Origin of the sequence: Chromobacterium piscinae (genome assembly GCF_021129175.1) — a bacterium.
Lineage (GTDB): Bacteria > Pseudomonadota > Gammaproteobacteria > Burkholderiales > Chromobacteriaceae > Chromobacterium > Chromobacterium piscinae.
In genome coordinates this window covers 55960-111650 of sequence record NZ_JAJOHV010000020.1, presented here as the reverse complement: position 1 = coordinate 111650, position 55691 = coordinate 55960, and the positions used below count along the sequence as shown (strand labels likewise).

The window sequence follows — 55691 nt, the reverse complement described above, 5'->3', positions numbered from 1 at the left end:
CTGAACCAGCGCGCCAGCCATGCCCGTGAGATCGGAGAGATCAAGGGCGGCGGCGTCATCTACCGCCCGGAGCGGGAGGCCCAGGTGCTCCGCCGTTTGAAGGACCTGAACCCCGGCCCGCTGCCCAGCGAGTCCATCGCCCGCCTGTTCCGCGAAGTGATGTCGGAATGCCTGGCGCTGGAAAAGCCGCTGTCTATCGCCTATCTGGGGCCGGAAGGCACCTTTAGCCAACTGGCCACCATCAAGCACTTCGGCCACGCGGCCCGCACCATCGCCTGTAGCTCGATAGACGAGGCGTTCCGGCTGGTGGAGTCGCGCGCGCTCGATTACGTGGTGGCGCCGGTGGAGAACTCCACCGAAGGCGCGGTGGGACGCACCCTGGATTTGATGGTCACTTCGCCGCTGAAGATTTGCGGCGAGGTGGTGCTGCGCATTCACCACCACTTGCTGCGCAAGGCCGAGGGGGTGGGCGGCATTCGCCGGATCTACGCCCACGCCCAGGCTCTGGCGCAATGCCACGAATGGCTGAACAAGAATCTGCCGGCCGACGTGGAGCGCGTGTCGGTGGCCAGCAACGCCGAAGCCGCCCGCCTGGCGGCCGAGGACGAAACCGCGGCCGCCATCGCCGGGCAGGCGGCGGCCGAGCGCTACGCCTTGTTCAAACTGGCGGAAAACGTGGAAGACGAGCCCAACAACACCACGCGCTTCCTGGTGCTGGGCCTGCAGGATGTCGGCCCGAGCGGGCAGGACAAGACCTCCATCGTGGTCTCCGCACCCAACCGGCCGGGCGCGGTGCACCAATTGCTGGAACCGGTCGCGTCCAACGGCGTGTCGATGAGCAAGTTCGAGTCGCGTCCGTCGCGCGCGGGCCTGTGGGACTATGTGTTCTTCATCGACCTGGAAGGCCACCGCCAGGACGAGCGGGTGCTGAAGGCGCTGGCCGGCCTGGGCGAGCGCACGTCCTTCGTCAAGGTGCTGGGCTCCTATCCGATGGCGGTGTTGTGAGCCGTCAGGAATGACCCGGGGCCGGAATCTTCCGGCCCTTGTTTTTTTGCAAGAAATGGATGAAGAAAATGAAATCGATCTGCCTGTTCTGCGGCTCCAACAAAGGCGGTAATCCGGAATACGAGGACGCGGCCCGCGCATTCGGCCGCGCGCTGGCCGAGCAGAATATCACCCTGGTGTACGGCGCCGGCAATGTGGGGTTGATGGGCGTGGCCGCTGATGCGGCCCTTGAGGCGGGCGGCAAGGTGATCGGCGTGATCCCGGAATTCCTGAAAGCCAAGGAAGTGGCGCACATGGGCCTGACCGAGCTGCACGTCACCGAGACCATGCATCAGCGCAAGGCCATGATGGCGCAGTTGTCCGACGGCTTCGTCGCGCTGCCTGGCGGCTTTGGCACCTTCGATGAGTTGTTCGAGATTCTGACCTGGGCGCAGCTGTCGGTGCACAACAAGCCGGTGGGCGTGCTGGACGCCGGCGGCTTCTACCAGCCGTTGCAGGCCTTGGTGGAGCATGCGGTGAGCGAAGGCTTCGTTCCCAAGGGCAATCTGGACCTGTTCCGCATCGAACGCGACCTGCCGGCGTTGCTTGACTGGATGCGGCAATACCAGCCCCGCCACGTCGCCAAGTGGCTGGATCTGGCCCGCACCTGAGCGGTCCGCATGGGAAGGCGGGACACGCAAGCGTCGCCATGGCTGCGCGCGCGGCGGGCGATGACCTGGCCGCTGGCGCTGCTGCTGGCGGCGATCATCGTTTTCGAAGAGTTCGCCTGGGACGAACTGGCCGCGGCGCTTGCCCGGCTGGGCCGCTGGCCGCCGTTTGCGGCGCTGGAACGCTGGGTAGCGGGGCGCTCTCCCAGAGTGGCCTTGGCCCTGTTTCTGGCTCCGGCGCTGGCCTTGCTGCCGGTCAAGCTGGCAGCGCTGTTCCTGATCGAGCAAGGCCATGCGCTGCTTGGCCTGGCGGTGATCCTGCTGGCCAAGCTCGGAGGAACCGCGCTGGTGGCCTGGCTGTTCACGCTGACGCGGCCGGCGCTGATGTCGGTGCCGTGGTTCGTGCGCTGGCACCGGCGCTTCGAGCGGCTTCGCGCATGGGTGTTCGAACGTCTGCGCGCCTCCTTGCCGTGGCGCTGGGCCAGGTTGGCGAAGATGCGGGCGCGGCGGTTCTGGTCGCGGCCGTCGCCGCTGGCCCGCCTCGCGCGGCGGCTGGCCGGTCGTTGGCGCCGGCCTCCGGAGAAAGAAGACAAGGGGATGGACGGATGATTATCGTGATGAGCGCCCGCGCGAGCGAGGCCGAAGTACGGAACGTGGTGGCCCGGATTGAAAGCGCCGGCTTGGCCGCGCATGTATCCCGAGGCATGGAGCGCACGGTGATCGGCGCGGTGGGCGAGGAGCGCGGGCTGGAAGCCGGCGCGTTCGAGGCGATGGCCGGCGTCGAGCGCGCGCTCAGAGTCGTCGGCGACTACCGCATCGTGTCGCGGGAGGCCCAGCCGGCGGATTCGCGGGTGAGAGTGGGAAGAGCGGCATTCGGCGCGAGCGGCGCGGCCTGGCTGGGCGGCAGCGCGCAGGATTGGAGCGAAGGCGCGCTGCGCGCAGCAGCGAGCAAGGTGGCGCTCGCCGGTGGAAGCCTGCTGTATGCGGGCGGCGGGCGCAGCCACGCCAGCCCTTACCATTATCAGGCCTTGGGCGTGGCCGATCTGGAGCGGCTCTGCGACGTGGCGGGCGAGTCCGGGCTTGGCGCCGTGGCCGAGCTGCGCGATGTGCGCCTGCTGGACGCGCATCTGGAGCTGCAAACTGCCGCCTTGCTGCTGCCGCCGCCATCGCTGAGCAATATCGAGTTGCTGCGGGAAGTCGGCCGCATCAATAAAGCTGTCATCTTGCAGCGGGACAATCGCCAGACGCTGGATGAGTGGCTGACCGCGGCCGAGCATGTCGCGCTCGGCGGCAATCACCAGATCGTGCTGTGCGAATGCGGCGGCGACGGCCAATCGGTCAGCCTGGATGTCGGTGTGTTGGCCAGCATGCGCCGGCGGACCCATCTGCCGCTGATTGTCTCAGTTCCGCAGGCCGGCGGCCTGGCTACGGCCTTGTCGCTGGCCCGCGCGGCGTTGATTGCAGGCGCATGCGGCTTGATGCTGGACTGCGCGGCGTGGTCGGATGATGAAGTCGCGGCGTGGCGCGAGTTGTTGGCGGACACCGCGGCGTGAGCGCGTTGGGAGGTTTGCTGGCTGAGATCGCCGCTTGCCGGGGGTGCGAAGCGTCTTTGCCGTGCGGCCCCCGGCCGGTGTTGCGGGCCGCCGAAGGCTCCCGCATCCTGTTGGCCGGCCAGGCTCCGGGCCGCAAGGTGCACGAGAGCGGCATCCCCTGGGATGACGCCAGCGGCAAGCGTTTGAGGGAGTGGCTGGGGGTGGAGGCGGATGTGTTTTATGATCCGGAATGCTTCGCCATCGTGCCTATGGGGTTCTGTTATCCCGGGACAGGGCGTAATGGCGACTTGTCTCCGCGCCCGGAATGCAGCCGGCTCTGGCATCCGCGCCTGCTGCCGCTGCTTGAACGAGTGGAGTTAGTGCTGGCGGTGGGCAGCTACGCGCAGGCTTATCATTTGCCTTCGCGCAAGCGCACGCTGACCGAGACGGTTGCGGCTTGGCGCGAGTATTATCCACGCGTGATTCCATTGCCGCACCCCAGTCCGCGCAATCAGATGTGGCTGGCGCGCAATCGATGGTTCGAGACCGAATTGTTGCCTGCACTGCGGCAGCGTGTAGCGGAGGTGCTGGGGCGATAGATGGGAGTGCCTTGCTCAGTCATGAGCAAAAACTCTAAAAATGTGGATTTCCATCGTTTCACGGGTGATAATTTGCCCAGTTCTATGGAGAGACCCGTCACGATGAAGTGTGTTGATGATTTTCGCCTGCAGTTGGGCAAACACGAATTGGTGCCAATCGTCATTGGAGGCATGGGCGTTGACATTTCCACCGCCCAGCTGGCGCTGGAGGCTGCGCGACTAGGCGGCGTCGGCCATATTTCCGACGCGATGGTGCCCACCGTGACGGACCGCCGCTTCAATACCAAGTTCGTCAAGAACAAACTGGCCCAGTATAAATTCAATGTCGAGAATCCGGACAAATCGGTTGTTCGCTTTGATCTCGGCATGCTGGAAGAGGCCACCCGTCTGCATGTGGGCAATACCATGCAGCAAAAGCAGGGCAGCGGCCTGGTGTTCATCAATTGCATGGAAAAGCTGACGATGAACGCGCCCAAGGAAACCCTGCGGGTGCGGATGCGCGCGGCGCTGGATGCCGGCATCGACGGCATCACGCTGGCGGCGGGCCTGCATCTGGGCTCCTTTTCCCTGATCGAAGACCACCCGCGCTTCCGTGACGTCAAGCTCGGCATCATCGTTTCCTCGCTGCGCGCGTTGCAGCTGTTCCTGAAGAAAAACAGCCGCTGTGGACGCATGCCGGATTACGTCGTGGTGGAAGGTCCGTTGGCCGGCGGCCATCTGGGCTTCGGCATGGACTGGGCCCAGTACGACCTGACCAGCATTTTTACCGAGATTCGCGATTGGCTGCGGGCCGAGCAATTGGACATTCCGCTGATTCCGGCCGGCGGCATTTTCACCGGCAGCGATGCTGCGGGCTTCCTGGAGGCGGGCGCTGGCGCGGTGCAGGTGGCCACCCGCTTCACTGTGGCGCGCGAGTGCGGATTGCCGGAGAAGGTGCAGCAGGAATATTTCAAGTCAAGCGAAGAGGATATCGAGGTCAACCAGCTATCGCCGACCGGCTATCCGATGCGGATGATCAAGCATTGCCCGGCGATCGGCGACAGCATCCGCCCGAATTGCGAAGCCTATGGTTATCTGCTGGATGCCAAGGGTGGCTGCTCCTACATCGACGCGTATCACAAGGCGCATGCGGAAAATCCGGGCCAGCGGCGCGTGCCGGTTTGGGAAAAAACCTGTCTGTGCACCCATATGCGCAATTTCGATTGCTGGACCTGCGGCCACTACGCGTATCGCCTGAAGGACACGACCAATCTTCGCAGCGATGGCAGTTATCAGTTGTTGAGCGCCGAGCATGTGTTCCTCGATTATCAGCACAGCAAGGATAACAAGATCGCCCTGCCGCGGCGGGAGGAGTGTTTGATGGCGGGATGATGCGCGTCCCCGCTTTCGAGCTTTGCAAATGGGCAGTCGAGCTTTCTGGTTCGGCTGCCTTTTGTCATTTGGCGCTTCTCGTGGAAAAGGGTTGGACTCGGGTGTTGATGTCGGGCGGCCATTTATATAGCATTGATATCTTTTTCTCACGATGCCATTCCCTTTCTGGGCGGCCATTGCGCGAGGGCCGGCTGGCCCGTGCGGGACTGGTTTATTTCCGGCTCGTCCGGCCAGGGATTGTGCAAGTTGCTGTATATTTCGGAATGATTTCCATTTTCTTGCGAACAAGTAATCAACAATGAGCAAAACCGACAAGCAGGGCCAGCGGGAAGCCGTGTCGCAGCGTATCCGCTATCGTCTGCAAAAGGCGGGAGCGCGCTTCCACGCCAACGACAATATTTCGGCCTTTATCGAGGAGGGCGAGCTGGACGAGTTGCAGGAAGAGGTGCAGGCCAAGTTGAGAGGCGTGCTGGAAAGCCTGGTGATCGATACCGCGAATGATCACAATACCCAGGACACCGCCAAGCGAGTGGCGAAGATGTTCGTGCGCGAGGTATTCCGCGGACGTTACGTTTCCATGCCGGCCAGCACCGAGTTTCCGAATGTCGAGCATCTGAACGAATTGATGATCATCGGCCCGATCACGGTGCGCAGCGCCTGCTCGCACCATCTGTGCCCCATCATCGGCAGAGTCTGGGTGGGCGTGCTGCCCAATGAGCATTCGAATCTGATCGGCTTATCCAAATATGTTCGCCTGATCGATTGGATCATGACCAGACCGCAGATCCAGGAAGAGGCGGTTTCGCAGATCGCCGAACTGTTGATGAAGAAACTGCACCCCGATGGCTTGGCCATCGTGATGGAGGCTGATCACTTCTGCATGCATTGGCGCGGCGTGAAGGACAGCAACAGCAAGATGACCAATAGCGTGATGCGCGGCGCCTTCCTAACCAACCCGGATCTGCGCAAGGAATTCCTTTCCCTGATGCATAAGTGAGGACTCGGCGCTGCCGGTGTCCCGCGTATTTACGATGAAAGAGCCTATGTTTCCTTATCGAATGATTCCTGCACTGGTTTTGTCCATATGCGCGGCGGCGGCAATGGCCGAGCCGGCTTCGCAAACCTTGCCTTCTGGTGTGAAGGTCGACGTATTGGTACTCGGAAAAGGCGCCAAGCCTTCGACCAGCGACACCGTCAAGGTGAACTATCGCGGCACATTCAAAGACGGCAAGGAGTTTGATAGCTCCTATAAGAATGGCGGACCGATCAGCTTCCCTCTGAACCGCGTGATTCCCTGCTGGACTCAGGGCGTCAGCGCGCTGACGGTCGGCAGCAAGGCCAAGCTGACTTGCCCGGCGAATACCGCCTACGGCAGCCGCGGCGTGCCGGGCGTGATTCCGCCGAACACGCCGCTGTATTTTGAAGTGGAGTTGCTCTCTATTCAGAAGTGATCAGCCGAATATGAAAACAAGCCCGGAACTCCGGGCTTGTTTTTTGAATCCAGCCAAGCTCAGCCGGCTTGGCCGAACAGCTCGGCCAGCGGCTCGACGATGCGTTCCAGATAGCGCGCGTCGGTCTGGTCGAAACTGCCCAGCTGGTCGGAATCGACATCCAGCACCGCCACGACGATGCCTGCAGCGTTGCGGATGGGCACCACCACTTCGGCACGGGCGCTCGAGGAGCAGGCGATGTGCCCGGGAAAGGCGTCGACATCATCCACCAGCAGCGTGCGATTCTGCGCCCAGGCGCTGCCGCAGACGCCGCGGCCATGGGGTATGCGGGTGCAGGCGATCGGCCCTTGGAACGGCCCCAGAACCAGCTGTTCGCCCTTGACCAGATAGAAACCGGTCCACAGCCAGCCGAATGTCGAAGCCAGCGCGGCGGACAGGTTGGCCAGCGCGGCGACAACGTCGGTTTCGCCGATGATCAGCGCATGAGCTTGCGGCAGCAGGGTCTGGTATTTTTCTTCCTTGCTGTCGCCTTCAATGATGAGGTTTTCTGCCATGGCGGGTATTGAGAGTTTGGGAGTAAGTGCGGGTCGGACAGCATACACCATGCCGGGCGTGAAAAGAAAACGCCGCCCGAAAGGGCGGCGCGAACAGTATTGCGGAGCCATGGCGGGCTTACATCATGTGCTGGCCGCCATTCATTGCGATATTGCTGCCGGTGATGAAGCCGGCGTTGTCGGAGCAGAGGAAGGTGACCAGCGCGGCGATTTCTTCCGGACGGCCAAGGCGGCCTACCGGGATCTGGGCCACGATCTTGTTGCGCACGTCTTCAGGCACCGCCATCACCATCTCGGTGGCGATGTAGCCTGGAGAGATAGTGTTGACGGTCACGCCTTTTTTGGCCACTTCCTGGGCTAGCGCCATCGTGAAGCCGTGCATGCCGGCCTTGGCCGCGGAGTAGTTGGTCTGGCCGAACTGCCCCTTCTGGCCGTTGATGGACGAGATGTTGATGATGCGGCCGAAGCCGGTCTCCAGCATATTGTCCAGCACCGGTTTGGTCATGTTGAACACCGAATCCAGATTGGTTCGGATCACCGCGTCCCAGTCATCCTTGCTCTGCTTCTTGAAGCTGGCGTCCCGGGTGATGCCGGCGTTGTTGACCAGAATGCCGATCTGGCCAACATCTTTGGATATGCGCGCGATCAATTCTTGGCAGGCGGCGAAGTCGGTGACGTCGCATTGATAGCTGTGGATGTCGCTGAAACCCAGCCCTTTCATGTCGGCATGCCAGGCGGACTCCCGGCCCGGTTTGCTGTAGGTGGTCACCACGGCATATCCCGCTTCGGCCAGAGCCTTGCAGATGGCGGTTCCGATGCCGCCCATGCCTCCGGTGACTAATGCAATCCTTTTCGTCATGATGCTGGCTCCTCTATCGGGTTTGGAATCTATGCTTGAATTATCTTTACTTCCTTTTGTTACAGAATATGCAGGACACCATAAAAAGTAAATAAATAGCATGTGCTACTTTATTTACAATACTTTAGCCTAGCTCTCGGCTGAGTCTTTGCAGCAAATCCAGTCTATGCTTAGAAATTGCGCCCTGTTCTGCAGCTGTAATGATTGCACAATTGGGCTCGACGCAATGCGAACAGTTATGGAACCGACACTGGCCAATATACCTGCGCATTTCGGGAAAATAGTGAATTAAATCTGGGGATTTTAGATGTTTTAAGCCAAATTCCTGCAGGCCCGGAGAGTCGATCAGATGACTGTTTTCATCGAGATGGTATAGCGTGGCGTGGGTAGTGGTGTGCCGGCCGGAATCCAGCGCTTCCGAGATATCGCCGATGCGGGCATTGGCCTCGGGGAGCAGCGCATTGGTCAGCGTGGATTTGCCCATGCCGGACTGGCCTACCAACACGCTGGTATGCCCGCTGAGCAAGGGTTTCAGCGGAGAGAAGTCCTGCTTGGCCGATAATGTGACCAGTTTGTAACCCAGATTCACATAGAGTTGCAATTTTCCCAGAAGCGCCGTGGTTTCCGGCAGGTCGCTCTTGTTGACCACGATGACCGGATCGATGTCGCCGGCTTCCGCGGCGATCAGGCAGCGTCCCAGTAATTCCTCATTGGGCGTGGGCACGGCGGCGATCACAAATAAGATGCGCGTGACGTTGGCCGCGATCTTCTTGGCTTTCCAGTCGTCCTGGCGATAGAGCAGGCTGCGGCGCTCATGCGCGCGCTCAATCACCGCCTGTTCGCGGTTCTGGATCAGGATGTCGACGATGTCGCCGCAGGCATAGTCGACGCGCTTGCCGCGGGTGGTGCAATCGAAAGTCTGGCCATCCGCTTCCACGATGAAGCGCCGGCCGTGGCTGCGTATGATTTGTCCGGTGCTGGCTGTCATGGGCGGCGGAACAGGGCTTCGGCCTTGGCCGCGCAGATGAAGTCGTTGAGGGTCAGGCCGCCGGCGTCGTGGGTGCTGAAATTCACCACCGCGCGATTGTAATGGACCGACATGTCCGGATGATGGTCTTCCTGATTGGCGATCCAGGCCAGGGCATTCACGAAGGCCATGGTTTCATGGTAGTTGGCGAAGCGGTAGGTCTTGCGCAGCTCGATGCCGTCGATTTCCCAGTCCGGCAGCGTGGATAGCAACTGCTTGACGGTATTGTCGGCCAGCGGGCTTTGGCCGTGTTGCGGGGTGCAGGAGAGCTCCAGCAGGTTCATGCCTGATTTCCTTTCAGATGTTGAATGCGCAGCGCCGCGGGCGGGTGCGAATCGTAGAAGGCGGAATGGACGGGATCCGGCGTCAGCGTGGACGCGTTGTCGCGGTACAGTTTGACCAGCGCGCTGACCAGATCTTCCGCCCGGGTTTGTTCGGACGCGAAATCGTCGGCCTCGTATTCGTGCACGCGCGACATCCGGCTGGACAGCGGCGTTAGCGGGAAGGTGAAGGCCGGCGTGGCGGTGAAGAACAGGATCAGGGCCATCGCGGTGCTGGGCGCGGCGACGCCGAGGCCGGCATAGAACCAGGGCGCGTGCAGCAGCTGGCCCAGCAGCCACAGCAAGGCCAGCGACAGCGCGAACGCCATGGCGATGCGCTTGGCGATGTGGCGGCGTTTGAAATGGCCCAGCTCATGCGCCAGCACGGCTTCGATTTCGGCGTGGCTGAGCTGGGACAGCAAGGTATCGAAGAATACGATGCGCTTGGCTGCGCCGAAACCGGTGAAATAGGCGTTGCCGTGGCTGGAGCGGCGCGAGCCGTCCATCATGAACACGCCTTGGCTCTTGAAGCCGGCGCGTTGAAGCAGCGCCTCGATCCGGGCTTTGAGGGCTTCGTCTTCAAGCGGCTTGAATTTGTTGAACAGCGGCGCGATCAGCGTCGGATAAAGCGCCACCATCAGAAGCTGGAAGCCGGACCAGACCAGCCATACCCACAGCCACCATAAGGGGCCGGAAATCTCCATCAACCATAGCACCAGCGCCAGCAGCGGCAGGCCGATCGCGGCGCCGATCAGGGTCCCTTTGACCATATCGGCCATGAACAGCGCGAATGTGGTCTTGTTGAAGCCATACCGGCTTTCGATCCCGAAGGTGCCGTACAGGCTGAAAGGCAGCGAGACCAGGCTGCTGATCACGGCGACGGCTACGATCAGCGCCATGCCTGACGATAGCGGATTGGCGAACCATTGCATACTGTGGACGGCGAGCCATTGCAGTCCGCCGCCGAAAGTGAAGGCCGCGATCAGCGCGGTATCCACCCAGGCGGACAACAGGCTGAGCCGGGTCTTGGCGACGGTATAGTCGGCGGCGTGGCGGTGCTGTTCCAGGGTGATGCTGTCGCGGAAGGCTGCCGGGACCTGGATGCGGTGGCGCGATACATGGCGGATGTGGCGCCAGCCCAGCCACAGTTTCAGGCAGAGGGTCAGCGTCAGCGCGGCAGCGAACAGCAGGGAAAAGGCGTCGGTCATGGATGTCCGTATGGGGTTTGCCGACGGCGCGGCAATGAAGGAAAATGGCAGGGTTTTCTAAAGATTGGCTAGTATGGCACAAGATACCAATAACCTCATCTGGCTCGACATGGAGATGACGGGCCTGAATCCGGATCAGGACCGCATCATCGAAGTGGCGATGATCGTAACCGACAGCAATCTGAATGTTCTGGCGGAGTCGCCGGTGCTGGTGATTCACCAGCCTGACGCCATCCTGGACGGCATGGATGACTGGAACAAGAATACCCACGGCAAGAGCGGCTTGATCGAGAAAGTGAAGAACTCCACGGTCAACGAGGCTGAGGCCGAGCAGGTATTGCTGGATTTCATGGCGCAATATATCCCGGAGCGCGTGACGCCGATGTGCGGCAACACTATCCATCAGGATCGCCGCTTCATGGCGCGCTGGATGCCGCGGCTGGAGGCTTACTTCCATTACCGCAATCTGGACGTCTCCACTCTGAAGGAGCTGTGCAAGCGCTGGCGTCCGGAAATAGCCAAGGGAGTGGTCAAGCGCGGAAAGCATGAAGCGCTGGCCGACATCCTGGAGTCGATCGAGGAAATGCGCTATTACCGCGAGCACTTCCTCAAGGTATAAGCGCCGCCGCGACGGGCCGGCTCCAATGGGCCGGCTTTTTCACATTCACCTTGTATTCCATTGGCAGGAAACATGGCCGCACATCGCCACATCGACATCAACTCCACCCAGGTCTGGGCCAGGCTGCATCAGCACCAGCGCGCGACGCGCCACATGCACATGCGCGAGCTGTTCGAACTGGACCCGCAGCGGTTCCAGCGTTTTTCGCTAGAGCTGGATGGCTTGCTGCTGGATTATTCGAAAAACCGCATCACGGAACGCACGCTAGAGTTGCTTTTCGAACTGGCGAACAAGGCGGATCTACGGACCTGGATGGATCGGATGCGCCGCGGCGAGCGCATCAACGTCAGCGAAGACCGCTCGGTTTTGCATACCGCCTTGCGTTTGCCCGCCGGCGAGACGCTGAGCCTGGATGGGCGCGATGTGGCGGCCGATGTGCATCAGGTATTGGCTAGGCTCAAGGACTTCAGCGAACAGGTAAGGGACGGCCGCTGGCTAGGGTTCGCTGGCCAGCGGATTCGCAATGTGGTCAATCTCGGCATCGGCGGTTCGGATCTGGGACCGCTGGTGGCGGCGGACGCGCTGGCCGCATACGCCCATCCGGAGCTTAAGGTGCACTTCGTGTCCAACGTCGACGGCCAGCATCTGGCGCGAACGTTGCGAGAGCTGGATCCGGCCTCCACGCTGTTCATCATCGCCTCCAAGTCTTTCACGACACCGGAAACCCTATTGAACGCCCAGGCCGCCCGCGCCTGGTTTCTGCAGGCGGGCGCTGAAGAGGATATCGCCAGGCACTTCGTCGCGGTCTCCACCAATGAGCCGGCGGTGCGGGCCTTCGGCATTGATCCGCAGCACATGTTCGGCTTCTGGGACTGGGTCGGCGGCCGCTACTCGGTCTGGTCGGCGATCGGCTTGCCGGTGATGCTATCCATCGGTTATGACGGTTTCCGCGCCTTTCTGGACGGCGGCCACGCAATGGACAAGCATTTCTTCGAATCGCCGTTCGAGGCCAATATGCCGGTGCTGCTGGCGCTGATCGGCATCTGGTACAACACCTTCTATAGGGCGCATACTCATGCCATCATGCCCTATGATCATGGCCTGCGCCGCTTGCCGGCCCATATCCAGCAATTGGACATGGAATCCAACGGCAAGCGGGTGGGCCGCCTGGGCGAGGCTTTGGATTTCGACACCGGCCCGGTGATCTGGGGCGAGGAGGGCGCCAACAGTCAGCACGCGTTCTTCCAGCTGCTTCATCAGGGTACCCGGCTGGTGCCCTGCGACTTCATCCTGCCGCTGAACAGCCATTACCCGCTGGGCAATCAGCATGACGTGCTGGTGGCCAACTGTCTGGCTCAGACCGAAGCGCTGATGCGCGGCAAGAATGAGGCCGAGGTGATGCAGGAGTTGGGGCACTTGTCTGGCGAGCAATTGGACATGCTGCTGCCGCAAAAGCTTTTTCCCGGCAATCAGCCGTCCAACACGCTGGCGCTGGATAGGGTCACGCCGTACAGCATGGGCATGTTGATGGCGCTATACGAACATAAAGTATTTGTGCAAGGGGTGATCTGGGGCATCAACTCCTTCGATCAATGGGGCGTCGAGTACGGCAAACAGCTGGCTCGGCGCATTCTGCCGGAGCTGTCCGGCGATACCAGGGCGCTGGGGCACGACAGTTCCACCAACGGCCTGATCCGACACTACAGGGAACGCCATGGCAAATAGCAGACAATTGGCTGCCGATCTCGGCGCCGCCTTGCTGGCGCGGGGCGAGAGTGTCTCCACCGCAGAATCCTGCACCGGCGGCATGATTGCGGCCGCTATCACCGATGTTCCAGGCAGTTCCGGCTGGTTCAGCCATGGCGTGGTCAGTTATGGCAACCAGGCCAAGCAGCAGTTGTTGAAAGTGCAGGCCTCGTCGCTGATGGATCACGGCGCGGTCAGCGAGCGGGTGGTCAGGGAAATGGCCGCCGGCGCGCAAGCCCTGGCCAACGCCGATTGGGCGGTGGCGGTATCAGGCGTCGCCGGGCCGGACGGCGGTTCGCCGGACAAGCCGGTTGGCCTGGTGTGGCTGGCTATCGCGCACCCGGGCGGACAGACTGAGGCTTGGAGCAGGAATTTCATCGGCGATCGCCAGGCGGTGCGTCAGCAAGCAGTGGAGGAGGCGCTGGCGCAGTTGCTGAATCGCATTTGGGTTTGCGCATCGCAGGCTTGAGTTTTTTATCAGTCCGAAGGGGCAATGTCAGACCGGGTCCTCCTTGCATATATGCTTAAGGTTGCCCACTTTCATCCGACTTGATGCGCTTGCGCGCGCGCGGATGCGCGCCGTCGTATACCTTGGCCAGATGCTGGAAATCCAGCGCCGTATAAATCTGGGTGCTGGACAGATTGGCATGGCCTAGCAACTCCTGCACCGCGCGCAGATCGCCGGATGACTGCAGCAGGTGGGATGCGAACGAGTGCCGCAGCATGTGCGGGTGGACATGCTGGCCGGCGCCAGTCTTGATCGCCCAGTCGCGCAGGCGTTTCTCAATCTGGCGGCCGCCCAGCCGCCGGCCGTGTCGGCCAAGAAACAGAGCTGGCTCTTCTTCTGCCGCAGAGCGCTCACCCAGCCAGGCTCGCAGTCGGACCATGGCCTCGGCGCCGATCGGCGCCAGTCTTTCCTTCCCGCCCTTGCCGCGTATCCGCAGCAGCTGGTCGGAAAAGTCCACATCATCCAAATTCAGCGCCACCGTTTCCGACAGTCGCAGTCCGCAGCTGTAGACCAGCTCGAAGATCGCGCGGTCGCGGGCATCCAGGCCATCGTCGCCATCTATCCTGTCCAGCAGCGCCGCGGCGCCGTCAACCGGCAGGGCCTTGGGCAGCAACTTTTCCCGCTTGGGCGCGCGCAGCCCGGTGGCGGGGTTGTCTTCCCGCCCGCCATTCAGCTGTAGCCAGTGATAGAACTGCCGCCACGAGGATAGCCGCCTGGCCAGGCTGCGGCCGCTCAGCCCCTGTGCATGCAGTTTGGCCAGCGTCTTGCGCAGATCTGTCGGAGATGCCTCGCGCACCGGCTTCGCCTGCATTGTTTTCTGCAGCAGCTCGATATCCGCCCGATAGGCGGCGAGCGTGTGCGGGCTGCGGCCGGCAACGGCCAAGTAGTCGATGAAGCGGCGGATCAGCTCTTCCATATCAGTTGCGGCGCAGGCGCGCCATCTGCATCAGCCGCTCGAACAGCTGCAAGTCCTGCTCGTTCTTCAGCAGCGCACCGGCCAGCGGCGGCGGCGCATTGCGTTCGTGCAGCCCTGCAAGTTCTTCGGCGCCGATATTTTCGCCTGACAGCAGTTTCAGCCAATCCAGCAATTCGGATGTGGTGGGTTTTTTCTTCAGTCCGGGCAGCTCCCGGATCGAGAAGAACACTTCCAAAGCCTGGCTTACCAACTGTTGTCGGATGTCCGGGAAGTGGACGTCGATGATGCTCTGCATCGTCTCTGCGTCGGGAAAACGGATGTAGTGGAAGAAGCAGCGGCGCAGGAAAGCGTCCGGCAATTCCTTCTCATTATTGGACGTGATGATGATGATGGGCCGCTGGCGGGCGCGCACGAACTGCTGGGTTTCGTGGACGAAGAATTCCATCTGGTCCAGTTCGCGCAGCAGGTCGTTGGGAAACTCGATGTCGGCTTTGTCTATCTCGTCGATCAGCAGCACAGGGGCCTGATCGGCCTCGAATGCCTGCCACAGCTTGCCCTTGACGATGTAGTTGGCGATGTCGTGCACCTTGTCGCCGCCAAGCTGTGAGTCGCGCAGCCGCGACACGGCGTCGTATTCGTACAGGCCGTGCTGGGCCTTGGTGGTGGACTTGATCGGCCAGACGATCAGCTCCCTGCCCAGACTGGCCGCGACTTCTTCGGCCAGCATGGTTTTGCCGGTGCCCGGCTCGCCCTTGATCAACAGGGGGCGCTGGAGCGTAATGGATGCATTGACGGCCATCATCAGGTCGTCGGTGGCGATATAGCGTTCTGTTCCAGTAAAGCGTGTGTTCATTATTTATTGCAAGGATGGTTGTTTGGGAGGCGTAGAGCCGCCGAGATGGCGGCTGGAACCACCGGTCATCTGGCGAATTCTCTTTCCAGGTCTTCCAGCGAAATGCCCCAGCTCTTCATCATATGGCTGAGCAGGGCCATTTCGCTGTCGCTGATGGTGCCGTCCGACTTGCTGATATCCATGGCCAGCACGCACGTGAGAATGCGTTTGCGGCGATCGGTCACGTCGGAAAGCAGGTTGTCGATGCGCTCGCGCTCCAGCAACTTGATCGAGCCGTCGTCGGATGCTTCGTCGGAAATGTCATCGCATACGTCGCGCAGAACCTGGGCGAACTGTTTTCTCGGCAGGTTGATCAGGTGGTAAACATGCAGTTTTTCAAGCAGTTCCAGCTCGCGGGGGTCCATATTGCCGTCCGCGATCATGAATACGGCGAGGAGTCTGGCAATCGCCTCCGGACTGTTTTGCGAGTAGTTTCTCATGGCGCGATTCCTTCTTGCTTATTGGCCGAGCTTGGCCGAAAACGATTCCGGCATGGGGGCGACTTGGCGCGCTTGGTAATCAAAGAACACGATGCCCGTTTTCAATCTTGCCACTTCTCTGCCGCTGTTGTCATCGATCACTTGATAAATGAAATCCAGCCCCTTGCCGTGGATGTCGGCGATGCCGACGAGGAAGTGCAGGACATCCCCATGAAAGGCTTCCGAGAGATAAGAAATGGCCGCATCCGCCACCACGAACCCCACATCGCCGATATGCAGCTCATCGGCATGGCCCCAGTGCCGAAGCAGGCGAAGCCGGACCTCCTGAGCCATTCGAAGCAGGGCGTCATTGGATAGATGATTGGCGTAGTTGATATCGCCTACCCTGACATCCAGAAGGGTGTCATAGACGATTTGTTGGGGTGCTTCGATTCGAATCCTGGCCATGGCGTATACTGGCAGAAGAGAGTGACGATATGGCCTTTATGTCAAAACTGCCTAAGCTGTGTCAAATGCGGACGAGGAGATTTTGATAGACTGGTGGCGCAAGCCAAGATCATAGAGGAGCTGAACGTCATGTATCAAAGGATATTCGTACCGGTGGACGACAGCGACACGTCCAATATGGCGCTGGACGAGGCCTGCAAGCTGGCCAAGGCCTTCGGCTCAACCTTGCGGCTGGTGCATGTGGTGGATCTGGCCCAGTTTGGCTGGGGTGGCACCGAATTTCTGGATGCTACCGAGCTGCAAAAATCGATCAAGCAGGCGGGCGAGCAGGTGCTGGGGCTGGCGGGAGACCGCGCCCGAGCGCTGGGCATGGTGCCGGAATGCAAGATACTGGAGAGCTGGGGCGACAAGATCGCGGCCGTCTTGTCCGACGAGGCCAGCGTTTGGGGCGCGGACTTGATCGTGATGGGCACCCACGGCTTGGGCGGGCTGATGCACCTGCTGATGGGCAGCGTGGCCGAAGGCGTGCTGAAAGTGGCGGATATGCCGGTGCTGTTGGTGCGCAACCCCGGCGACTGAGCCGCGCGATGATGATGGCCTCGTCATTCAGTCCCAAAAGCCCAGAGGCGCGCCCTGGCGTCTGAATGAAAAAAGCCAGCCGCGGCATGCCCGGCTGGCTTTTTCGAAGAGCTGGCAATCAGCTGGCAGCGGCTTCTGCGCCGCCTTCCTGCGCCTCGATCTTGGTGCGTACGGCCTTGCGCAGGCTCTTGTACAGATCGGGGTGGGTTTCCTTCAGATATTCGACGATCTCGAAATCTTCGCGGCGCACTTTGGACAAGTCGATCTGCTCGACATGAACCAGGCGCAGCAATTCGCGAACGGGTTTCGGCATGTTGCGGCCGCTTTCGTAGCGGGAGCCGCCGGATTGAGTAACGCCGATGCGGCTCCAGAACTCTTGTTGGTTCAGGCCCAGCTTGCGACGGATTTCCCGGGGATTCGGGATCTTTTCAAACAGTTTCATGAGTGTTCCTCTCGTATCTGAAACAAATGGTTCTAGTATTTTTTTAGGACTTCGCCCTGCCTACTAAAAATAGCAAAAAAAATTCAACAGGAATATTTTTGATGCAGGGAATTTAGTGAAGTTCCATGAATTTGAAAATTCAACTTTGCTAATGTTAGCGGATTCTTATCGTGCAGGACAATGTTATCAGCATGCGAAACTGTGCATAGATGCAAAAGTGTCGCAAAATTGCAATTGTCCTAGCAGGGTGCATAGAAGGGGAGGGGTGGCGAGCCAAACCCCCGGCACTTGCACTAAGTAACTGTGGCTGCTTCCTTCCGGACCTGACCAGGTTCGCTACCGTGCAATGCGGGGAGGCCCGCCATAGAGAAAACGGATTGTATCCAATGCCCATCTATTTGACAAGCATTTTTATAAGTTTTTGGCGGGCAGTTGCAGGGATCGCCATCTGCATGGCCAGTGACTATTGATTGCAAATGGGAGGCGGTGCAGACTCGACAACCAGCTTCCTACTTATGCCAAGCGCCATGAATACCACACCCGCTGCCTTGCTGGCCGAGCTGATCGGCTTCGATACCACCAGCCGAAACTCCAACCTGCAATTGATAGAGTGGGTTCGTCATTACCTGGCCGGACATGGCCTGGCCAGCAGGCTGACCCACAATGACGACGGCAGCAAGGCCAATCTGTTTTGCCGCATCGGCGGCGACGATTTGCCGTTGATCGTATTGTCCGGCCACACCGATGTGGTGCCGGTGGATGGGCAGGACTGGTCCTATCCTCCGTTCGAGCTGACCGATGGCGGCGACGGGCGATTGTACGGCAGGGGCAGCGCCGATATGAAAGGCTTCATCGCCTGCGTGTTGGCCAGGGTTCCGGACTTTATCGAGCTGGCCAAGACCGGCGCGCTGAGGCAGGGCATAGGCATCGCGCTGTCCTACGACGAAGAGGTGGGCTGCCTGGGCGTGGGCAGGCTGATTGACGATCTGGCCGCGCTGGGCGTGACGGTGGCGGGATGTCTGGTCGGAGAGCCGACTTCGATGCGTCCGGTGGTGGCGCACAAGGGAATCGCCCATTACCGCTGCCGGGTCAAAGGCAGGGCGGCCCACTCCTCGTTGACGCCTCATGGCGTCAACGCCATTGAATACGCAGCCCGGCTGATTACCCATATTCGCAAACTGGCGGATGCCGAGGCTTCGTTCGGCCATCGCCAGCCCCTATATGATGTGCCGTTCACCACCATGCAAACCGGGCTGATTCGCGGCGGAGTGGCATGCAATATCGTGCCGGCAGACTGCGAGTTCATGTTCGAGTGCCGCTGGCTGCCTGGAGATGATCCGCAGCGCCTAGTCGCCTCGGTGGCCGATTATGCGGCGACTTTGCTGCATGAGATGCGAGCGGTGGCCGAAGAAGCGGAGATAGAGATCGAGCGCGTGGTGTACAGCCCCGCGTTCGAGGCGGAGCCCGATTCGGACATCAGCCGCTACGTTCACAGCCTTTGCCGTTGCGCTGGGGAAGGGGTCGCCTACACTACGGAGGCGGGCTTGTTCAGCGAGGCCGGGATGCCCTGCGTGGTGCTGGGGCCGGGATCGATAGAACAGGCGCACAGACCGGACGAATTCATCGAGGCCAGCCAGTTGCAGGCTTGCTACGATTGGCTGGGCCTGCTGACTAACAACTTAATCAAATAACTGTCAGAAATGCTTTGCATCCATAAGCATTAGGCTTCAAAATCCTGGCCCTTAGCAATGAAGGTCAATTGAGCCCGCCCGGACCTCCGCGCGGGCTCGTTTTATTGGGATTCAACAGAACAATGAGTCAGAACAAGTCGGAAACGGGTGGAGAACTCAAGGCGCGGGATGGTTTTACCTCCAGCTTTGGCGTATTGGCAGCGACGTTGGGATCGGCGGTTGGCTTGGGCAATATCTGGAAATTTCCCTATCTGACCGGCACCAACGGCGGCGCGGGTTTTCTGGTGGTTTACGTGCTGGCTACCCTGGTGGTGGGGCTGCCGGTAATGATTTCGGAAATCATGCTGGGCCGGAAAGCCAAGCGCGACGCGGTAACCTCTCTGGTCAAACTGGCTCCGGCCGGGCAGCCTTGGTGGCTGGTGGGCGCCTTCGGTGTGCTCGCCGCCTTCCTGATCATGGCTTTCTATTCCGAGGTGGCTGCCTGGGTATTCGCCTACATTTTCAAGGCCATCGGCGGCGAGATTCTGTCGCGCGACCCTAAAGTGACATCCGACGCCTTCGCTGCATTGATTTCCGATCCGGTGCAGTCCTTGCTGTGGCAGTGGCTGGTGCTGGCGCTGATCGGCGGCATCCTGTTGCTGGGCGTATCCAAGGGCATTGAGGCGGTGACCAAGAAATTGATGCCGCTGCTGTTCGTGCTGCTCGTGGTGATCGGCGCGCGCAGTCTGATGCTGCCGGGCGCCAGCCAAGGCCTGGCCTTCCTGTTCACGCCTGATTTCTCCAAGATCAGCGCCGCCGTGGTGCTGACTGCGATGGGCCTGGCTTTCTTCAAGCTATCCATCGGCATGGGCACCATGATCACCTACGGCAGTTATTTCCGCGATGATCAGAACATTCCGCTGACCACCTTTCGTGTCATGTGCGCCGACCTGTTCGTGTCGCTGCTGGCCGGCATCGCCATCTTCCCGGCGGTGTTCGCCTTCGGCTTCCAGCCGGCCGCCGGTCCGTCGCTGCTGTTCATCACGATTCCCGCGGTCTTCGCAAGCATGCCGCTGGGGCATTTCTTCATGGTGGTGTTCTTCGTTCTGACCGCCATCGCCGCAACCGGCGCGATGCTGTCCATCCTGGAGGTGCCTGTATCGGTGCTGAGCGAGCGTTTTGGCATCAGCCGCGTCAAGTCCACGGTGATCAACCTGCTGCTGCTGGCGCTGGTGGGTTCCGCCTGCGCGCTGTCCAATAGCCTGACGGCCGAGTTCAAGATCTTCGGCATGACGATGTTCGACCTGTTCGACTTCGTCACCTCCAACGTGCTGATGCCGCTGGGAGGCATCTGCCTATGTCTGTTCACTGCCTGGGTGTGGGGCTACGACCGCTTCCGCGCGGCCTTGAGCAATGAGGGCGCGCTGAATAATGAGCGAGTGTTGAAGCCGTTGTTCTTCGTGTTGCGCTACGTATCGCCGCTGCTGATCCTGTATGTGATGCTGAAGGGTTTGAAAATTATCTGAGGCGAAAAAAGCCGGACGCGCAGTCCGGCTTTTTTTTCGGCTCAGTGGATCAGGGGAGCGGCGTATCTTCGTCGGGCGCCACCACCGGCGGCGGAGTGAAGCCGTTGATATCCCTGGCGCTCTTCTCCAGCAGCAGCACGATGGAAGTATTGAGCGCGCCGAACGCCCAGCTGACCAGAAAGAACACCGAATAGGCGCTTAACTTGTCGGCGAACAGAGGGTTGCCGTGAAGCTTGAGCTCGGCTGGCTCGAGGATCGAGAAAAACACGGCGGTCGCAATCATGGCGATCATGAAAGACGGCCAAAGCAGCAGGATTCCCTTTTTCATGGATGCCTCCGTTTTAGAATAAAAGCACGGGCAGAAAATCGCCTGGCGGGGCTTGCATGTTTCTGATTACGCCATCGTGGCCGATTTGTCGATGGCGGGCGGCAATATCCTGCCTGTGAGGCCAGTGGATACATGTTAGACTATGTTCGACAGCGAACAGCCTTCCTTCGGAAGGCAACAAGCAGCAGCAGGATTTTTTTTGATCGGCCGTCCGGCCGGTTCATTTGTAAAGCTAATGGAGCCTGGTATGACCTCTTCGATCTTCGCCGGCGTGGAGCTGGCGCCGCGCGACCCCATCCTCGGACTCAATGAAGCGTTCAACGCTGACACCCGCAGCACCAAGGTCAATCTTGGCGTGGGCGTTTATTCCGACGACAACGGCAAGATTCCGCTGCTGGGCGCGGTGCAGGCCGCCGAGAAGGCGCGTCTGGAGGCGTTGCCGGCTCGAGGCTACCAGCCCATCGAAGGCCCGGTGGCATACGACTCCGCAGTACAGAAGCTGCTGTTCGGCGAAGACAGCGAGTTGCTGGCCGCCGGCCGCGTGGTGACCGCCCAGGCGCTGGGCGGCACCGGCGCGCTGAAGATCGGCGCGGATTTCCTGAAGCGGCTGAATCCGGCATCCAAGGTCTATATCAGCGATCCGTCCTGGGAAAACCACCGCGCGCTGTTCGAGTCCGCCGGCTTCGAGGTGGAAAACTACCCGTACTACCATGCAGCCAGCCGCGGCGTGGATTTCTCCGCGATGAAGGCGCACCTGGCATCTTTGAACGCAGGCTCCGTCATCGTGCTGCACGCTTGCTGCCACAACCCCACCGGCGCGGACTTGTCCGCAGCGCAATGGGAAGAGGTGGTGTCGGTTTGCCGCGAGCGCGGCCTGGTGCCGTTCCTGGATATGGCTTACCAGGGTTTTGCCGATGGCATCGACGCCGACGCGCTGGCTGTGCGCCTGTTCGCGGCCTCGGGCTTGCAGTTCTTCGTCGCCAGCTCTTTCTCCAAGAGCTTCTCGCTGTATGGCGAGCGCGTGGGCGCGCTGTCCATCGTCACCGCCGGCAAGGATGAGTCGGTTCGCGTGCTGTCTCAACTGAAGCGCGTGATTCGCACCAATTATTCCAATCCGCCGATCCACGGCGCGGCCATCGTCGCCGCAGTGCTGTCCAGCCCAGCGCTGCGTCAACAGTGGGAAGACGAACTGGCCGGCATGCGCGAACGCATCCGTGGCATGCGGCTGGCGTTGTTGGACGCTATCAAGGCGCACGGCGTCGCCGCAGACTTCTCCTTCATCACGGCCCAGCGCGGCATGTTCTCCTACACCGGGCTGAGCGCCGCGCAAGTGGACCGGTTGCGCGAGGAGTTCGGCATTTACGCGGTCTCCACCGGCCGCATCTGCCTGGCCGCGTTGAACAGCAAGAATGTCGACTATGTCGCCGCCGCCATCGCCAAGGTGATGTAAGCCAGCCTTCCAACCTGAATTGGACGCTAGAGAGCCCCGGTATGACCGGGGCTTTTTTATTTGATGAGAAAAAATCATGTCATGACTTTAGTCAAATAAAGCATTCAACAGAATGCTAAATTTATTCATCATTTTCACCTTGCGTTTGTGATGGCTCCGCCACCGGTTGAGTGTCCAAAAGTACAGGTTTCTTCACCGCTCCGTGTTTTTTCCCATTTCGGCATTGTCCGGTCCGGCAAACATCTCCATGATTGGACCAGACATCAATGAATGTCTGATCGCAAACCGTTTCGATGGCGCGCGATGACAAAAATCCAATAATTCGTTTTTTGAGGGGAAACCCTCGGGGTAGATGCCATGACTGCGACTTTTCCTGAAGTGTTGGTTCCGCAGGCCATTTCTGCGGGTGCTTTCGACGCGGACGACGCCGATGTCCGCAACAACCTGGGCCTGCTCGGCCTGCTGGATGTGCATTCGCGCGACGGCCGTTATCATCTGACGGTATCGATGGAGCCCGTCGGTTCGGATCCACAGCCCACGCAGTGGACGCTGGAAGCCGAAATGGAAATATGCGCCGAAGCCAAGGTTGCGCATTGCAAACTTGGCCAGGTGGAGTACGTAGGAAACGCGCCTGGCAGCCATCTGCGCAAGATGCTCGCCAGCGGCGAATTACACGGTTATCTGACGCAAAATCTTGCCGAGGCGGCGTAAGCCAGTCCTGGGGAAGCAAAAAGGCCACTGCATTGCAGTGGCCTTTCTGTTTTGAGCGGGAGAAAAATCGACTAGCCGCCGTGCCGCTCGTACAGCGAGTGGAAGGCATGGCGATACTCCGGCTGCACATAGGGCTTGAGCAAGGCTAACACCTGCAGCACGCCGCGATGGCCTGACTCTTCGGTGATCGGCGCCTTCGGGCGCGAGGTCTGCTCGAAGGCGAACCAGAATTTCACCACCAGCCAGATGTTGATGCTGACCGCCTCAATGTCCTCTTCGTCCATTTGCAACAGCCCCAGGCGGATGAATTCGCGGAAGTGTTCGCCCAGGATGTTTTTCAGCTCGGTATTCACGAACTGATGGTACTCGGACTGCATCTGCGGATTGCGCGCCAGCAGACCCGGAAGATCATAGAACATGAAACGGAACTGCCACATGGCCAGGAAGGCGGTGTCCAGATAGTTGACCAGATCGTCCACCGTCATCTTGCGGTCTTCCGGCACCGCTAAGCGCTGATTGATGAACTCGCGGTACATCAGGAAGATCTGGTAGACGATCTCTTCTTTGTTGCGGAAGTGATAGTAGAGATTGCCCGGGCTGATGCCCAGATGCGCGGCGATGTGGTTGGTGGTGATGCTGCGCTCGCCTTGTTCGTTGAACAGCTTAAGGCTTTCTTGAATGATGCGGTCGTAGGTCTTGATTCTGGTTTTACTCATGTAGCACCGGCTGATAGTGACTTCGCATAGCGCAATTGTATACGATGTTTGGAGTTCTTGCTCTATTTATTGCTGTTCAATGATGGGGTAGCAGTCCGACATGAATTTATGCAGGATGGCTTGCTCGATACGTTGCCTTTCCCTGGCCGGTATCGCGATGCGCAGGATCAACTGATAGCGTTTTTCATCGATCGGCTGAATGGAAATCCGCGGCTCCACCGATGGGATGTCCACCAAGTAGCGCTTGGCCATGTCTTCCATATGGCGCCGGGCCACATCCACATGACAGTCGCAGGCCTCCTCGGCGGCCGTCATCAGCAGGCGCTCGGCCTGGACTGGCGGGACGGTGTAGGCGAGCGGCACGTTGATGATGTGCATCACGTACTCGCCCATGTAATTTTCCCGGATCACTGGCGTGGATAGCAGCAGGCTGTTGGGAAAGGTGAGGGCGCGGCCCGTCATCTGGTGCGAGCTGTGATTGGGGCCGATCTCCATTACGGTGGTGGACAAGAGGCCGATGTCCACCACCCGGCCGCGCACCGCGCCCAACTCGATATGATCGCCCAGGCCGTAGCTGTTGGACATCTGCCGCACCACGCCGCCGGACAGGCACATGATCAACTCCTTGGTGGCCAGGATCAGCGCGGCGGCGAAGGCCAGCATCGACACGGCCAGCGTCTGCAGCTCGTTGGCCCAGATCAGGCCGATGCCTGCCAGGCCTGCGAGAAACAGGCCGTTGCGGGTGTTGACCGACCAGCGGCGGCGCTCCTCGACCGGCACGCCGCTGTTGGCCGCTAGCAGCCGGTCCACTGCGACGCGGATGATCAGCAGCGTCAGGACCAGCAGCAGCGAGCGGGTGATCTCATGGGCGTAGTTCTCCCTCAGGAAGGCGATCAGGTCGAGCAGGGTGTGCATGGACTCCTCAGTCGTTCAGCTTCACCGCGTGTTCGCGGGTTTCGTGGAAGACGATGTCCGGCCAGCGCTCCTGGGTCAGCTGCAGATTGACGCGGTTGGGCGCGAGGTAGGCGAGATTGCCGCCGGCGTCCGTCGCGATATTCATCTGCAGCGTCTTGATGAATTCATCCAGCTTCTTGCGGTCGTCGCAGCTGAACCAGCGGGCGGACCAGATGCTGGCGGATTCGAAGATGGCGTCGACGCCGTATTCGGCGGCCAGGCGGCTGGCCACTACCTCGAACTGCAGCACGCCCACGGCGCCCAGGATCAGATCGCCGCCGCTATGCGGCTTGAACACTTGCACCGCGCCTTCTTCGCCCAGTTGTTGCAGGCCTTTCTGCAGCTGTTTCAGCTTCAACGGGTTTTTGATGCGCACCGAACGGAACAGTTCCGGCGCGAAGAAGGGGATGCCGGTAAAAGACAGTTCCTCGCCTTCGGAGAAACTGTCGCCGATCTGGATGTTGCCGTGATTGGGCACGCCGATGATGTCGCCGGCAAACGCCTCCTCCACGATCTCGCGGTCGTGCGACATGAAGGTCACCACGCTGGAGGCGGAAATGTCGCGATTCAAGCGTAGGTGCTTCATCTTCATGCCGCGTTCGAACTTGCCGGAGCACACGCGCAAGAAGGCGATGCGGTCGCGGTGCTTGGGATCCATATTGGCCTGGATCTTGAATACGAAACCGGAGAACTTGCCTTCAGTCGGCGCCACGCTGCGCACGGTGGCGTCGCGCTCCTGCGGGGCAGGAGCCCAGTCGATCAGCGCATTCAGGATTTCGCGCACGCCGAAGTTGTTGATGGCAGAGCCGAAGAACACTGGGGTCAGCTCGCCAGCCAGGAATTCTTCCAGGTTCCACTCGTTGGACGCGCCCTTGACCAGCTCGATCTCCATCCGCAGCTGTTCCATTTCCAGCGGGAACAGCTCATCCAGGCGCGGGTTGTCTATGCCCTGGATCACTTCGATGTCCGAAACCAGCTTTTCCGTGCCGGCTTCGAACAGGATCACCGCGTCGTTCAGCAGGCTGTACACGCCGCGGAAGGTCTTGCCCATGCCGATCGGCCAGGTGATCGGCGAGCAGCGGATCTTCAGCACGTTTTCCACTTCGTCCAGCAGCTCCAGGCTGTCGCGGACTTCGCGGTCGCACTTGTTCATGAAGGTGACGATAGGGGTGCTGCGCAGGCGGCAGACATTGAGCAGCTTGATGGTTTGCTCTTCCACGCCCTTGGCGGCGTCGATCACCATCAGCGCGCTGTCGACCGCGGTGAGCACGCGGTAGGTATCCTCGGAGAAATCCTGGTGGCCGGGGGTGTCCAGCAGGTTGACGGTGTGGTCGCGGTAGTCGAACTGCATCACCGACGAGGCGACGGAAATGCCGCGCTGCTTTTCGATTTCCATCCAGTCCGAAGTGGCGAATTTGCCGCCTTTCTTGCCTTTCACCGTGCCCGCCATCTGGATGGCGCCGGAGAACAGCAGCAGCTTTTCCGTCAGCGTGGTTTTGCCCGCGTCGGGGTGGGAGATGATGGCGAAGGTGCGGCGGTGCGAAACTTCTTCTGCGATGCGGGCGAGATCGGCGGACATGGATGGCTTGCTTGAAATTCAATAAAGCCGAGCATTTTACCGGAGTTACGGGTTTCAGGATATTCCATGTTACAATTGATAATGATTATCAATAATAAATAGTTCCATGATGCAACAACAACCAAAAAACGGCCGCGCGCAAGCAGCGGCCTTTCCGTTTTGCCTTTCCGCGCTGGCACTGAGCCTGGTCCATTTTTCGGTGGCAGCCGAGGATCAGCAGCTGCAAACCATCAAGGTTCAATCCACCGCCATACAGAAGCAGCCGGGGGTAGACAAGCTGGGCGCGGAGGAGATCGCGAGACCCCAGGCGCGCTCGCTGGCCGAAGTGCTGGACGTCTTGCCCGGCGTGAACGCCGGCGGCTCGCCGCGCCCCGGCGGACAGGTGATCAATGTCTGGGGCTATCGCACGGTGGAGCAGGTGCAAGTCCAGCTGGACGGCGCCAACCAGGTGTTCTCGAAATACCAGCAAGGCACCAGCTTCATAGAACCGGAATTGCTGGGCAAAGTGGAAGTGATCAAGGGCGCGCAGTCGGCCCTGTACGGCAATGGCGGCTTCGGCGCCGTGATCCGGGCGGAAACCAAGTCGGTGGATGAGCTGTTGATGCCGGGCGAGTCAGTCGGCGGCTTCGCCAAGATCGGCCGCCAGAGCAATGGCGGTCAGATCAGCAAGAGCGTAGCCGCTTACGCTGGCGGCAGCGAACACTCGGCGGACATCCTCGGCTACATATCCCAATCCCGCTCGGGCGACGGCAAGACCGGCGATGACCTCACTTATCTGTTTTCGGGCGGCGAGCAGAAAGCCGGCATGTTGAAGCTGGCGTTCCGCCCCTGGGCCGGCCATCAGTTCCGACTAGGCGTGGTCAGGCAGGAGTCGGACATGCGCACGCCTTGGGCGGCGCGCAGCGGGCAGGTCGAAGCGCCCTCCAGCTCTGACATCAAGCGCTATGGCGAGGCGGAGGCCTGGCTGAGAAAAACCGTGATGCGGGATCAGAAGATTGATTCGCTCAATGGCGAATGGCGCTACGCCAGTCCCGACAACTCCTGGCTGGATCTCAGCGTCAATTATGCGCAATCCCGCCGCTATCAGCACGACAAGCGGCCGGAGTCCGCCTGGAAGGTGGACTACCGCTCATCCTATGGCCATGAGAGCTGGGTGACCCAGAACAGCCGTTCGCTGGATATCCGCAACGTTGCCAAGCTGGGCGATTCCAATAGCCTCACAACGGGCCTGTCCTGGAGCAAGCAGGACTGGGACCCGCGGTCATTCCTGGCCACCAAGGCCAAAGACCCGGACTACAACTACGGCTGGATAAACGCCTATGGCGGCAACCGCGGCGAGGAAACCATGCGTTCGGCTTACCTGATCCATGAGTGGAAGCCTTTGCCTGACTGGAAAATCACACCCTCGTTGCGTTACGACCAGGTAGCCTTGTACGGCAAGCCCAATCTCGCGCCCATCTATAACGTCGCCAGCGCCGGCCACGATTATCGCCCTGTGAGCTTCACCGGCTGGTCGCCGCGCCTGGCCATCGCCTGGCGCTTCTCGCCCGGCTGGAATGCCAGCTTCAGCTATGTCGATACCTGGCGCGCGCCGACAGTGGACGAAGTGTATGCCGCGCAAACCCCTCTATCTAATTTGTCCGGCACCAGCCGGTATCTGAAGCAGGAGAAGTTGCGCGGGTTTTACTATGGCCTGGATTTCGAACGCAGCGGCGTATTGTCGGCCGGCGACAAGCTGAGCATGTCTCTTCTCGCGTACCGGCAGTTGGTGCGCGACAACATCTACATGCGCCTCGGAAATGGCAATACCGGCGACTCGCCGGGCCAGACGCCGCCCGCCGGCACCGGCTTCTACCGTAACTTGAGCGGCTATGAGATCCATGGCTATGACCTGACGCTGGATTACCAGCTGCGCGGCTGGTTCGCGTCTGCGGCGCTCTCCGCGACCAGCGGCGACCATCGCAACAGCCTTCGCGATCCATGGGGCAATTCAGAGCCGGTGGTGGACATTCCGCCGCGCAAAGCCGTCCTGACCACCGGTTACCGCGTGGCTCGGCTGGGGCTGACATTCGGCGGGCAGGGCAAATTCGTCCGCACCCAGGACCGGATACCGTATTTCGAGGGAACGCGCACCGCCTATTCCATGCCGCCCAGCAAAGGATATGTTCTGATCAATCTATTCGCTGCGTGGCAGCCGCAGAGCGGCGCTTTCAAGCATCTGGAGGCGCGTGTGGCGGTAGACAATCTGTTCAATAGAAGTTACAACCCTTATCTGACGGAGGGCATTCAAGGCATGGGCCGCTCCATCCGCACCAGCCTGTCGTGGCGCTTCTGACTGCTCGCTCCAAATATCCTGAAACCGGCTTCTGGCCGGTTTTTTTATGACGCCAGCGGATTGGAAAACGATCATTCGGCTACAATATCGTCCAAACGACAATTCAAACCAAGGAGGCTTGCCGTGTTCACCGGTATCGTCCAGGGCGTGGCCGAAGTGGTCGCCATCGAAGAAAAGCAGGATTTCCGCACCCATATCGTCCGCCTGCCCCAGGAAATGTTGCCCGGCCTGCAGCTTGGCGCCTCTGTCGCCCACAACGGCTGTTGCCTCACCGTCACCCGGGTCGACGGCGACTTGGTTCATTTCGACCTGATGCAGGAGACGCTGCGCGTCACCAATCTGGGTGCGCTCAAGACCGGTGACGGCGTGAATGTGGAGAGAGCGGCCAAGTTCGGCGACGACATCGGCGGCCACGCGATGTCGGGCCACGTGATGGGCCTCGCATCGGTGGTCGACGTCATAGAATCCCCGAACAACCATACTGTCTGGTTCGAACTTCCTGCCGGCCTGGAAAAATACGTGTTCACCAAGGGCTATATCGGCATAGACGGCATCAGCCTCACCGTCGGCGCGATGGAAGGCCGCCGCTTCTGCGTGCACCTGATTCCGGAAACGTTGGTTCGGACCAATATCGCCGGCCGCAAACCTGGCGACAAGATCAATATCGAAATCGATCCGCAGACCCAGGCCATCGTAGACACCGTCGAGCGCGTGCTGGCGCAGCGCGGCCAGGCGTGATCTTGCGCGATCTGCCAGTGCTGGCGTCGTGGAGCGGCGGCAAGGACAGCTGCCTCGCGCTGTGGCGCGCCGTTCAAGCCGGCGCCAAGCCGCTGGCGCTGCTGACCATGCTGGATGAGGCGGGCGACCGCTCCCGTTCGCACGGCGTGCGGCCCGAAGTGCTGGCGCAGCAGGCGCAAGCGATGGGTCTGCCGCAGCGGCTAGGGCGTGCGAGCTGGAATGACTACCGCGAGGTCTTCGTCGGGCAGCTGCGCGACGCGGCGGCAGACGGCGTCCAGGCGGCGGTGTTCGGCGATATCGATCTGGACGCGCACCGCGAGTGGGAGGACGGCGTCTGCGCCGACACGGGCCTGGAGGCTATCCTGCCCTTGTGGGGGCAAAACCGCGCCGATCTGGTGCGCGAATTCGTCGATGCCGGATTCGTCGCCCGCATCGTGATGGTCAATACTGCGCTGGTGGACGAAAAGTGGCTGGGCCGGACTTTCAACCGGCAGCTGATAGAAGACATGCTAGCCGAGGGCGTGGACCCCTGCGGCGAAGCGGGCGAGTTCCATACTCTGGTAGTGGACGGCCCCTTGTTCAACAAGCCGCTGGCGCTGCGCGACGGCGAAACCGCGGAGCTCGGCGAATACCGGGCGCTGGACCTGCTGCCCGCGTAGAACGGGCGTACCGACAAAGGAATAGAGCAATGAGCATATCCCCGATTCAAGACATCATCGCCGACATCAAGGCCGGCAAGATGGTGGTGCTGATGGACGCCGAGGACCGCGAGAACGAAGGCGATCTGGTAATGGCGGCCGAGTTCGTCACGCCGGAGGCGATCAACTTCATGGCCAAGCACGGCCGCGGCCTGATCTGCCTGACCCTGTCCGAGGAGCGCTGCAAGCTGCTGAATCTGCCGATGATGGCGACCAACAACGGCACCAGCTTCGGCACCAATTTCACTGTGTCGGTGGAGGCTGCCGAGGGCGTGACCACCGGCATTTCCGCCGCCGACCGCGCCCACACCATCAAAACCGCGGTGGCACGGCTGGCCAAGGCCAGCGATCTGGTGCAACCCGGCCACGTGTTTCCGCTGAAAGCCCAGAACGGCGGCGTGCTGATCCGCGCAGGCCATACCGAGGCTGGCTGTGATCTGGCCATGCTGGCGGGCGTGGAGCCTGCCGGCGTGATCTGCGAGATCATGAATGACGACGGCACCATGGCGCGCCTGCCGGAGCTGCTCGAATTCGCCAAAATCCACGATTTGAAGATCGGCACCATCTCCGACCTGATCCAGTACCGCAGCCGCACCGAATCCCTGGTGGAAAAAGTGGGCGAGCGCCCGGTGGAGACGCCGTTCGGCAGCTTTGACCTCCACGTGTTCCGCGACATCACCACCTCGGCCACCCACCTGGCGCTGAGCAAGGGAAAAATCCATCCGGACAAGGAAATCCTGGTGCGGGTGCATGAGCCGCTGTCGGTGATCGACATGCTGGCGCCGCTGTGCAGCCATCATTCCTGGACACTGCCCAATGCGCTGGAAACCATGGAAGAGGAAGGCTGCGGCGTGATGGTGCTCTTGTACCGCGACGAAACCGGCGCCGATCTGGCGCAACGGGCGCTTGACCAGGAGCCGCCGCGGCAGAAGTGGGACAGCAAGACCTTCGGCGTCGGCGCGCAAATGCTGAAGGCGCTGGGCGTCGGCAAGATGAAGCTGATGTCCAGTCCGGTCAGCCTGCCGTCGATGGCCGGCTTCGAGCTGGAAGTTACCGGATTCTGCCAGCCGGGCCACTTCCACGTGGATGCCGGCAACGGCCCTGGCGTGGCCTAATCGCGGCGATTGCGTTACAATTGCCGGCTTTCCTTAGTGTTTTCGCCGCGAGGACCCAACATGCTTGATGCAATCCAGTGTATTGAACCCAATTTTTCCGGCAAGGGCCTGAAAATCGGCATCGTCATGGCGCGTTTCAACACGCCGGTATGCCATGGCCTGCGCGACGCTTGTCTCGCCGAGCTGGAGAAGCTGGGCGTCGCCGCCGGTGACATCGTCCTGGCCACAGTGCCGGGCGCGCTGGAGGTTCCGCTGGTTCTGCAGACCATGGCCAAGAGCCGTCGTTTCGACGCGCTGGTGGCCCTGGGCGCGGTGATCCGCGGCGAAACCTATCATTTCGAGCTGGTATCCAACGAATCCGGCGCCGGCGTCACCCGCGTCGGCCTGGATTTCGACATTCCGGTAGCCAACGCCATCCTGACCACCGAAAACGACGAGCAGGCGGAAGTCCGCATGAAGGAAAAGGGCGGCGACGCCGCCCGCGTCGCGGTCGAGATGGCCAATCTGCACAAGACGCTGCGCGGCTGAGTTATCCGCCGCCAAGCCGTCCAACGGGAAGCGGGCCATCGCGCCGCTTCCCTTGCTCTTTCAAGGAATCGCCACCATGAAAACCGCCCGCCGCCGCGCCCGCGAATTTGCCGTGCAAGGCATTTACGAATGGGAACTGAATCCGGACCGTCCGGCTTCGCTGATTGAAAAACACCTGCGCGAGAACGAATACTTCGCCAAGGCCGACGAGGCTCTGTTCCGCAGCATCCTGTACGGCGTGCTGAAAGATGTGGAACTGCTGTCCGTTCAGGTCGGCCGCTATTACGAGCGCGCCGAGGACGAAGTCAGCCCGGTGGAGCGCGCCGTGCTGCTGATGGCCGCGCTGGAACTGACGCAAAGCCCGGAAACCCCGTATCCGGTGATCATCAACGAAGCCATCGAAATCACCAAGACTTTCGGCGGCACCGATGGCCACAAATTCGTCAACGGCGTGCTGGACAAGCTGGCCGCCGAAGTGCGCGGCGACGAAGTGCTGGCGCAGAAGCAGCGCCGCAAGCAGGACTGAGTCGGGCGCGCCTATAGGCGTGCCGCTGTCGACGACACCCGCCGCCGGCGGGTGTTTTTGCGTGAGGTGCCATGAACGAATTCGAACTGATCGGCCGTTATTTCAAGCGGCCCACGCCATCCGCGGTGCTGGGCGTCGGCGACGACGCCGCCATCGTCCGGCCGACGCCGGGCCATGAGCTGCACCTGTCGGCGGACATGCTGGTGGAAGGGCGCCACTTCTTCGCCGACGTGTCGCCGCGCGCGCTGGGCCATAAGACGCTGGCGGTCAACCTTTCCGACATGGCGGCGATGGGTGCCCGGCCGCGCTGGGCGTTGCTTTCCATCGCGCTGCCGCGCGCCGACGAAGCCTGGGTGGCGGAATTCGCCGCAGGTTTCTTCGCGCTGGCGGATGCCCACGGCGTGGAGCTGATTGGCGGCGACACCACCGGCGGGCCGCTGACGCTGTCGGTGACCATCATGGGCGAGACGCCGGCTGGCCAGGCCTTGCGCCGCGACGGCGCCAAGCCGGGCGACGACATCTGGGTGTCCGGCGAATTGGGCCTGGGCGCGCTGGCGGTGCGCCATCGGCTGGGCTGGCTGAATGTAAACGATATGGAACTGCTGGCCGCCGCGACGCACAAACTGGAATGCCCGGAGCCGAGGCTGGCGCTGGGTGCCGCGCTGCTGCCGCTGGCGCATGCCGCCGCCGACGTGTCGGACGGACTGCTGGCCGACCTCGGCCACATTCTGGCCGCATCCGGGGTGGCGGGCGAAGTGTGGGCCGACGCCTTGCCGTCCCATCCCGCGCTGGAAGCCCGCCGCGAGGAATACCTCGCCTGCCTGGCGGCCGGCGGGGACGATTACGAACTGGTTTTCACGGCGCCGCAGGCGCGCCGCGCCGCCATCGAGGCGGTGGCGGGCGTCTGCCGCGTCACCCGCATCGGCCGCGTGCAGGAAGGGCGGGGCGCCAGATTGCTGGATGCGGCCGGGCGGACTGTGGAGCTGGACAAGAAAGGTTATGACCACTTTGGCTGACACACCGAAAATCACGCCCAACTGGCGTTTTTTGCTGAGCAATCCCGTTCATCTGCTGTCTTTCGGTTTCGGCAGCGGGCTGATGAAAAAAGCGCCGGGCACTTGGGGCACCTTGGTCGCGTATCCCATCTTCTTTCCCTTGCTCGCCCTTGGCGTCAACGGCTGGGCATTGATGGCGCTGTGCCTCCCCTTGTTCCTGGTCGGAGTCTACACATGCGGCATCACCGGCAGGGCGTTGGGCGTGCATGACTACGGCGGCATCGTCTGGGACGAGGTGGTGGGCATGCTGATGGTACTGGCCTTCGCGCCGGCAGGCTGGGCCGGATGGACTCTGGCCTTCGCGCTGTTCCGCCTGTTCGACATCGTCAAACCCTGGCCGATACGTTGGTTTGACCAGCGCGTGGGCGGCGGCTTCGGCGTGATGGTGGACGATGTGATCGCCGCGCTGTTCGCGCTGGCCGCCCAGGCTTTGATCTGGCATTGGTTGTGATGCGAGCGCACAAAACAGTTACAATCAGATCTTAAAGTGACAGACAGTTTGACGCTTGACTCAGTCCAGCGCGCTGCCATGAAAAACACGCCCGCGCCCGCCGCGGGCAGCTAAATTTCGGGGTTCTCGACCGTGTGGGTTGTCGTCGTACTATTGCTGTCAGCGCTGGCCGCGGCCGGCTGGCTGGTGAAAAGCGGCAAAATGCCGCAACTGATGCGCAAGCTGGATGGCTTGCTGGGCGTGGAGGGTCGCAGCGAGCGCTACGAACCCGACTACTTCGCCGAGCAGCCGCCGCGGGCGGAGGAGGCCGGGCAGGAAGCGCCGCTCGCAGTCCAGGCTGATGATCGGCCAGACGCGGAGCCTTTGCCGACTGCCCGACGGGAAGAGGCCCCGCGCCGGGAGGAACGGGCCCAGCCCGTTCGCATCTCGCCCCAGGATCGGCAGGCTAGGCGGGCTGCGTCTGTAGCCGAAGACCAGCCTCCGCGCGAAACCATCGTGCTGCCCAAGCGCGCCCCGACGGCCAGCCAGGAGCCGCCGGCCGAGTTGCCGGTGCTGGAATTGTCACGCGAGTACCGCCGCAAAAACCGCCATCCGCAGCAGCTGTCGGAAGCGGACGACTTGCCGGTGATCGGCCTGTCCGAGATGCAAAGCAATATGCAGAAGGACTACCTCCGCCGCCGGCGCGTCCGCGGAGTCGAGCCGGGCGAGCGCGGCGAAGACGCGCTGCCGCTGATCGGTAGCGGCGAAGTGCGCGCCGCGGTGGCCAGTCTTCATGCGCATCGCCGCAGCCCGTCGCCTGCCGCGCCGCTGCCGCGGGTGGAACTGGTGGCCATTCCGCGCGGAAAGCCCGAAGCCAAGCCGGAGCCGGAGAAGCCGTTGGTGATTCTGGAGCCGCTGCGCAAGCCTGAACCAACTCAGGCCAGCAAGCCTGTCGTGGCGGAACCTGTTCCCGCCCCAATGGCGGACGTTCACGTCCAAGAACCGCCGATTCAGCCCGTGACGGCGCCGGAGCCGGCCGCGACGGAATTTCCCCCTGTAGACGCCGAAGCGTTGGAGCCGCAGTCCTGGCCGGAAATCGGCGAAGTGGAAGCCCCAGCGCAGGAAGCCAATCATTCGCCGCCGCAGTTGGCGGCAAGTCCTGAGCCTGCTGCGCCTGCATCTATTCCGTTCGAGCCAGCGGTTGCCGAGCACGCGCCTGAGCCCGCGGCGGCAGACGCGCAAGGTGCGGCCGACGGACACGCAGAAGAGGCTATCGCCGACGCTTCTCCCGCCTTGCGCACGCCATGGCGCTGGCCGCAGACGCGCGAAGTGCTGGTGCAGCAAGTGGATGAGGCACCCGCCATCGTGCAACAGACCGTGTTGCCTGAGCCGGCAGCACCGTCCCTGGCCGCCACCGCGGCGCAGTTGGCAAGCAATCCCATGCCCTGGATATTGGTGGAGGAGAAGCCGGCGGCGCAGCCGGCCGCTGCGGCCGTTGCAACAGTGCCTGCCGCCTTGCCCGAGCCTGAGTTCGCGCCAGCGGAGGACGCCCTGGAGCGCCATGGCTACGACGACTCCATGTTGCCCGGCCTGAACCTGTTGAACCCGGCCGATGCGGCGCAAGAAGCGTGCAATCAGGACGAACTGATCGAGCGCGGCATCGTGATCGAGGAGAAGTGCGCCGAGTTCAAGGTCAAGGTCAGCGTGGTGGATGCTTACGCCGGCCCGGTGATTACCCGCTACGAGGTGGAGCCGGCGGTGGGCGTGCGCGGCAACCAGGTGGTGAACCTGATGAAGGATCTGTCGCGCGCGCTGGGCCTGGCCTCCATCCGCGTGGTGGAGACCATTCCGGGCAAAACCTGCATGGGCCTGGAGCTGCCCAATCCCAAGCGGCAGATGATACGGCTGTCGGAGATCTTCTCCGCCGACGTGTTCCAGCATTCCGCGTCGCGGCTGACGATGGCGCTGGGCAAGGACATTACCGGCGAGCCGGTGGTGACCGACCTGGCCAAGGCGCCGCACCTGCTGGTGGCCGGCACCACCGGCTCAGGCAAGTCGGTGGGCGTCAATGCGATGATCCTGTCGCTGCTGTACAAGGCGACGCCGGAAGAAGTCCGCTTCATCATGATCGACCCCAAGATGCTGGAATTGTCGGTTTACAACGACATTCCGCACTTGCTGGCGCCGGTGGTCACCGACATGAAGCTGGCCGCCAACGCGCTGAACTGGTGCGTGGGCGAGATGGAGAAGCGCTATCGCTTGATGAGCGCGCTGGGCGTGCGCAACCTGGCCGGCTACAACCAGAAGGTGCGCGAGGCCGCCGAGCGCGGCCAGCGCATCGCCAATCCGTTCAGCCTGACGCCGGAAACGCCCGAGCCCTTGGACAAGCTGCCGTTCATCGTGGTGGTGGTGGACGAGTTCGCCGACCTGATGATGGTGGCGGGCAAGAAGATCGAGGAGTTGATCGCCCGTCTGGCGCAGAAGGCGCGCGCCGCCGGCATCCACCTGATCCTGGCCACGCAGCGGCCGTCGGTGGACGTGATCACCGGCCTGATCAAGGCTAACATCCCGACCCGGATCGCCTTCCAGGTGTCCAGCAAGATAGACAGCCGCACCATTCTGGACCAGATGGGCGCGGAAAGCCTGCTTGGCCAGGGCGACATGCTGTACCTGCCGCCGGGCACCGGCTATCCGCAACGGGTGCACGGCGCCTTCGTCACCGATGACGAGGTTCATGCGGTGGTGGAGCATCTGAAACAATACGGCGAGCCGGATTACGTGGAAGGCCTGCTGACTGGGGAGAGCGAGGCGGATGATGCCTCGGCGGATGCCACCGCCAAGGCTCAGGCGGCGACGGAAACCGATCCCCTGTACGACGAGGCGGTGGAGATCGTGCTGCGCACCCGCAAGCCATCCATTTCCGGCGTGCAGCGCCATCTGCGCATCGGCTACAACCGCGCCGCGCGTCTGATCGAGGAGATGGAGGCCGCCGGCATCGTCAGCCCGATGGAGAGCAACGGCAACCGCACGGTGCTGGTGCCGCAGCGGGACTTCTGATTCTTCGTCCCAATAAAAAAACGCCGCGATGATACGCGGCGTTTTTTGCCAGCCCGGAGGCTCAGCCGTAACGCTTCTTCGCCTCGATGGCCAGGCCGCTGCCAATGCTGCCGAATAGATTGCCTTCCACGTGGCGGGCATTGGGCAGCAGTGCGCGGATGCCGTCGCGCAACGCCGGTACGCCGCTGGAGCCGCCGGTGAAGAACACGGTGTCGACGTTTTCAGCCTTTAGCCCGGAATCGGCCAGCAGCTTGCCGACGGTGCCGCCGACGCGATCCAGCAGCGAGCCGATGCTGGTCTCGAAATCGGCGCGGCTGAGATCGCAGCGCAAGCCGCGCTCGATGGTGTCCAGCGCTAGGCGGTGGCTGTCCTGGTCGGACAGCGCGATCTTGGCCGCTTCCACTTCCATCGCCAGCCAATGGCCGGCGCGTTCCTGGATCAGCTTGAACAGGCGATCCAGCTTTTGCGGCTCGGCGGCATCGCGGTGCACATCCTGCAGATCCATCCAGGCCTTGCGGGTGTAGGCGAAGTTGATGGTGTGCCAGGTGGCCAGGTTGAAGTACTGGCTGGACGGCATCTCGGCGTTGTTGCGCAGGCGGGTCTTGAAGCCGAACAAAGGCATCACGCCGTGCAGGCTCAGCTGGCGGTCGAAATCGGTGCCGCCGATGTGCACGCCGCCGGTGGCCAGAATGTCGTCGCGGCGCTCGGCATGGCTGCGGCGCTCCGGCGACAGGCGGATCAGCGTGAAGTCCGAGGTGCCGCCGCCGATGTCGACGATCAGCACCAGCTCTTCTTTTTCGATATTGGATTCGTAGTCGAACGCCGCGGCGATCGGCTCCAGCTGGAAGGAAATTTCCTTGAAGCCTACCTGGCGGGCGATATCGGCCAGCGTGTCCTGCGCCAGCTTGTCGGCTTGCGGGTTGTCGTCGACAAAGTAAACCGGGCGGCCCAGCACCACTTGCTCGAACTCGCGGCCGGCGGTGGCTTCGGCGCGCAGCTTCAGCTCCTGGATGAACAGCTTCAGCAGATGGCGGAACGGCAGCGCCTTGCCCTGGACTTCGGTTTGGCTGTCGATCAGGCTGGAGCCCAGCAGGCTCTTCAGCGAGCGCATCAGCCGGCCTTCAAAGCCGTCTATATATTCGGCCAGCGCGGCGCGGCCGAAACGGGAATGGTCTTCCTCGTAATTGAAGAACACCACCGAAGGCAGCGTGATCTTGCCGTCTTCCAGCTGCAGCAGGGTGTCATGGCCAGGACGCAGCCAGCCCACGGTGGAGTTGGAGGTGCCAAAGTCTATGCCGCAGGCGCGGGCGGCAGTTTGATCAGTCATTCAGCATCTCCTTGAAAATAAAAGAGGCGCGATGGTACGCGGAATGGCGCGGAAAGGGAAGGGCGAAACGCTCAGGCATCGCGTTTGAGCTTGTGCAGGCGGCTGGCCTCGTGGCGTGCGTCTTCCTCGCTGTGCAGGTAGCGGCGCGTGGTCTGGATGCTGGCGTGGCGCAGGTTCTGGCTGACCAGCAGCAAAGGCACGCCGGCTTCCAGCTGGTGGCTGGCGGCGGTATGCCGCAGCCAGTGGGTGCTGGCCGCGCGCAGCTTGGCGCGGACTTCATCGTTGGGCGCGCTGGCTTGCGCCCGGCCGAACACTTCCTTGCAGACCAGATAGATCGCCTTGTCAGAAAGCGGATTCGCCAGGCCTTTGCTTCCGACGCGGCAAATGAGCGGCGTGTCCTCATTCGCAGCAGGTTGCGGTGGGAGCCCCAAACTCAGCCGGTAACGGGCGAAGGCATCCATCAGCTCGTCCGATAGCGGAATGCGCGCCGAAACACCGCCCTTGCCGACCACATGCCACCACCAGTTGCCGTTGCGGCGGACCAGATCCCCGGCGCGGGCGGCGGCAACCTCGCCGCGGCGCGCGCCGGTCAGGTAGAGCAAGGTGAACAGCCACAGCGCGCGTTCGGCATGGCGGATCTCCCTATCGGTATCGCGCGGCAGATTGTTCAGTGTGGATTGAAGGTGGCCCCAGCAATCGGTGTCGAGGAAGCGTTCGATTTCCTGCGAGGCTTTTCTGGTGCCGCGCCGGCGCAATAATTTGAACGGGTTGCCGTTCAGGTAGCCGGCGTCGTTGAGATAGGCGAACAAGGCGCCCAGCACCGTCAGGCTGTGCTCGACGCTGGCGGGAGACAGCGGCTTGCTGAACGGTTTCCAGTCGGGATGGCTGCGCGGCCGCGCCGGCCCCAGCCACTGTTCGGCCGGATGGGGCGAGGCGAGGAAACGGCGGTAGTCCAGCACATCCTCGCGCTTGACCTGGGCCAGCGTCTGCCGGCGAGGGGCCAGCCACAGCAGCAGGCGCTCAGCTTCCTTGCGGTAGGCCGCCAAGGTGGCGGGACGATCGGCATGCTCGGCCAGCCAGGTCAGCACCGCCTGGGCATCGGACTGCGCCTGTATCAGCGAATGGGAGCCGGAATCGGCGGGGAGGACATCTGGCAGCATGGCGGGAAAGGGCCGCCGCGGGAGCGGGCGGCCTTCTGCGATTACTTGAAGCTGGGCTTGGCCGGGGTACCGGCGGACTGGGTGAGGATTTCGTAGCCGGTTTCGGTGACCAGCACCGTGTGCTCCCACTGGGCGGACAGGCTGCGGTCCTTGGTGACCACGGTCCAGCCATCGGCCAGCATGCGCAGGTGGCGCTTGCCCTGGTTGATCATCGGCTCGATGGTGAAGATCATGCCGGCTTCGATTTCCAGTCCGGTGTCCGGGCGGCCGTAGTGCAGAATCTGCGGCTCCTCGTGGAATTTCTTGCCGATGCCGTGGCCGCAGAATTCCTGCACCACGCTGTAGCCGGCGCTTTCGGCGTAGCTCTGCACCGCGTAACCGATGTCGCCCAGCGTGGCGCCCGGCTTTACTTTCTCGATGCCTTTCCACATGGCTTCGTAGGTGATCTTGCTCAGGCGCTTGGCGTGCGGGCTGACGTCGCCGACGAAGAACATGCGGCTGGTATCGCCGTGATAGCCATCCTTGATCACGGTGATGTCCAGATTCATGATGTCGCCGTTCTTCAACGGCTTGTCATTGGGGATGCCGTGGCAGATCACGTGGTTGACCGAAGTGCATACCGACTTGGGGTAAGGATTGTGGCCATCCGGCGCGTAGTTCAGCGGGGCGGGGATGGTGCCCTGCTCATTGACCATGTAGTCGTGGCACAGCTTGTCGATGGCCTCGGTGGTGATGCCGGGCTTGATGTGCGGGGTGATGAAGTCCAAAACTTCCGACGCCAGGCGGCCGGCGATGCGCATTTTCTCGATATCCTGCGCGTCTTTGATCTGAATAGCCATTTTCTTTATGAAGCCTATTTATTTTCAGTTGTTTACATCAGTCCGGCTTGCGATTTCCAGAAAAAATCCAACAACTTTCAAGCCAGCCCTGATTGCTAATGATTGGTATTCTTCCATTCTACACTAGTTGGCCAGCGCCCGACCCAATGAGCCATCCCAACTTCTGCGCATCGGGCCAAGCGGCGCGTCGAATTTCACGGCCGTCATGACGACTCGTTCCTGATTCGACGAGTGCGCCGCCTGCGCCGAAGACACCTCAGCAAAGAGGCCGTGCGATGCCGCAGACTATCCTGACGAAATGCCTCAAGGACTGCCTGACCGAGAATGATGGCGTCAGCTATTGCCCGTTCCGGATCGCCGGCATGGCTCTGGCCGGCAGCGGCATTCCCACATTCATCTGGGGCGCCGTCCATACAGTCCTAACGACGGGGACGCTCGATTATGTCGCTTTCGCGACAGGCTTTGGCGGCATGCTGACGGGGCTGACCGTATTGTGCGCCGGCATCGCATTAAAGGCCAAGACCGACAGGCCTGCGCCTGAAGACCAACGATGATGGGGGAGGGGCATACGATTGCTCCGGTTCTGGCAATCCGGGCTGCCTCAGTGGAATCGGCCTCGCAGATGGATCTAGGCAGGCGCGCGGCAGGCGTGGCGCCTCACATATTCTTTCTTCAGCCCAGCGTTCCAGATCGGATGAAGCGATTGACTGTCGCGGGAGGCGCCATCAGTTCTCGTGGTTTTCCATCCACCGCTGAAGCTGGCAAAGCAGTTCATCCAACTCCGCGCGAAAAACATCGAGGCGAGGCTCCAGATTCTCGTCCCCCTGACGAACTGCATGCTCCAGATCCAGCGTCAGCCGCACGAAACCTTCGTAGGCAAACGTGCCCAGAGAGCCGCGGTAACGGTGTATCAGCCGCGCGGCGGTCTCCGAGTCGCCTTGCCTCCATTGTTGGCAGGCTTGGTCGAAGTCCTGGCGACAGGTGTCGATGGCTTCCTGCAGCGTGTTGCGCAGCCGGGTCGCCGAGGCGCGGTGCAACAACTTCAACGTGTCCAGTTTCAGCTTGCCGTATTCCTCGCCGGCCTGGCCGCGAACACGGTAGTGGTCAATCAGCCGCAGCAAGGCCTCGCCATCCACGGGCTTGCGCAGAAAGCCATTCATGCCGGCCAGGCGGCAGCTCTCCTGATGGTCCGGCTCCGCGCTGGCCGTCAGCGCGATGATGGGCAACCTCAGCTTCAGCTCCTCGCGAATCGCCCGGGTCGCCCCCAACCCATCCAGCACCGGCATTTGCAGATCCATCAGCACCAGCTGGTAACGCCGGCTATCCTCGCGGAGTCGCTGCAGGGCTTCGGCGCCATTGTTGGCGCAATCGAGCGAAATGCCCAAATCCTCAGCCAGGCTGGCAACAAACAGCTGGTTGATCTGGCTGTCATCTACCAGCAGGACATGCAGCTGGACGCGTTCCGTCTCAATGGAATGCCCTTGTTCCATAAGCCCTCCAAAACAGCGTTCGTTCCATTTTTGATGAAATGCCGTCCGCATCATTCAGACGCCGGTGCCACAAGCCGGGGGAAGAGCTATAGCTGTAGTACCGGGACCACGCTGCGGCCGGGAACCGCGAACGCGATGAGTTAAAGCTTAGACAAGCGAAAGGGTGGGCGAAATGGAAAAACACAGGATGCTGGTGATCGATGACGACCCGATCGTAAGCCAAGTCATGCAGATGCTGTTCGAGACGGAGCTGGAACTGACCTGCAAAATCACCGGCGAAGAGGGCTTGAAAGCGGTCGCGGAGGAAAAGCCAGAGATCGTCTTGCTGGACATTGAAATGGAAGGCATGGATGGATACGAAGCCTGCCGGCGCATCCGCCAGCTGGATCTGCCTCTCCAGCCTTATGTCATATTCGTTTCCGCGCACAGCGACCCTGTGAAGCGGCTGGCCGCATACAGCGTGGGAGGTGAGGATTTCGTCAGCAAGCCATTGCAACCCCAGGAGCTAGTGCGCAAGGTGGAGCAGGCTCTAGGCTACCGTCGCGAGATACATGAGCTGAAAAGCCAGGCGCGGGGCGCGATGTCGGTTGCCATGTCGGCGATGACAGACAGCAGCGCGCTGGGCATTTGCCTGCAGTATTTCCGTCGGCTGTTTCAGGCGGGTGATTCCGGGCAGCTGATGCGGACCACGCTGGACGCGCTCAAGGAGTTCGGGCTGGACGCGTCGGTGCAATTTCGCGACAACGGCGAAGTGAAAACCCTGAGCTCCGAATCCGGCAACAGCCAGCTGGAATCGTTGTTGCTGCAAGACCTGTCCGCGGAGCGGCAACACATTGTTTGCTACGACAGCCGCTGCGCGTTCAATTACGGACCGGTGTCCTTGCTGATCAACAATATGCCTGTGTACGACATCGAGCGCTGCGGCAAGCTGAAGGACTATCTGGCCCTGATGGCGGAGGGCGCGGCAGAGCGTGCCAGCGCCATGATCCAGGACGGTGTGGCGGCAGGGCTGGGCCAGACCGGAACCGCGCTGGCCGCGATCATTGAGAGTCAGCGTGCGGGGCAGGCCGACGCGCGGGCGCTGGTGGGTGCGATGCGAGCCCGGATGGAGGACATGCTGGGCAACCAGCCTCTGGCGGCATCCTTGCTGGCCCTGGTGGACGAGACGCGAGACTCGCTGGACGGGCTGCAACTCCGACAGATGAGAGAGCTGGAGGCGCTTGGACGTCGGCTGCGGGATGTGGCGCTACGGGAGTAGCGCCGGAGCCTCATGACTACCAAGCAAGATGCTGCCTGATTCCATCCTGCGGCGAGCATGGCTAATCGCCCCTCCCCGGCATCGCTATGCATGGCCTTCAAACAGCGGTCAGGGCGCCGCAGCAAGCGGAATCGAGCCTAACTCCCTGAAGCCATAAATTTGGCTTGCCGCGACAGTAATGACGAAGCCATCCAGCTGGCCGTGAAATAGCCTCGAGCATCCGGCAATCCGGACCATTCGATCCTGCTCAAGTCGAGAAGCAAACCCTCTTTCCATTCTCTGGCGTACCTTCTTTATGTGCGGAGGCGCGCAGTGCCGCCACGCGTCCATGAGGGAGAGGAGGGCCGGTATGGACCAGGCAATGATTTTGCATCGAGTAGGGCTTGTTGGCATGGCCATTTTCATCGAGATGCGCCCTTCAATATTCCGATAAGTATAATTATAGGAAAAATTTATAGAATTTGATAAATTTAAAATGTTATACGTAATATATTTACCAATTTGAATCTGCTACACTTCAGCCCAAATAAGAGTGCGCAAAGGAAAGCCAAAGTGACGGCCGATATTTATTCGCGGATACGCCAGGCGGCGTTCGAACTGGTAGCGGAGGGGGCCTGGCCCACCGTGGTGGATGTCCGCGCCCGCCTCGGTAGCGGCTCCAACACCACCATCAACAATACGCTGAAAACATGGCGGCAAGAGTTTCTGAGCAAAGTAGCCGTCTCCTCGAGAAGACCCGACTGGCCCCCCGCGCTGGCCGAAGCCTTTGATCAGATATGGCAGAAAGCTTGCGACGAAGCCGATCAACAGCTGGCCTCGGTTCGCGAGGAGGCAGAGGCCGAGGCGAAAGCACTGAACAAGCAGCTGGCAGATCTGGCGCACAAGCACGAGTTGGCCGAGGCCGAGACGCAGTCGTTGCGACACGAACTGGAGTTGCGCGCCGCGCGCCAAGTTGAGCTGGACAGCCAGCTGCAACGGGAGAAACTGCTGACCGAGTCGCTGGAAAAGGAGCGGGCGGAGCTGCAAGGCTCAGCCGCACAACTCCGCGACGAGCTGAGGCAGGAGCGTAAGCGCGCAAATGAGCAGTTGGAGGAGCAGGAAAACCAACATCAGCAGCAACTGCAGGCCGAGCGGGACGAATCGGAGCGCAAAGAGGCGCTTGCCTACGAGCGACTGGAGGGCCTGCGCGTCAGGCTGTATCAGCAAGTGGAGGAAGAGCGCCGGGACATGAAGCTGCAAACGCAAAAACTGGAGGACGCGCTAAGCCAGGCTCGACAAGATGCCGCAGCAGTGGAGAATCTGTGGCGCGAACGCCTGCTGGAACGGGAGCGGGAAAACGGCGGGCTGCAGGCGCGGCTGGAACTGATGGCGCAAAGAGAGGAAAGCTTGCGACAAGAGGCTCTGACTCGACAGCAGGCGCTGGATGCCGGCAGCGCTCAGTTGCAGGAGCTAGCCGCGCGATGCGCCCGCCTGGAAGAGCGGAGCAGGCAGGAGCGCGCCAGAGGCATGGAGCGGGCGTGCGCGGCCTGGGATGCGGGAAGCCGGCCGGCGCCTGAGCAAACCCTGCGCGACTGGCTCGGCGAGCAGCTAGCGGACTGACCAAGCCGCCTGTCCGTCGGAACAGGCCGGGTCGACAGAAATCGCGCAGCCCTTGTCTATGCTGAATGAGTTTCGCCCACTCACATCAGGGAGTCGATATGACCATGCAAGGCTATGCCGTACTCTACTCGGCGCTTGTCATCGCGCTGTTCGCCGCCGTCGTCTGGAAAACGGACATCCTGCGCGATCGCGGCCCGCTCGTGCCGGGAGTCGTCAATGGACAGCAAACCTTCAGCCTGGCGCGCAGCCAATTGATCTGGTGGACCTTTCTGGTCGCCGTGATTGCCGGCTGGACGCTGCTCACCACCAACAATCTGCCCGCGCCCACGCTTGAGCTGCTGGGGTTGCTGGGCATCAGCGTAGCCACCTCCGGCGCGGCCTCCTTGATAGACGCTCCTTCGGGCGCAATTCCGGCATCGGCGCAACGTTCGCGCGGCTGGCTGCAGGACGTGCTGGACGACGGGCAGGGCGTGTCCATCCATCGTTACCAGGCCCTGCTGGCCAATGTTGGCATAGGCGTCGCGTTTTTGTACAAATCGGTGCAACTGCAAAGCTTCTACCCGATAGATGCAAGCTGGCTGGTTGTTTTGGGCCTGAGCAGCGCCACCTACGTCGGTATGAAGTCCAGGGAGGGTGGAGCCATAGCTGCGCAGGCCGCTCCCATCCCGGCGCAGCAAGCGAGCGGCCCGGCAAGCGCGCCGCCGTCCACGCCGGCGGTGCCGGCCTGAAACCAGCCGTGCAACTGGTCAAATTTGCCGCCCCGCATGGTCAGCCGGGCGGCAATCTCTTACAATGATGGTCGATTCAATGGCGGTCTCCATGCGCGAATGCGTGCCCGGAGCCCGCTTTTTCATTACGGAAAGACCAAATGGAACCTGTACGACTGTCCAAGCGAATGGCCGAATTAGGGCTGTGTTCGCGCCGCGAAGCCGACAGCTATATCGAGCAGGGCTGGGTCAAAGTGGATGGCGAAGTGGCCATCCTGGGCCAGAAAGTCCTGCCGCACAATCAGATAGAGGTCGACAGGAAGGCGCAGGATGCGCAATCCGCGCGCGTGACCATCCTGCTGAACAAGCCGGTCGGCTACGTCTCCGGCCAGGCCGAGGATGGTTATCTGCCTGCCGCCGCATTGGTGAAGCCGGAAAACCGCTGGGCCGAGGATGGCAGCCACAAGCGCTTCCAGCCGTCGCACCTGCGCGGCCTGGCCCCGGCCGGCCGCCTGGACATCGACTCCGTCGGCCTGCTGGTGCTGACCCAGGATGGCCGCATCGCCAAACAGCTGATCGGCGAGCATTCCGAGGTGGAAAAGGAGTACTTGGTGCGCGTCGAAGGAGAGCTGTCGGCTGACGGCCTGAAGTTGCTCAACCACGGACTGTCTCTGGATGGCAAAAAGCTGCTTCCCGCCAAAGTCAGCTGGCAGAACGATGATCAGCTGCGCTTCGTTCTGCGCGAAGGTAAGAAGCGCCAGATTCGTCGTATGTGCGAACTGGTCGGACTGAGAGTGGTCGGACTGAAGCGCATTTCTATCGGCAGGGTCAAGCTGGGCAACCTTCCCACCGGGCAATGGCGCTATCTTCGGGATGACGAGCAATTCTGACTGGCCGCGGGAGGATGAGCATGTTCGAGTTTTTGTTGCGCAAGCTGGGATGGGATGCGGCCAGCCGGCAACAGGCTCGAGAGCTGGCGCTGGAGATCGAGCAATTGCTGGAGGCTTGCGACCGACGGCTTTGCCTGCTGCCGGGGCATCAGCATGCACTGATGCCTGGCATGCGTATCGCCCAGTCCTACCTCGCCACGCTGAGCGACAAACTGCCCCCGGCGCTGGAATTGTCGCTACAGAGTTTCGCTCGCGATCCAAGGCTGGGCCTGCTGTTCGCCGGCCCATCCAGTCTGCTCGACGTCCTTGAGGGCAGCGAGTCCTTGCGGGCGTTTTTCTCATCAGCCTTGAATGGTGATGAAGCCTGGGCGCTGATGACCATGCAGCGCAGCGAAACCGCCAGATTCGGCGTCGCCATGGAAAATGGCGAGCTGCGCAACGATGTCGCCCAAATCGTCGTCAGCTTCGACTGCCATGGATTGCAGCTGCCCTGCGCCAGCGAGGAGGCGTTTCGCACACAGTCCGGGGAGCGAGCGCTGCACGTACTGACGGCGGTCATCGCCCGGCAGCTTGGATTGCTGGAGCAGACCCGACTCCAGCTGGAGGCGGAATTGGGGCGCCTGCAATTGCGCAGACTGACGCTGCAATCCCCGTCGCGGATCGTGGTGGATGGGCAGGGCGGCGACGATCTCCCTGATACGCTGGCCGAGCTGGACAAGCGCCTTTCAGAAGTGCGCCCGCAACTGGAAAGCCTGCGGGAATTGAATAGTCTGGAAGGGGCTCTGGATACGGTTCGCCATGTGCTTGAGCACCCCGGCGACTACTTCAGCCTGGAGAACGTGACGCTGCGCCTCAATCGAATGGGCATCAAATGCGAGGCCGGCGAAGATGGCGCGACCACATTGCAGCTGGAAGAGCTTGTTCTGGGCCGGGAGCGGCCAACCCGCAGGGCGCTGATGCCGGTGAAGATTCACCGGGAGAGCATTGCCGAACTCCGCCGGCAATTTCGTGATTGACAAGCCCCGGGCCGGGCAGCTCCGTTTGCCAAAACCATTACGACCGCCCGCAGACGGACTATGCTGAATATGGAACAAGTTTCAATCGGCCTCAGGGCGGTCGGTTGAATCTGCCCCGACCTTCTGGCCGGGGCTTTTTTCTACTCAGACATCCTCTTGCCAAAAGAATGGCAACGCCAAATTCGGAATGCCTGCCGACTGCGATAGAATTTCCACCTCATCATTTCGGAGCCGGCAATGAAAAAAACGATATTGACGTGCATGTTGGCATGGTGCGGCCTAGCTTCGGCCGCGAGCCCGGAAGCGCCGCCTCTGAGCGGGCATTACTACCTGCAGGACGTGAGGGAGGTCGGCGCGGAGCTGTTGCTGAAGCCGGATGGCAGCTTCGAATGGGGAATGAGTTACGGCGCCGTCGATCAGTACGCCCAAGGAAACTGGAAAGCGCAAGGCGGCAAGGTGGAGCTGCATAGCGCCGCGCCGGAAAAGGCGCCGGTTTTCCGTCCGTTCCGCGATGAGGAGTTTCGCATTCGCCGGCCTGCGGAAGAGGGAAGCTGGCTGGCGATCGTTGGCATGCCCGGCGTAGGCCCGATGGCCGGCGTGGAGGTCAGCTTTCAAAGCCGATCCGGCAAGGTGCTGGCGGCCGTCACCGACCGCAATGGCGACGCCATGGTCAGCGCGCCTAAGGGAGAGGCTTGGAGCAAAGCGGGCTTGCGCCGGAATGGCGGCAAGGATCAGCCGCAATGGTTCGACGTGCCCGAGGAGCGCTCCGCCCAGCGTTTGGCCGCCTTCGCCGTCGACGATGCCGCCTATCTGAGGCAGCCGCCATTCCAGAACCTGATCCTGACGGTGCGGAAAGACGGCAAGCTAGAGGTCGATGACGGCGCCGGACGCATGGTCTATGCCCGTCAGGATGCGGGCAAGGAAGAATAAAAAACCGCCATGGCGACAGGGGGCTGCATAACCACGGCGGCGGCAAAGTCGAAATGCGCGATGTCAATAGCTGAGCGCGGTAGTAGCGGCGCTGGCGGCCGCGTGGTAGTTGCAGCCGCCCCCTTGCTGCAGAACGTTTGCGCTCCAGGCAAGCGAGGCTGGGTTTGAAATGATCTGTTTGTTGATATCCAACAGCTGGATGCTGCTGAAACTGATTACTCCGTCGGCCGGATAGTTTTGGCAATTGGCGACGCCGTACACTTCCAGCACGCCGCCAAATGCCCAATTGAAACTCTGGCCATAATTGCTGGTATGGCTCAGCGTGGTCAGCGTATTTTGCGTGGCGTCGCGCGTCTCCACATTCCAGGAGCCGCAAGCGGCCGCGCCAGCCGCGCAGTCATGCCAGACCCGGCCTGTGATCAAGTCGCCGCTGCTTACCGTGCGAGGCGTACTGTAGTTCGCCGCGCCGTTTCTGCAGCAATTCCAGCTGGCGATCGTCCAGGCCTGGTCGCCGAAGGCATTCCAACCCAGCACCGGCTGCAGAATGCTTTGCACACTGTGGCTGTCCTGCAGGCCGGGAAAGAAATAGACCACTTGTCCGCCGCGGCTTGCCGGCGCGGCGGGAACCTGCCAGCTGGCGTTGATTCCGGCATAAGGGGACGTGGCGACCAACTCCGAATCCTCCACCCAGCCGTTGATTGCCGCTAAAGAATTCGCCGCGCGCGGAGTCTTTGTCGTGGGGCCGGTCGCCGCTGCGGCCTTTCCTTGCGCATCGAAATGCGCGCGGCTGGCGCAGGCGGGCGGAGCATCGGCATCCATGAGCCTTGCGCCGTCCGCCACTTCGCGGACGCAGGAGGGGTGGAAGTAGCCAAAAGGCGTAATGAGGTAGTTCTGCGGCACGCCGGTGGGGCGAGATGCCGCATTTGCCGTGGTCGGCAAAGCCGCCCACGTGGATGAGGCCGCCAGGGCGGCCATCAGCAACAATATGCGGTTCAGCAGGCTTGCCAGCAGCTTCATGCGTCTCTCCCTTTGGAACAGTCTGGTTTCCGGGCTGCGCTCTTGAATGAGCGTAGATGGCCGAATTTGAGAGAGACCTGTCCAATGGTCCAGACTCGCACGAATTTTTGCTGATGCTGATGGTTTGGCAAGGACATGGCAGTCTCGCCGGCGCGACGCGCTGGCGAGACTGGAGGGATGTCAGTTCAGCGGAGACAAGGCCTCGATTAGCGCCACTTCTTGCGCGTAACTCAGCCCCTTCATCTTGGAAAGCAGCGCGTCGGCGTCGATCTGGTGCTGCTGGTCCAGTTCGTCTTCGATGATTCTGGCTTCCACCGCCAGCCAGACGCCGCGGCAGGAGGCGGCGCTGTCGAAATGGATGCCCGCGATCACGCCGGCGATCAAGCGCAGCTCATCATCGCTGAACATCCGCGACAGCTGGGCCTGCTCGCGGCGGACGATTTCCGCGTAACGGTCGCACATCTGCTGTACCCGCTCCGCGTCGCCGTAATGCGCAGGCTCGTTGACAGCGCCGATCTCGCCGCCATGGTGGAACCAGGCCTCGATCAGCGGACGCAGCTGCGGCAAGTCCTCATGCCAGACGCGCGCCAGTTCTTCGCGGAACTCGGCGTTGTCGGTAAAGGACAGTTCGTCGAACGGCATTGCCGGCAGCACGTTCTCGTCCAGCGTGCGCTTCCCGACCCAGATGCGCCCCTCGTCATCCACGCGGGTTTCCGCGCGCCAAACGGCCTGTTCTTCGGTGGCGAGATTGTCGACATGGATTTCGACATAGGGCAGGGCGACGCCCTGACCTTCATCCTCGCTGACGAAGCGCAGCGTGATGTCGAACAGTCCGTGCTTAATCACCTCCAGCAATTGCAGGCCGCCGTCGTGGCCGGCCAGGATGTAGCGGTTTTCATCTTCGTATACCGCGACTTGCCCGGCGGCGGCGGGGTGGATCAACCGGGCCTGCAATGCGCCAGCCAGCTCATTCACGTCGTCATGGTGGATGTCGTAACCGGTGCGGTAGGCCTCGCGCTCATGCCACAGTGCGTTCCAGTCGTACATATTGCGTGTTCCTTGTTGCCAGATGGCCGGAAGTGTAGCGCCAAACCGCGGCTCGGACTAATCCCTGAAGAATACATGCGGCCTTTACAGGATTGTCATCTGTCTTTACTGAAATTTTCTCGGTGTGGCTCTACCATGCTATAATCTTTCGATTTTTCTGTTTTCAGAATTCCAGCCGAAACACGCTAAACATGACCCGACAAATCCGCAACATCGCCATCATCGCCCACGTCGACCATGGCAAGACCACCCTGGTCGACCAACTGCTGAAACAAAGCGGCACCTTCCGCGAAAACCAGCAGGTCGACGAACGCGTAATGGACAGCAACGATCTTGAAAAAGAACGTGGCATCACCATTCTCGCCAAGAACACCGCCATCAACTACGAAGGCGTGCACATCAACATCGTCGACACCCCGGGACACGCCGACTTCGGCGGCGAAGTGGAACGCGTGCTGGGCATGGTTGACGGCGTGGTGCTGCTGGTCGACGCGGTCGAAGGCCCGATGCCTCAGACCCGTTTCGTCACCAAGAAGGCGCTGGCCCTGGGCCTGCGTCCGATCGTGGTGATCAACAAGATCGACCGTCCGGGCTCCCGTCCGGACTGGGTGGTGGACCAAACCTTCGACCTGTTCGACAAACTGGGCGCCACCGACGAGCAGCTGGACTTCCCGATCATCTACGCATCCGGCCTGTCCGGCTTCGCCAAGCATGAGCTGGAAGAAGAGTCCAACGACATGCGTCCGCTGTTCGAGACCGTGCTGAAGCACGTGCCGACTCCGGCCGGCGATGCGGAAGCCCCGTTGCAGCTGCAAATCTCCGCCCTGGACTACTCCACCTACACCGGCCGCCTGGGCCTAGGCCGCATCCTGAACGGCCGCATCAAGTCCGGCCAGCAAGTCGTGGTGATGAACCATGAAGAGCAAGTAGCCACCGGCCGCATCAACCAGGTGCTGGGCTTCAAGGGCCTGGAGCGCGTGGAAGTGCCGGAAGCGGAAGCCGGCGATATCGTGATCATTTCCGGCATCGAAGACATCGGCATCGGCGTGACCATCTGCGACAAAGAGCAGCCGGTCGGCCTGCCGGTCCTGTCCGTCGACGAGCCGACGCTGACCATGGACTTCATGGTTAACACCTCGCCGCTGGCCGGCACCGAAGGCAAGTTCGTGACCTCGCGCCAAATCCGCGACCGCCTGAACAAGGAACTGCTGACCAACGTGGCGCTGCGCGTCGAAGACACGGCTGACGCCGACATCTTCCGCGTATCGGGCCGCGGCGAGCTGCACCTGACCATCCTGCTGGAAAGCATGCGCCGCGAAGGCTTTGAAATGGCCGTGGCCAAACCGCGCGTCGTGTTCAAGGAAATCAACGGCCAGAAGTGCGAGCCGTATGAAAACCTGACCATCGACCTGGAAGACGACCACCAGGGCGGCGTGATGGAAGAAATCGGCCGCCGCCGCGGCGAGCTGACCAATATGGAATCGGACGGCATGGGCCGCACCCGTCTGGAATACCACATTCCGGCGCGCGGTCTGATCGGCTTCCAGTCCGACTTCATGACCATGACCCGCGGCACCGGCCTGATGAGCCACGTGTTCGACGACTACGCGCCGGTCAAGCCGGATCTGCCGGGCCGCCACAACGGCGTGCTGATCTCGCAAGAGAATGGCGAAGCTGTCGCCTACGCGCTGTGGAAGCTGGAAGACCGCGGCCGCATGTTCGTATCCCCGGGCGACAAGCTGTACGAAGGCATGATCATCGGCATCCATAGCCGCGACAACGATCTGGTGGTGAACCCGGTCAAGGGCAAGCAGCTGACCAACGTCCGCGCTTCCGGCACCGACGAAGCCGTTCGCCTGACCACGCCGATCAAGCTGACGCTGGAATCCGCCGTGGAGTTCATCGACGACGACGAACTGGTGGAAATCACGCCGAAATCCATCCGCATCCGCAAGCGCTACCTGCAAGAGCACGAGCGTCGCAAGATGGCCAAGGTGGAAAGCATCTGATCCGGACCTTGTCCGGCATGAGCAAAGCCCCGCGCAAGCGGGGCTTTTGTTTTGCAGGCTAGTTCGGCCTGGCCAGAGCGTCGCTCAATTGGTCGAACAACTGGCGATAAACGGCCTGATCGCTGCACAGCAGCGTTCTTGAGTTGCCGTTGCTGTCCCAGATGGTCTGGCGGATATTCGCCCGCAGCAGCATCTGCCTGGGCTGATTGCCGGGACGCATGGTCAACAGCACTTCGGTGGTTTGATGGTCCGGCTTGCCGGGCAACGGGAATTTCAGCTTCAGCAAGCCGCGCAGCACTTGCCGCGCCTCGCTGATCAGCGTCTCGTCCTTTTCCGCGCGGATCACGCCGTAATCGGCGTCGACATCCACGCGCTTGTATCCCAGGCGCTCCAGCGCCTTGCGGCCCGCCTGCAGCGCCGTGGATGCGCTGGCGTCGTCCAGCCGCGCGTCCCGCGCCTGCTGGTAATTGCGCAGATCCTCTCCCGAGGGCTCCACTCTGACCTGGGTGGAGCTGTAGCGCAGGACGCGGCCGCCCTGGCCCTGAATTTGTTCGTTATCGGCCGCCCAGGCCGCCAAGCAAAACGTCAACGCCAGCAAGCAGAAAATGCGCTTCATTGGCGGCTTCCATCAAAACAATGACATGCCATTCAATCGAAAATCGATGACGATTGCAATCAGAGCCGTCGTCGCCTCATTTTTAGACGATGGGCACAATATATTGATCACACTCAAGTTCTGGCACCATATTTTGAAGAAAAACCAGCCCGCCACCTGAATAAATCGCCTACAGTATTGACGATTTCAGGGCCTGCTTGGCGCAGGCGTGTTCTATATGGCCGGAATTGGCCAAGAGTCAGGAGAGAACCAGGCGATGCTGCAAGTGAGCAAGCGCGACGGCGCGGTAGTGGGATTCGACATCGGCAAGATCGCCAACGCCTGCCAGCGGGCCGCAGCGGCAGCCGGGCATGCGGAGCCAGCCAGGCTGGCATTGGAAATCGCAGCCCAGGTGGAACGCGAATGCCGAGAGCTGGCCCAGAACGGCCAGTTGGACATCCCAGCCATCCAGAAACGGGTGGAGGACGCGTTGATGCAGCGCTACCCGGAGGTGGCGCGCGTTTACATCGAATACCGTCACGACCGCGAAACGGTGCGCGCCCGCGGCTCCGAACTGCACGCCAAGCTGATGGGGCTGGTGCACAAGACCGACGAGGAAGCCACCACCGAGAACGCCAACAAGGACGCCAATGTTTTCCCGGTGATGCGCGACCTGATGGCCGGCATCGTGTCCAAGCAGTTCGCCGGCAATTTTTTGCCCAAAGACATCCTGACCGCCCACAACGCCGGCGACATCCATTTCCATGATCTGGACTATTCGCCGTTCCTGCCTTTCACCAACTGCTGCCTGGTAGATCTGAAAGGCATGCTGGAGCAGGGTTTCCGCCTGGGCAACGCGCAGATCGAAAGTCCGCGCTCGATCGGGGTGGCCTGCGCAGTCACCGCGCAAATCATCGCCCAGGTGGCCAGCCACCAGTATGGGGGCACCACCATCCCCAATATCGACCAAACGCTGGCCCCCTACGTGCTGAAAAGCTATCGCAAGAACCTGGACGTGGCGGAACAGTACGGCATCGCCGAGCCGGAACGCTACGCGCGCGAGCGTACGGAAAAAGAATGCTACGACGGCATCCAGGCCTGCGAGTACGAGATCAACACCCTGTTCAGCTCCAACGGCCAGCAGCCTTTCGTCACCTTCTCCTTCGGCATGGGCACCGCCTGGGAGGAGCGCATCATTCAGCAGGCCATTCTGAAGGTGAGGATCAAAGGCCTGGGCAAGGAGGGCATCACGCCGGTCTTCCCCAAGCTGGTGATGTTCATCGACAAGGGCGTCAATCTGCGGCCGGAAGACCCCAATTACGATATCAAGCAGCTGGCGCTGGAGTGCACCTCCAAACGCATGTATCCGGACATCATTTCCGCCGAGCTGAATCGCAGCATCACCGGTTCCTCTACCCCGGTTTCGCCGATGGGTTGCCGCAGCTTCCTGCCTGCGTGGCGGGACGAGGCGGGCAGGGAGGTGCTGGACGGCCGCAACAACCTGGGCGTGGTCAGCCTCAACCTGCCTCGCATCGCCATTGAGGCGAAGGGCGATCAGCAGGCGTTCTGGGCGCTGCTGGATTCGCGCCTAGGCTTGTGCTTCCGCGCGCTGATGTTGCGGCTCGACCGGCTGCGGGGCGTCAAGGCCAACGTGGCGCCGATTCTCTACACCGAGGGCGCGTTCGGCATGCGCCTGAGGCCGGATGAGGACATCATGACGCTGTTCGAGGGCGGCCGCGCTTCGATCTCGCTGGGCTATATCGGCCTGCACGAGGTGGGCACGCTGCTGTTCGGCTCGCACCCTGCCGACAGCCTGGAGGTCCGCGATTTACTGCGCCAAGTGGTCGGCCGCATGAACGCGGCGGCGGCGGAATGGCGGCGCGAGACCGGCTTCGGCTTCTCGCTGTACTCGACGCCCAGCGAATCGCTGTGCCACCGTTTCTGCAAGCTGGACCGCGAGCGCTTCGGCGATATCGCTGAAGTGACGGACAAGGGCTATTACACCAACTCCTTCCATTTGGACGTCTTCCGCAAGGTCAATCCATTCGAAAAGATAGACTTCGAGACCGGCTATGCCGAGCTCGCCACCGGCGGCCACATCACTTATGTCGAACTGCCCAATATGAAGCACAACCTGCAGGCGCTGGAGCGGATCTGGGATTACGCGCTGGAGCGGGTGCCTTATTTCGGCAGCAACACGCCGGTGGATTCTTGCGGCGCCTGCGGCTTCATGGGGGAGGCGAAGGCGGATGCGGACGGTTTCTGCTGCCCGCAATGCGGCAACCGCGACAGCGCCTCGCTGTCGGTGACGCGCCGGGTATGCGGCTATCTGGGCAGCCCCAACTCGCGCCCGTTCAATGCCGGCAAGCAGAAGGAAGTGATGCGCCGGGTCAAGCACTTCGGCGGCGAACACTGAGCGCGGGATGAATTACGATCGCTATTACACCTGCGATCTGGTCAACGGCGAGGGCGTGCGCGTCACGCTCTTCGTCACCGGGTGCGCGCACGCCTGCGAGGGCTGCCACAACCGCTCGACCTGGGATCGCAAAAGCGGGCGGCCGTTCACGCCGGAGGCGAGGGAAGAACTGCTGAACCGCTGCGCCGGCCACGATGGCCTCAGCCTGTCCGGCGGCGATCCGCTGCTGCCGGCCAACCGCGACGAGATTCTGGCACTGTGCCGCATGTTCAAGCAGCGCTATCCGCAGAAGAACATCTGGCTGTGGACCGGCTATGACTACGAAGAGGTGCGGGAATTGGAAATCCTGCAATTCGTCGATGTGCTGATAGACGGCCGCTACCGCCAGGACCTGCCGACAAGCAAGCCCTGGCGGGGATCGGACAACCAGCGCCTGATCAGGTTGGGCGCCGGATCAGGGGCAGCTGTTGCTGCCGTTGGCGCAGCTGACGTAATTGCTTTCGAAGCCTAGATTGCTGCGGTCTCGCCCGTACAGCGCGATCATCTTGTAGTCGCTGGCGGCCAGCGTCAGGCTGGACAGGTTGAAGCTGGCGCTGCCGGCGCTGCCCAGTTTGCCGCTCAGATCGATTTGCACCGGGCTGTTGCAGCTGCCGGCGTTGCAGAATGAGGCATCATGCGGTACGACGCTATTGCTGCCGGTCCAAGAGAAGCTCAAGGCACCGCCTTGGGCGCTGGCATAGTTGGCCAGCGCGCTCTGGCTGGCGCTGTCCAGGGTCAGCCAGGGCAGCGTCGCCAGCTGGGACGATTGCGGCG

General features: G+C 61.6%; 57 protein-coding genes and 1 other RNA gene (2 of these 58 only partly in view). 35 read left to right on the top strand and 23 right to left on the bottom strand.

What is annotated here, in order from left to right; all coding sequences use genetic code 11:
• From pheA to LQR33_RS06570, 8 genes are all read left to right on the top strand, one after another.
• A protein-coding gene (gene pheA / locus LQR33_RS06605; protein WP_221664438.1) for a prephenate dehydratase crosses the window boundary here: on the top strand, positions 1-1005 show its 3' portion. The gene continues 69 nt to the left of window position 1, outside the view; 1005 of the gene's 1074 nt are visible here — the last part of the coding sequence; its start codon lies off the left edge, out of view; it ends in the stop codon at positions 1003-1005.
• A 68-nt stretch (positions 1006-1073) separates the two neighbouring features.
• Positions 1074-1655 (top strand): LOG family protein, encoded by a 582-nt coding sequence (locus LQR33_RS06600; RefSeq protein WP_104948122.1) that lies wholly within the window; start codon positions 1074-1076, stop codon positions 1653-1655.
• Positions 1656-1664: 9 nt separating this feature from the next.
• The gene (locus tag LQR33_RS06595; RefSeq protein WP_231468046.1) at positions 1665-2261 is read left to right on the top strand and encodes a hypothetical protein; all 597 of its coding nucleotides are present in this window, start codon (positions 1665-1667) and stop codon (positions 2259-2261) included.
• A gap of 8 nt (positions 2262-2269) precedes the next feature.
• Positions 2270-3205, top strand: a complete 936-nt coding sequence (locus LQR33_RS06590; protein ID WP_221667143.1) for a 3-deoxy-7-phosphoheptulonate synthase — start codon at positions 2270-2272, stop codon at positions 3203-3205.
• Positions 3202-3783 (top strand): uracil-DNA glycosylase family protein, encoded by a 582-nt coding sequence (locus LQR33_RS06585; RefSeq protein ID WP_231468044.1) that lies wholly within the window; start codon positions 3202-3204, stop codon positions 3781-3783. The genes LQR33_RS06590 and LQR33_RS06585 overlap by 4 nt, the downstream gene beginning before the upstream one ends.
• Before the next feature lie 171 nt (positions 3784-3954).
• A complete protein-coding gene (locus LQR33_RS06580) occupies positions 3955-5154 on the top strand; it encodes a nitronate monooxygenase (protein ID WP_231468042.1) in 1200 nt (399 codons plus the stop codon).
• Between the two features lie 298 nt (positions 5155-5452).
• Positions 5453-6151, top strand: a complete 699-nt coding sequence (gene folE / locus LQR33_RS06575) for a GTP cyclohydrolase I (protein ID WP_166439164.1) — start codon at positions 5453-5455, stop codon at positions 6149-6151.
• A 34-nt stretch (positions 6152-6185) separates the two neighbouring features.
• The gene (locus LQR33_RS06570; RefSeq protein ID WP_231468040.1) at positions 6186-6605 is read left to right on the top strand and encodes an FKBP-type peptidyl-prolyl cis-trans isomerase; all 420 of its coding nucleotides are present in this window, start codon (positions 6186-6188) and stop codon (positions 6603-6605) included.
• 59 nt (positions 6606-6664) lie between these two features.
• Here the strand turns inward: LQR33_RS06570 and LQR33_RS06565 are convergent, their stop codons facing one another.
• The 5 genes from LQR33_RS06565 to LQR33_RS06545 form a co-directional block, all read right to left on the bottom strand.
• On the bottom strand, positions 6665-7159 hold the full coding sequence (locus LQR33_RS06565; protein WP_231468038.1) for a GAF domain-containing protein: 495 nt from the start codon (positions 7157-7159) through the stop codon (positions 6665-6667).
• Positions 7160-7277: 118 nt separating this feature from the next.
• Complete coding sequence (gene phbB, locus LQR33_RS06560; protein ID WP_166439161.1) at positions 7278-8018, bottom strand: acetoacetyl-CoA reductase; 741 nt, start codon at positions 8016-8018, stop codon at positions 7278-7280.
• Between the two features lie 124 nt (positions 8019-8142).
• A complete protein-coding gene (rsgA, locus tag LQR33_RS06555; protein ID WP_166439160.1) occupies positions 8143-9006 on the bottom strand; it encodes a ribosome small subunit-dependent GTPase A in 864 nt (287 codons plus the stop codon).
• Positions 9003-9329 (bottom strand): 4a-hydroxytetrahydrobiopterin dehydratase, encoded by a 327-nt coding sequence (locus LQR33_RS06550; RefSeq protein WP_166439159.1) that lies wholly within the window; start codon positions 9327-9329, stop codon positions 9003-9005. Before LQR33_RS06550 ends, rsgA begins: the two co-directional genes overlap by 4 nt.
• Positions 9326-10573, bottom strand: coding sequence for a M48 family metallopeptidase (locus LQR33_RS06545; protein ID WP_231468036.1), 1248 nt, complete (start codon positions 10571-10573; stop codon positions 9326-9328). The genes LQR33_RS06550 and LQR33_RS06545 overlap by 4 nt, the downstream gene beginning before the upstream one ends.
• A 73-nt stretch (positions 10574-10646) precedes the next feature.
• Between LQR33_RS06545 and orn the strand changes: the two genes are divergently transcribed.
• The 3 genes from orn to LQR33_RS06530 all read left to right on the top strand — a co-directional run bounded on the left by orn (position 10647) and on the right by LQR33_RS06530 (position 13407).
• Positions 10647-11192 (top strand): oligoribonuclease, encoded by a 546-nt coding sequence (orn, locus tag LQR33_RS06540; protein WP_166439157.1) that lies wholly within the window; start codon positions 10647-10649, stop codon positions 11190-11192.
• A gap of 72 nt (positions 11193-11264) precedes the next feature.
• Complete coding sequence (gene pgi, locus LQR33_RS06535) at positions 11265-12917, top strand: glucose-6-phosphate isomerase (protein ID WP_166439156.1); 1653 nt, start codon at positions 11265-11267, stop codon at positions 12915-12917.
• Positions 12907-13407: a CinA family protein gene (locus LQR33_RS06530; RefSeq protein ID WP_166439155.1), complete on the top strand. Its 501-nt coding sequence runs from the start codon at positions 12907-12909 to the stop codon at positions 13405-13407. Before pgi ends, LQR33_RS06530 begins: the two co-directional genes overlap by 11 nt.
• A gap of 55 nt (positions 13408-13462) precedes the next feature.
• Here the strand turns inward: LQR33_RS06530 and xerC are convergent, their stop codons facing one another.
• The 4 genes from xerC to LQR33_RS06510 all read right to left on the bottom strand — a co-directional run bounded on the left by xerC (position 13463) and on the right by LQR33_RS06510 (position 16141).
• Positions 13463-14362, bottom strand: a complete 900-nt coding sequence (xerC, locus tag LQR33_RS06525; RefSeq protein WP_231468034.1) for a tyrosine recombinase XerC — start codon at positions 14360-14362, stop codon at positions 13463-13465.
• Between the two features lies 1 nt (position 14363).
• On the bottom strand, positions 14364-15215 hold the full coding sequence (locus tag LQR33_RS06520) for an AAA family ATPase (protein ID WP_166439153.1): 852 nt from the start codon (positions 15213-15215) through the stop codon (positions 14364-14366).
• Positions 15216-15280: 65 nt separating this feature from the next.
• Entirely contained in the window at positions 15281-15694 is a 414-nt protein-coding gene (locus LQR33_RS06515; protein WP_231468033.1) for a TerB family tellurite resistance protein, read from the bottom strand.
• A gap of 18 nt (positions 15695-15712) precedes the next feature.
• Positions 15713-16141, bottom strand: coding sequence for an acyl-CoA thioesterase (locus LQR33_RS06510; protein ID WP_231468032.1), 429 nt, complete (start codon positions 16139-16141; stop codon positions 15713-15715).
• A 129-nt stretch (positions 16142-16270) separates the two neighbouring features.
• On the opposite strand from LQR33_RS06510, the gene LQR33_RS06505 reads away from it, so the two are divergent.
• Positions 16271-16720, top strand: coding sequence for a universal stress protein (locus LQR33_RS06505; RefSeq protein ID WP_166439150.1), 450 nt, complete (start codon positions 16271-16273; stop codon positions 16718-16720).
• 118 nt (positions 16721-16838) lie between these two features.
• Here the strand turns inward: LQR33_RS06505 and LQR33_RS06500 are convergent, their stop codons facing one another.
• Positions 16839-17162 (bottom strand): helix-turn-helix domain-containing protein, encoded by a 324-nt coding sequence (locus LQR33_RS06500; RefSeq protein ID WP_021476219.1) that lies wholly within the window; start codon positions 17160-17162, stop codon positions 16839-16841.
• 264 nt (positions 17163-17426) lie between these two features.
• An RNA gene (gene ffs, locus LQR33_RS06495) (signal recognition particle sRNA small type) lies at positions 17427-17525 on the bottom strand.
• Between the two features lie 164 nt (positions 17526-17689).
• On the opposite strand from ffs, the gene argE reads away from it, so the two are divergent.
• Positions 17690-18853 carry an acetylornithine deacetylase gene (gene argE / locus LQR33_RS06490; protein ID WP_166439149.1) on the top strand — a complete coding sequence of 388 codons (1164 nt, stop codon included), beginning with the start codon at positions 17690-17692 and terminating at the stop codon, positions 18851-18853.
• A gap of 122 nt (positions 18854-18975) precedes the next feature.
• Positions 18976-20358, top strand: coding sequence for a sodium-dependent transporter (locus LQR33_RS06485; RefSeq protein WP_166439148.1), 1383 nt, complete (start codon positions 18976-18978; stop codon positions 20356-20358).
• Between the two features lie 49 nt (positions 20359-20407).
• Here LQR33_RS06485 and LQR33_RS06480 read toward each other — a convergent pair whose 3' ends face one another.
• Positions 20408-20686 carry a hypothetical protein gene (locus tag LQR33_RS06480; protein WP_231468031.1) on the bottom strand — a complete coding sequence of 93 codons (279 nt, stop codon included), beginning with the start codon at positions 20684-20686 and terminating at the stop codon, positions 20408-20410.
• Positions 20687-20933: 247 nt separating this feature from the next.
• Between LQR33_RS06480 and LQR33_RS06475 the strand changes: the two genes are divergently transcribed.
• Together LQR33_RS06475 and LQR33_RS06470 are read left to right on the top strand one after the other, a co-directional pair.
• The gene (locus LQR33_RS06475) at positions 20934-22136 is read left to right on the top strand and encodes an amino acid aminotransferase (protein WP_166439147.1); all 1203 of its coding nucleotides are present in this window, start codon (positions 20934-20936) and stop codon (positions 22134-22136) included.
• Between the two features lie 357 nt (positions 22137-22493).
• Positions 22494-22847, top strand: coding sequence for a hypothetical protein (locus LQR33_RS06470; protein WP_166439146.1), 354 nt, complete (start codon positions 22494-22496; stop codon positions 22845-22847).
• Positions 22848-22918: 71 nt separating this feature from the next.
• On the opposite strand, the gene LQR33_RS06465 is transcribed toward LQR33_RS06470, so the two are convergent.
• The 3 genes from LQR33_RS06465 to LQR33_RS06455 form a co-directional block, all read right to left on the bottom strand.
• Positions 22919-23563, bottom strand: coding sequence for a TetR/AcrR family transcriptional regulator (locus LQR33_RS06465; protein ID WP_021476213.1), 645 nt, complete (start codon positions 23561-23563; stop codon positions 22919-22921).
• 66 nt (positions 23564-23629) lie between these two features.
• Positions 23630-24478, bottom strand: a complete 849-nt coding sequence (locus LQR33_RS06460; RefSeq protein WP_166439145.1) for a mechanosensitive ion channel domain-containing protein — start codon at positions 24476-24478, stop codon at positions 23630-23632.
• Positions 24479-24485: 7 nt separating this feature from the next.
• Entirely contained in the window at positions 24486-26096 is a 1611-nt protein-coding gene (locus LQR33_RS06455) for a peptide chain release factor 3 (protein WP_166439144.1), read from the bottom strand.
• 106 nt (positions 26097-26202) lie between these two features.
• Here LQR33_RS06455 and LQR33_RS06450 point away from each other — a divergent pair, with 106 nt between their 5' ends.
• The 9 genes from LQR33_RS06450 (at position 26203) to LQR33_RS06410 (ending at position 36578) form a co-directional block, all read left to right on the top strand.
• Positions 26203-28431: a TonB-dependent receptor domain-containing protein gene (locus LQR33_RS06450; protein ID WP_231468030.1), complete on the top strand. Its 2229-nt coding sequence runs from the start codon at positions 26203-26205 to the stop codon at positions 28429-28431.
• A 123-nt stretch (positions 28432-28554) separates the two neighbouring features.
• Positions 28555-29169, top strand: coding sequence for a riboflavin synthase subunit alpha (locus LQR33_RS06445; RefSeq protein WP_166439141.1), 615 nt, complete (start codon positions 28555-28557; stop codon positions 29167-29169).
• Positions 29166-29828: a Dph6-related ATP pyrophosphatase gene (locus tag LQR33_RS06440; RefSeq protein WP_231468029.1), complete on the top strand. Its 663-nt coding sequence runs from the start codon at positions 29166-29168 to the stop codon at positions 29826-29828. Before LQR33_RS06445 ends, LQR33_RS06440 begins: the two co-directional genes overlap by 4 nt.
• 29 nt (positions 29829-29857) lie before the next feature.
• Positions 29858-30982: a bifunctional 3,4-dihydroxy-2-butanone-4-phosphate synthase/GTP cyclohydrolase II gene (ribBA, locus tag LQR33_RS06435; protein ID WP_021476207.1), complete on the top strand. Its 1125-nt coding sequence runs from the start codon at positions 29858-29860 to the stop codon at positions 30980-30982.
• Between the two features lie 60 nt (positions 30983-31042).
• Positions 31043-31510 (top strand): 6,7-dimethyl-8-ribityllumazine synthase, encoded by a 468-nt coding sequence (ribH, locus tag LQR33_RS06430; protein WP_231468028.1) that lies wholly within the window; start codon positions 31043-31045, stop codon positions 31508-31510.
• A 76-nt stretch (positions 31511-31586) separates the two neighbouring features.
• On the top strand, positions 31587-32036 hold the full coding sequence (gene nusB / locus LQR33_RS06425; RefSeq protein ID WP_021476205.1) for a transcription antitermination factor NusB: 450 nt from the start codon (positions 31587-31589) through the stop codon (positions 32034-32036).
• Positions 32037-32107: 71 nt separating this feature from the next.
• The gene (gene thiL / locus LQR33_RS06420) at positions 32108-33052 is read left to right on the top strand and encodes a thiamine-phosphate kinase (protein ID WP_231468027.1); all 945 of its coding nucleotides are present in this window, start codon (positions 32108-32110) and stop codon (positions 33050-33052) included.
• Positions 33036-33542, top strand: coding sequence for a phosphatidylglycerophosphatase A family protein (locus tag LQR33_RS06415; RefSeq protein ID WP_221664425.1), 507 nt, complete (start codon positions 33036-33038; stop codon positions 33540-33542). The genes thiL and LQR33_RS06415 overlap by 17 nt, the downstream gene beginning before the upstream one ends.
• A gap of 132 nt (positions 33543-33674) precedes the next feature.
• Positions 33675-36578, top strand: coding sequence for a DNA translocase FtsK (locus tag LQR33_RS06410; RefSeq protein WP_231468026.1), 2904 nt, complete (start codon positions 33675-33677; stop codon positions 36576-36578).
• A 61-nt stretch (positions 36579-36639) separates the two neighbouring features.
• Here LQR33_RS06410 and LQR33_RS06405 read toward each other — a convergent pair whose 3' ends face one another.
• The 3 genes from LQR33_RS06405 to map all read right to left on the bottom strand — a co-directional run bounded on the left by LQR33_RS06405 (position 36640) and on the right by map (position 39904).
• Positions 36640-37905, bottom strand: a complete 1266-nt coding sequence (locus LQR33_RS06405; RefSeq protein ID WP_221667133.1) for an Hsp70 family protein — start codon at positions 37903-37905, stop codon at positions 36640-36642.
• Between the two features lie 71 nt (positions 37906-37976).
• On the bottom strand, positions 37977-39065 hold the full coding sequence (locus LQR33_RS06400) for a tyrosine-type recombinase/integrase (protein WP_166439134.1): 1089 nt from the start codon (positions 39063-39065) through the stop codon (positions 37977-37979).
• A gap of 41 nt (positions 39066-39106) precedes the next feature.
• Positions 39107-39904 (bottom strand): type I methionyl aminopeptidase, encoded by a 798-nt coding sequence (gene map / locus LQR33_RS06395; protein ID WP_231468024.1) that lies wholly within the window; start codon positions 39902-39904, stop codon positions 39107-39109.
• A 275-nt stretch (positions 39905-40179) separates the two neighbouring features.
• Between map and LQR33_RS06390 the strand changes: the two genes are divergently transcribed.
• A complete protein-coding gene (locus LQR33_RS06390) occupies positions 40180-40458 on the top strand; it encodes a hypothetical protein (protein ID WP_166439132.1) in 279 nt (92 codons plus the stop codon).
• Between the two features lie 171 nt (positions 40459-40629).
• On the opposite strand, the gene LQR33_RS06385 is transcribed toward LQR33_RS06390, so the two are convergent.
• Positions 40630-41394, bottom strand: a complete 765-nt coding sequence (locus LQR33_RS06385) for a response regulator (protein ID WP_231468022.1) — start codon at positions 41392-41394, stop codon at positions 40630-40632.
• Positions 41395-41566: 172 nt separating this feature from the next.
• On the opposite strand from LQR33_RS06385, the gene LQR33_RS06380 reads away from it, so the two are divergent.
• The 6 genes from LQR33_RS06380 to LQR33_RS06355 all read left to right on the top strand — a co-directional run bounded on the left by LQR33_RS06380 (position 41567) and on the right by LQR33_RS06355 (position 47794).
• Positions 41567-42652 carry a response regulator gene (locus LQR33_RS06380; RefSeq protein WP_231468020.1) on the top strand — a complete coding sequence of 362 codons (1086 nt, stop codon included), beginning with the start codon at positions 41567-41569 and terminating at the stop codon, positions 42650-42652.
• Positions 42653-43204: 552 nt separating this feature from the next.
• Positions 43205-44251 carry a DNA-binding protein gene (locus tag LQR33_RS06375; RefSeq protein ID WP_231468018.1) on the top strand — a complete coding sequence of 349 codons (1047 nt, stop codon included), beginning with the start codon at positions 43205-43207 and terminating at the stop codon, positions 44249-44251.
• Positions 44252-44349: 98 nt separating this feature from the next.
• The gene (locus LQR33_RS06370) at positions 44350-44979 is read left to right on the top strand and encodes a hypothetical protein (protein WP_166439128.1); all 630 of its coding nucleotides are present in this window, start codon (positions 44350-44352) and stop codon (positions 44977-44979) included.
• Between the two features lie 140 nt (positions 44980-45119).
• The gene (locus LQR33_RS06365) at positions 45120-45848 is read left to right on the top strand and encodes a pseudouridine synthase (protein WP_166439127.1); all 729 of its coding nucleotides are present in this window, start codon (positions 45120-45122) and stop codon (positions 45846-45848) included.
• Between the two features lie 20 nt (positions 45849-45868).
• Positions 45869-46864, top strand: a complete 996-nt coding sequence (locus LQR33_RS06360; protein WP_166439126.1) for a hypothetical protein — start codon at positions 45869-45871, stop codon at positions 46862-46864.
• 237 nt (positions 46865-47101) lie between these two features.
• Positions 47102-47794, top strand: coding sequence for a hypothetical protein (locus LQR33_RS06355; RefSeq protein ID WP_231468016.1), 693 nt, complete (start codon positions 47102-47104; stop codon positions 47792-47794).
• A 63-nt stretch (positions 47795-47857) separates the two neighbouring features.
• On the opposite strand, the gene LQR33_RS06350 is transcribed toward LQR33_RS06355, so the two are convergent.
• Together LQR33_RS06350 and LQR33_RS06345 are read right to left on the bottom strand one after the other, a co-directional pair.
• Entirely contained in the window at positions 47858-48811 is a 954-nt protein-coding gene (locus tag LQR33_RS06350; protein ID WP_231468014.1) for a hypothetical protein, read from the bottom strand.
• Positions 48812-48991: 180 nt separating this feature from the next.
• Complete coding sequence (locus LQR33_RS06345; RefSeq protein WP_231468012.1) at positions 48992-49858, bottom strand: hypothetical protein; 867 nt, start codon at positions 49856-49858, stop codon at positions 48992-48994.
• Between the two features lie 191 nt (positions 49859-50049).
• Between LQR33_RS06345 and typA the strand changes: the two genes are divergently transcribed.
• Positions 50050-51867: a translational GTPase TypA gene (typA, locus tag LQR33_RS06340; RefSeq protein ID WP_104947196.1), complete on the top strand. Its 1818-nt coding sequence runs from the start codon at positions 50050-50052 to the stop codon at positions 51865-51867.
• Positions 51868-51925: 58 nt separating this feature from the next.
• Here typA and LQR33_RS06335 read toward each other — a convergent pair whose 3' ends face one another.
• A complete protein-coding gene (locus LQR33_RS06335; RefSeq protein WP_231468010.1) occupies positions 51926-52483 on the bottom strand; it encodes a hypothetical protein in 558 nt (185 codons plus the stop codon).
• A gap of 217 nt (positions 52484-52700) precedes the next feature.
• Here LQR33_RS06335 and nrdD point away from each other — a divergent pair, with 217 nt between their 5' ends.
• Entirely contained in the window at positions 52701-54878 is a 2178-nt protein-coding gene (gene nrdD, locus LQR33_RS06330) for an anaerobic ribonucleoside-triphosphate reductase (RefSeq protein ID WP_231468008.1), read from the top strand.
• A 7-nt stretch (positions 54879-54885) separates the two neighbouring features.
• Positions 54886-55389 carry an anaerobic ribonucleoside-triphosphate reductase activating protein gene (gene nrdG, locus LQR33_RS06325; protein WP_221668326.1) on the top strand — a complete coding sequence of 168 codons (504 nt, stop codon included), beginning with the start codon at positions 54886-54888 and terminating at the stop codon, positions 55387-55389.
• Here nrdG and LQR33_RS06320 read toward each other — a convergent pair.
• On the bottom strand, positions 55333-55691 hold the 3' end of the coding sequence (locus LQR33_RS06320) for a hypothetical protein (protein WP_231468006.1). Its footprint extends 1357 nt past the window's final position; only the last 359 of its 1716 coding nucleotides appear in the window; its start codon lies beyond the right edge, outside the window — the gene reads right to left on this strand; the stop codon is at positions 55333-55335. The two genes, nrdG and LQR33_RS06320, sit on opposite strands and share 57 nt — an antisense overlap.

Bases quoted from the DNA above. Each gene is read 5' to 3' on its own strand.
- LQR33_RS06600 (WP_104948122.1), top strand. From the start codon at position 1,074: ATGAAATCGATCTGCCTGTTCTGCGGCTCCAACAAAGGCGGTAATCCG.
- LQR33_RS06595 (WP_231468046.1), top strand. From the start codon at position 1,665: ATGGGAAGGCGGGACACGCAAGCGTCGCCATGGCTGCGCGCGCGGCGG.
- LQR33_RS06590 (WP_221667143.1), top strand. From the start codon at position 2,270: ATGAGCGCCCGCGCGAGCGAGGCCGAAGTACGGAACGTGGTGGCCCGG.
- LQR33_RS06580 (WP_231468042.1), top strand. From the start codon at position 3,955: ATGGGCGTTGACATTTCCACCGCCCAGCTGGCGCTGGAGGCTGCGCGA.
- folE (WP_166439164.1), top strand. From the start codon at position 5,453: ATGAGCAAAACCGACAAGCAGGGCCAGCGGGAAGCCGTGTCGCAGCGT.
- LQR33_RS06570 (WP_231468040.1), top strand. From the start codon at position 6,186: ATGAAAGAGCCTATGTTTCCTTATCGAATGATTCCTGCACTGGTTTTG.
- LQR33_RS06565 (WP_231468038.1), bottom strand. From the start codon at position 7,159: ATGGCAGAAAACCTCATCATTGAAGGCGACAGCAAGGAAGAAAAATAC.
- phbB (WP_166439161.1), bottom strand. From the start codon at position 8,018: ATGACGAAAAGGATTGCATTAGTCACCGGAGGCATGGGCGGCATCGGA.
- rsgA (WP_166439160.1), bottom strand. From the start codon at position 9,006: ATGACAGCCAGCACCGGACAAATCATACGCAGCCACGGCCGGCGCTTC.
- LQR33_RS06550 (WP_166439159.1), bottom strand. From the start codon at position 9,329: ATGAACCTGCTGGAGCTCTCCTGCACCCCGCAACACGGCCAAAGCCCG.
- LQR33_RS06545 (WP_231468036.1), bottom strand. From the start codon at position 10,573: ATGACCGACGCCTTTTCCCTGCTGTTCGCTGCCGCGCTGACGCTGACC.
- orn (WP_166439157.1), top strand. From the start codon at position 10,647: ATGGCACAAGATACCAATAACCTCATCTGGCTCGACATGGAGATGACG.
- pgi (WP_166439156.1), top strand. From the start codon at position 11,265: ATGGCCGCACATCGCCACATCGACATCAACTCCACCCAGGTCTGGGCC.
- LQR33_RS06530 (WP_166439155.1), top strand. From the start codon at position 12,907: ATGGCAAATAGCAGACAATTGGCTGCCGATCTCGGCGCCGCCTTGCTG.
- xerC (WP_231468034.1), bottom strand. From the start codon at position 14,362: ATGGAAGAGCTGATCCGCCGCTTCATCGACTACTTGGCCGTTGCCGGC.
- LQR33_RS06520 (WP_166439153.1), bottom strand. From the start codon at position 15,215: ATGAACACACGCTTTACTGGAACAGAACGCTATATCGCCACCGACGAC.
- LQR33_RS06515 (WP_231468033.1), bottom strand. From the start codon at position 15,694: ATGAGAAACTACTCGCAAAACAGTCCGGAGGCGATTGCCAGACTCCTC.
- LQR33_RS06510 (WP_231468032.1), bottom strand. From the start codon at position 16,141: ATGGCCAGGATTCGAATCGAAGCACCCCAACAAATCGTCTATGACACC.
- LQR33_RS06505 (WP_166439150.1), top strand. From the start codon at position 16,271: ATGTATCAAAGGATATTCGTACCGGTGGACGACAGCGACACGTCCAAT.
- LQR33_RS06500 (WP_021476219.1), bottom strand. From the start codon at position 17,162: ATGAAACTGTTTGAAAAGATCCCGAATCCCCGGGAAATCCGTCGCAAG.
- argE (WP_166439149.1), top strand. From the start codon at position 17,690: ATGAATACCACACCCGCTGCCTTGCTGGCCGAGCTGATCGGCTTCGAT.
- LQR33_RS06485 (WP_166439148.1), top strand. From the start codon at position 18,976: ATGAGTCAGAACAAGTCGGAAACGGGTGGAGAACTCAAGGCGCGGGAT.
- LQR33_RS06480 (WP_231468031.1), bottom strand. From the start codon at position 20,686: ATGAAAAAGGGAATCCTGCTGCTTTGGCCGTCTTTCATGATCGCCATG.
- LQR33_RS06475 (WP_166439147.1), top strand. From the start codon at position 20,934: ATGACCTCTTCGATCTTCGCCGGCGTGGAGCTGGCGCCGCGCGACCCC.
- LQR33_RS06470 (WP_166439146.1), top strand. From the start codon at position 22,494: ATGACTGCGACTTTTCCTGAAGTGTTGGTTCCGCAGGCCATTTCTGCG.
- LQR33_RS06465 (WP_021476213.1), bottom strand. From the start codon at position 23,563: ATGAGTAAAACCAGAATCAAGACCTACGACCGCATCATTCAAGAAAGC.
- LQR33_RS06460 (WP_166439145.1), bottom strand. From the start codon at position 24,478: ATGCACACCCTGCTCGACCTGATCGCCTTCCTGAGGGAGAACTACGCC.
- LQR33_RS06455 (WP_166439144.1), bottom strand. From the start codon at position 26,096: ATGTCCGCCGATCTCGCCCGCATCGCAGAAGAAGTTTCGCACCGCCGC.
- LQR33_RS06450 (WP_231468030.1), top strand. From the start codon at position 26,203: ATGATGCAACAACAACCAAAAAACGGCCGCGCGCAAGCAGCGGCCTTT.
- ribBA (WP_021476207.1), top strand. From the start codon at position 29,858: ATGAGCATATCCCCGATTCAAGACATCATCGCCGACATCAAGGCCGGC.
- ribH (WP_231468028.1), top strand. From the start codon at position 31,043: ATGCTTGATGCAATCCAGTGTATTGAACCCAATTTTTCCGGCAAGGGC.
- nusB (WP_021476205.1), top strand. From the start codon at position 31,587: ATGAAAACCGCCCGCCGCCGCGCCCGCGAATTTGCCGTGCAAGGCATT.
- thiL (WP_231468027.1), top strand. From the start codon at position 32,108: ATGAACGAATTCGAACTGATCGGCCGTTATTTCAAGCGGCCCACGCCA.
- LQR33_RS06415 (WP_221664425.1), top strand. From the start codon at position 33,036: ATGACCACTTTGGCTGACACACCGAAAATCACGCCCAACTGGCGTTTT.
- LQR33_RS06405 (WP_221667133.1), bottom strand. From the start codon at position 37,905: ATGACTGATCAAACTGCCGCCCGCGCCTGCGGCATAGACTTTGGCACC.
- LQR33_RS06400 (WP_166439134.1), bottom strand. From the start codon at position 39,065: ATGCTGCCAGATGTCCTCCCCGCCGATTCCGGCTCCCATTCGCTGATA.
- map (WP_231468024.1), bottom strand. From the start codon at position 39,904: ATGGCTATTCAGATCAAAGACGCGCAGGATATCGAGAAAATGCGCATC.
- LQR33_RS06390 (WP_166439132.1), top strand. From the start codon at position 40,180: ATGCCGCAGACTATCCTGACGAAATGCCTCAAGGACTGCCTGACCGAG.
- LQR33_RS06385 (WP_231468022.1), bottom strand. From the start codon at position 41,394: ATGGAACAAGGGCATTCCATTGAGACGGAACGCGTCCAGCTGCATGTC.
- LQR33_RS06380 (WP_231468020.1), top strand. From the start codon at position 41,567: ATGGAAAAACACAGGATGCTGGTGATCGATGACGACCCGATCGTAAGC.
- LQR33_RS06370 (WP_166439128.1), top strand. From the start codon at position 44,350: ATGACCATGCAAGGCTATGCCGTACTCTACTCGGCGCTTGTCATCGCG.
- LQR33_RS06365 (WP_166439127.1), top strand. From the start codon at position 45,120: ATGGAACCTGTACGACTGTCCAAGCGAATGGCCGAATTAGGGCTGTGT.
- LQR33_RS06360 (WP_166439126.1), top strand. From the start codon at position 45,869: ATGTTCGAGTTTTTGTTGCGCAAGCTGGGATGGGATGCGGCCAGCCGG.
- LQR33_RS06355 (WP_231468016.1), top strand. From the start codon at position 47,102: ATGAAAAAAACGATATTGACGTGCATGTTGGCATGGTGCGGCCTAGCT.
- LQR33_RS06350 (WP_231468014.1), bottom strand. From the start codon at position 48,811: ATGAAGCTGCTGGCAAGCCTGCTGAACCGCATATTGTTGCTGATGGCC.
- LQR33_RS06345 (WP_231468012.1), bottom strand. From the start codon at position 49,858: ATGTACGACTGGAACGCACTGTGGCATGAGCGCGAGGCCTACCGCACC.
- typA (WP_104947196.1), top strand. From the start codon at position 50,050: ATGACCCGACAAATCCGCAACATCGCCATCATCGCCCACGTCGACCAT.
- LQR33_RS06335 (WP_231468010.1), bottom strand. From the start codon at position 52,483: ATGAAGCGCATTTTCTGCTTGCTGGCGTTGACGTTTTGCTTGGCGGCC.
- nrdD (WP_231468008.1), top strand. From the start codon at position 52,701: ATGGCCGGAATTGGCCAAGAGTCAGGAGAGAACCAGGCGATGCTGCAA.
- nrdG (WP_221668326.1), top strand. From the start codon at position 54,886: ATGAATTACGATCGCTATTACACCTGCGATCTGGTCAACGGCGAGGGC.